We start from the raw sequence: 57382 nt of genomic DNA, 5'->3' as shown, positions 1-57382 counted from the left end.
TCATGCAGGAGGAGGCGACCGGCATCCCTCCGGAGTCGCATCTCGAGGCGGAGGGATGGCGCGGACGCCTGGTCGCGCTGTACCAGGAGCAGGTGCTCCTCTATCTCCGGCATCCGTGGATGCTGTCGCTGCCGATCACCGGCTCGCCCATCACCCCCCACAGCTCCGCCTGGCTGGACGCGTCGCTCGCCGCCCTCGAGTCCACGCCCCTCGACGCGGAGGAGCGGCTCGCGGTGGCGCTCGCGGTCACCGGTCATGCCCGATGGTGCGGGATCGTGCAGGCCGGCTACTCCGAGCAGTCCCGGACCTCGGGCATGACCCCGGAGGAGATCACCATGCGCGAGTCCGCGCTGTTCGACCGCGTCATCACGGCCGACGAGTATCCGGCCCTGCGGGCGGCGATCGACGAGCGGGCGTTCCTGTCGGAGGCGGATCCGTTCCGCTTCGGGGTGGAGCGGATGCTGGACGGCGTCGAGGCGTACATCGACCGGATCGATCGGGGCGAGCCGCATGTGTCGACCGACGAGTGGGTCGATCTCGACCGGGCGGAACTCTCGGGCGATCGCCGCGTGAAGGAGGCGCAGAAGTCCGTCCGCGAGGCCGAGAAGGCGCTGCGCGTCGCGCGGAAGGCGGAGCGCCAGGCACTGCGGGAGGCGCGGGAGCGGATCGCCAAGGCGGCCGCACGCGACTGAGGGCGCTCGCGCCCCACCGTTCACACCCGGCACACGGGTTTACACGCGTCACCGCCAACCCATAGAGTGTGCACATTCCAGAAAGGGGTACGTGGGATGCCCGAAGTACCAGACGTCCGGTTCCTGACGGTGGCCGAGGTCGCCGAGATCATGCGCGTCTCGAAGATGACCGTCTATCGCCTCGTGCATTCGGGGGAGCTGCCGGCGATCCGATTCGGGCGCAGCTATCGCGTGCCGGAGTCCGCTGTCGCGGACGCGCTCCAGCGTCCGATCTCGGACGTCGGCTGACCTCTCGGCGCCCGACGGCCGTCGTGACGGCGGGGCGCCGGTGATTTGCTAGACTGACCCGAGGCATTTTTCCGTGCCCGTACCCGGGCGTCCGACAAGCGCGACGCCCAGCCCCTGACTTAGTGAGGTTTCCGTGGGTTCTGTCATCAAGAAGCGCCGCAAGCGCATGGCGAAGAAGAAGCACCGCAAGCTGCTTCGCAAGACTCGCCACCAGCGTCGCAACAAGAAGTAAGCGACCAAGACACGAGCGCCCCCGACGGCTCCCCGGAGCATGTCGAATGGGGGCGCTTTGTGTCTCTGCCCCGCATACCGCGCAGCCGAAGGAAGCCATGAAGTCGATCACCGTCACCGAACTCGCCGACCGCACCGGCACGCCGCTCATCGACGTGCGGGAGAAGGGCGAGTTCGCCGCCGGGCACGTCCCCGGCGCCGTCAACATCCCGATGTCCGAGATCGGCAACCGTCTCGACGAGCTGCCCGGTGAGGCGTTCGACGTCATCTGCCAGGCCGGCGGGCGCTCCGCCCGCGTCGTCGAGGCGCTCGAGTCCCGCGGCTTCGACGCGACCAACGTCGAAGGCGGAACCGGCGAGTGGATCGCCCAGGGGCGCCCGGTCGAGGTCCCCTCGGCGTGACCACGCTCACGCTGATCGGCAAGCCCGACTGCCATCTGTGCGACGTCGCGTCCGAGGTGATCGACGCGGTCGTCGCCGAGTTCCCGGATGCCGCGGCGGAGCGCATCGCGATCGTCGAGCGATCCATCCACGATGATCCCACGCTCCACGAGCTGTGGTGGGAGAAGATCCCGGTCGTGCTGATCGACGGCGAGCTGCACGCGCACTGGCGCGTGTCTCCGGACCGTCTGCGCGCCGCCCTCGAGAGCGCCGTGCAGCGCGAAGCGCTCGCCGATCAGAAGGAGTCCGAGTGACCATCCGCCACGTCGTCACTTGGAAGCTCGCCTCCGAGGACGCCGCCGAGCGCGAGCAGCAGGCCGCCGAAGTGGGGCGCCGGCTCAACGCCCTCGACGGCGTCGTGCCCGAGCTGCTGTCGATCTCGGCGGGAGCCAACATGGTGCAGCCCGACGCCAACTGGGACGTCGCGCTCGTCGCGGACTTCGCCTCCGTCGCCGACCTGGACGCGTACCAGGTGCACCCGGCGCACCTGGAGGCCGCGGGCTACATCCGCTCCGTGGTCAGCGCGCGCGTGGCCGCCGACTTCGAGGTCTGAGACCGTCGTCCGGGCGGGCAACGAAACAAAACCGTAATCCCGGATCGGGCAGTCTGGGTGCGGGCATTCCATCGGCACGTGCCAAGATGATGACCTATCGACCTACGACCCGTGGGCTACCCGACACGACTCTCAGGAGCAAGCTATGCACCGTCGCACTACCTTCGCCGGCCTCGCGCTCGTGGCCACCGCCACCCTCGCTCTCGCAGGATGCGCCGGCGGTTCCGACGACTCCGGCTCGGGGGAGCCCGCCGCGGGCGACGAGTACGGCCTGGTCGAGGCCGGCACCCTCACGGTCTGCTCCGACGTGCCCTACCCGCCGTTCGAGATCGAGGACCCCAGCAGCGAGAGCGGCTACTCCGGCTTCGACATCGACCTGCTCGACGCGATCGCGAAGAAGCTCGACCTGAAGCTCTCGGTGCAGGACGTCGGCTTCGACGCGCTGCAGTCCGGCACGACGCTCGCCGCGGGCACCTGCGACGTGGGCGCCTCCGCCATGACCATCACCGACGAGCGCAAGGCGAACATCGACTTCGCCGACCCGTACTACGAGTCGCTGCAGTCGCTGCTCGTGCGCACCGACTCGGGCATCGAGTCGATCGACGACCTCGACGGCAAGGCCGTGGGCGTGCAGCAGGGCACCACGGGCGAGACCTACGCGACCGAGAACGCCACGGGCGCCGAGCTCGTGCAGTACCCGTCCGACGGCGAGCTGTGGCCGGCCATGCAGGCGGGGCAGATCGACGCGATCCTGCAGGACCAGCCGGTCAACCTCGAGCACGAGAAGGCCGACAGCGCCTACAAGATCGTCGAGACGTACGAGACCAACGAGTCGTACGGCTTCGCCTTCGCCAAGGGCGAGAAGGGCGAGCTGCTGGACGCGGTCAACAAGGCTCTCAAGGAGCTGCGCGACAGCGGCGAGTACCAGACGATCTACGACTCCTACTTCACCGCCAACTGACCGGTGTCGGGAAGTCTCGGAGGTCCTTCACGATGGCGTTGAAACGGACCACAAGAAGCAAGCTGTATCGCTACACCGTGTACGCGGTGCTGATCGCCGTCCTCGTCTGGGCGGCGGTCAGCACCGACTGGGAGAAGATCGGGAGACTGTTCTTCAACCCCCAGGTCGCTGCGGCGATGTTCCCCGGGATCATCACGACGGCGTTGGTGAACACCCTGTGGTTCACGGCCGTCGCCTTCCTCGGAGGGCTCGTGCTGGGCATCGTGCTCGCCCTGCTGAAGCTGTCGAGCATCGGCCCGTTCCGGTGGATCGCGACGATCTGGATCGAGCTCTTCCGCGGGCTCCCCGCGATCCTCACGATCTTCGCCGTGACGTTCATCCTGCCGATCGCGCTGGGCATCTCGGGGCGCGACCTGGGCGGCCCGGTCGTGCTCGGTCTGATCGGACTGATCCTCGTCGCCTCCGCATACATGGCCGAGACGATCCGCGCGGGCATCCAGGCGGTCCCGAAGGGGCAGACCGAGGCGGCGCGCTCGCTCGGCATGTCGCCCATGAAGACCACGTTCTGGATCATCATCCCGCAGGGCTTCCGGATCATCATCCCGCCGCTGACGAACGAGTTCGTGCTGCTCCTCAAGGACACCTCGCTGCTCTTCGTCGCCGGGACCTTCATCTGGTCGAAGGAGCTCACGACGTTCGCGCGTGACGCCTCGACCCAGAACACCAACGCGACGCCGCTCATCATGGCGGCGCTGCTCTACCTGATCGTGACGATCCCGCTCACGCGGTACACGGCATGGCTGGAGCGCAGGATGGCGAGGCAGCGATGAGCACCGAATCGATCGACGTCCACGCCCCGGCGATCGACATCCAGGGCCTGGTGAAGAACTTCGGCGACAACGAGGTGCTCAAGGGCATCGATCTGACCGTGACCGCCGGCGAGGTGGTGTGCGTGATCGGCCCATCCGGGTCGGGCAAGTCGACGCTGCTGCGCTCGGTGAACCTGCTCGAGGAGCCCACCGGCGGCAAGGTGCTCATCGAGGGCATCGACATCACCGATCCCGAGACCGACATCGACCGCGTGCGCACCCGCATCGGCATGGTCTTCCAGAGCTTCAACCTGTTCCCGCACCTGAGCGTGCTCGGCAACCTCACGATCGCCCAGCAGCGCGTGAAGAAGCGGAACAAGGCCGAGGCCGAGAGCATCGCGCACGCGATGCTGGCGCGCGTCGGGCTCGCCGAGAAGGCCTCCGCCTACCCCGGGCACCTGTCAGGTGGACAGCAGCAGCGCGTCGCGATCGCGCGGGCGCTGTGCATGAACCCCGACATGATGCTGTTCGACGAGCCGACGTCGGCGCTCGACCCCGAGCTGGTCGGCGAGGTGCTGCAGGTCATGCGCTCGCTCGCCGACGACGGCATGACCATGCTCGTGGTGACCCACGAGATGGGCTTCGCGCGCGAAGTGGGCTCCCGCCTGATCTTCATGGACGGCGGACACATCGTCGAGGAGGGCGACCCGCGCGAGGTCCTCGCCAACCCGCAGCATCAGCGGACGAAGGACTTCCTCTCGCGCGTGCTCTGACCGAGTGACGCGAGCGGCCCCCGGAGCACACGCTCCGGGGGCCGCTCCTGTGGGGCCGCTCAGCTGCGGGGGTGCACCGCCACCGGCTCGGGGGCGACGGAGATCCGCACGCGGTCGCCGAAGGCGGGGTGGATGCCCGGGGCGTGCTGCACCCGCACGAGATCGCCGGACTCGGTGCGCACGAGGGTCCGGCGCATGCTTCCGAGGAAAGTGCTCTCCTCGACCAGGGCGTCGGTCGCGGCATCCGCCTCCGAGCAGAAGAACACGTTCTCGGGGCGGAGGTAGACGTCGACCGGCCCGTCGGCGGGCGTCTGCAGCGGCAGGCGCTGCCCCCACACGACGACGTGGTCGCCGTCGGCGACGCCCGGGACGATGCTGGAGAGGCCGACGAACGCGGCGACGCCCGCCGTCGACGGCGTCGTGTAGAGCTCTTCGGGAGAGCCGATCTGCTCGATGCGGCCGGAGTTCATGACGGCGATCCGGTCGGAGACGGCCAGAGCCTCCTCCTGGTCGTGCGTGACGAAGACCGTCGTGATGCCGAGGCGCAGCTGGATGCGCCGGATCTCGTCGCGCAGCTGCACGCGTACCTTGGCGTCGAGCGCCGAGAGCGGCTCGTCGAGCAGCAGCACCTTGGGCTCGGTGACGAGGGCCCGGGCGAGTGCGACGCGCTGCTGCTGTCCGCCGGAGAGCTGGTGGGGGAAGCGGTCGACGAAGTCGGCCAGTCCCACGAGCGCCAGGGCGTCCTTCGCGCGCTTCACCGCCTCACCCGCGGCCACGCCCCGGCGGCGCAGGCCGAACGCGGTGTTCTCCGCGACGCGCAGGTGCGGGAACAGCGAGTACGACTGGAACACCATGCCGATGTCGCGCTTGTTCGTGGGCACCCGCGACACGTCGCGTCCGCCGAGGAGCACGGCACCGTCGTCGGAGCCCTCGAGGCCGGCGAGCACCCGCAGCAGCGTCGTCTTGCCGCAGCCCGAGGGGCCGAGCAGGGAGACGAACTCGCCGGGCGCGATGTCGAGGTCGACGCCGTGCAGCACGGTGTTGCCCGCGTAGCTCTTCACGATGCCCTGCAGCTGCACGCGGGTGCCTTCTCCCGCCTCGGCGAGCAGCAGGTTGTCCTGGGTGCGGGGGAGTGCGTGATCGATGGTCATGACCGGGCCTTTCCGTTGCCGCGGGCGACGCGGCCGATGAGGAGGAGCAGCAGGAAGACGAACGCCAGCGCGAGGAGCGTGAAGATCGCGGGGGCGTAGGGGTCCTGCTTCTGGACGACGACCATCGCCGTCTGGAACACCTGGCGGTTGAGGAGCGAGGCGATCGTGAACTCGCCGAGCACGACGGCGATGGAGATCAGCGACGCGGCCAGCAGGCCCTGACGCAGGTTCGGCGCCAGCACCTTGAGCACGACCGTCGGCCAGCTCGCGCCGAGCGAGCGAGCCGCCTCCGACAGCGTGCGCAGGTCGGCGGCGTCGATCGAGGCCTGGATCGAGCGGTAGGCGAAGGGCAGCACCGTGATGCCGTACGCGAAGGCGAGCGTCCAGGTGCCCGTGCCGAAGGCGCGGCCGATCTGCAGGTAGATCGGCGCGAGGCCGACGACGAGCACGATGGCGGGGATCGAGATCGGCAGCAGCACCGCGAACTCGAACGCCGGCTTGATCTTGCCGAAGCGCAGGTTGACCAGGATCATCGTGGGGGCGAGCAGGAGCAGCACGATCGCGACGGTGACGACGGCGAGGATCAGCGAGTTCCCCAGCCCCGTCCAGATCGGCTTGATGGCTGCGGAGGCCGCCGGGTCGAACAGGGCGATCCACCGGTCGAACGACAGGGCGCCGTCGGGTCCGCGGAGCGTGTAGAGCAGGGTCGACACCAGCGGAACCGCGAAGAAGGCGCCGACGAGGATGCCGATGACCCAGCGGGTCGTGCGGGAGGGCGCGAGACGGTTCACGACTGCCACCTCGCAGCCCGGCGCTGGATCAGCGAGTACAGGGCCATGACGATTCCGACGATGACGATCATGCCCAGTGCGAGCGCGCCGGCGAGGTTCTCCCGGCCCAGCACCGTCTCGCTCGTGAGCGACGTGCGGATCTGCAGCGGAACGATCTGAGACCCCTGGCTGGCTAGGGCGGCAGCCGTCGCATACGACGAGAACGCGTTGGCGAAGAGCAGGAGCAGGCTCGCCAGGAACGAGGGGGCGAGCACCGGGAGGCCGACGCGCGTCCAGAAGCTCGTTCGCGTTCCGCCGAGCGTGAGGTTCGCCTCGGCCCACTGCGGCTTGAGGGCGGCGAGGGCGGGCATGAACGTGATGACCATGAGCGGGATCTGGAAGTAGATGTACGGCAGGATCAGTCCCGGCAGCTCGTAGAGCCAGGTGCCGTTCTCGTAGATGTCGAATCCGAGGGCGTCCTGCAGGAAGACGGTGATGACGCCCTGGATGCCGATGGTCGCGATGAAGGCGAAGGCCAGCATGACGCCGCCGAACTGGGCGAGCACGCCGGCCGCGGCATCCACCGTCGCGCGGATCGCGCCGTCGGGGTTCATCCCGAGCAGGGCGTAGCAGACCAGCGCGCCCACGACCGCTCCGACGGCGGCGGTGAGGAGCGAGAGCCAGGCGGAGTTGGCGAACGTGTTCAGCACGACCGGATCGCCCAGTGCGGCCACGTTGGCCCAGGTGAACTCGCCGTCACGGGTGAAGAAGCCGGAGCCGATCGCCAACAGCGTCGGCACCGCGAGGAACAGCAGGACGTAGGCCGCGAAGGGCAGCAGTCCCAGCCAGGCCAGGGACGGCGCGGACCGCCGGGCCCTCGCGCTGTGCGAGGGCCCGGCGGGAGCGTCGGGGGCGGATGCCGGAGCACCCGCCCCCGGGTGGACGAGAGTCGTCACTGGACCGCCGCGGCCCACTTCTCGCCGAGCAGGGTGCCGGCGTTCGTGGACTGCTCCTCGGTGGGGACCACCGTCTCCTCAGGGGCCTCCGGGAGTGCGGACGCGAGGTCCTCGTCGATCGTGCCCGCGTCGACCATCGCCGCCATGCGGACGGGGCGCGCGCCACCCTTGAGCCAGAGGTTCTGCACCTCGTCGCTGTAGAGGAACTCCTGCCAGAGGCGAGCGGCCGCCGGGTGCGGGGCGTCGACGTTGATGGCCTGGTTGTAGTAGCCGGCGTACCCGGTGCCGTCGAGGATCTCGACCTTCCAGTCCGGGTTGTCGGCGGTGTGCGCCGCGTTCAGGTAGTCCCAGTCGAAGACGACCGGGGTCTCGCCGCTCGCGACGGTGGCCGTGGTGACGTCGACCTTGAGCATGTTCCCGGCCTTCTGCAGCTCGGAGAAGAAGTCGATGCCCGGCTGGAAGTCGTCGAGCGTGCCGTCGGACTGGACGGTCGCGAGGCCCACGGCGGCGAAGGCGGCTCCGGCCTGCGTCGGGTCGCCGTTGATCGCGACCGCGCCCTTGTAGTCGGCCGAGAGCAGGTCGGCCAGCTCGGACGGGGCGTCGAAGGCCGACGAGTCGTAGCCGATCGACATGTACCCGCCGTAGTCGCCGACGAAGAGACCGGTGGGCTCCTTGAGCTCCTCGGGGATGTCGTCCCACGTCTGCACCTGGTACGGCGCGAACGAGTCGGTGTTCTGCAGCGCGACCGTGAGTCCGAGGTCGAACACGTCGGGAGCGGTGTCGAGGCCCTTGTTCGTCTCGGCCGCCTGGATCTCCTCGGCGCTGGAGACGTCGGGCGACGCCTCGTTGATCGTGATCTCGGGGTACTTCTCGGCGAAGAGGTCGAGGATCTCGCCGTAGTTCGCCCAGTCGCGCGGCAGTGCGATGACGTTCAGCTGGCCTTCGGCCTTGGCGGCCGCCTCGAGGTCTTCGAACGAGCCGAAGTCATCGACCGACGTCGCGGTCGAGGCGTCGACGCCGGTGGAGTCCGCGTCGGTGGCGTCGGCAGCGCCGGAGCAGGCGGTGAGCGCCAGCGCGGCGGTGGTGACCAGAGCGATGCCGGCGCCGATGCGCGCGCGGCGGGTGAAGCGTGCCATGAGTGTCCTCTCGGGTCCGGCGGGATGCCGGGTTCGGGTTGCGAAAGGAACGTATTGGCCGGGAGTTACCGGTCGGAGCGGCGCGGGTGAACGAGCGGTGACCGGTTCATGGCCGAGCAGGGGCGGCGGATGCCGGGGCGCGGCGCACCGTCTGGAATCATGGGCAGGTGGATATCGGTGCCGTGCTCGGGCTCGAGCAGCTCACATGGGGCATGCTGCTGCTGATCGTCGTGGCGGCGTTCGGTGCGGGGTGGATCGACGCGGTGGTCGGCGGGGGAGGGCTCCTGCAGCTGCCCGCCCTCCTGCTCATCCCCGGGATCGCGCCGATCCAGGCGCTCGCGACGAACAAGCTCGCTTCGGTCTTCGGCACCGCCACGAGCAGCGTGACCTACTACCGGCGCGCGAGACCCGACATCCGCACCGCGATTCCGATGGCCGTGATCGCGCTCGCCGGATCGTTCGGCGGCGCGGCCGTCGCGACGCTGCTGCCCGCTGCCGCGTTCAAGCCGATCATCGTGGTGGCGCTGCTCGCGGTGGCGCTGTTCACGGCGTTCCGTCCCCAGATGGGTGCGGCCACGATGCTGCGCTTCCACGGACACAAGCACCACCTCATGGCCGGGGCCGCCGGCCTCGTGATCGGCTTCTATGACGGCATGATCGGGCCCGGCACCGGCACGTTCCTCGTGATCGCCCTGGTCGCGCTGCTCGGCTACGACTTCCTGCAGGCCAGCGCCAAGGCCAAGATCGTCAACCTCGCCACGAACGCGGGCGCGCTGCTGCTGTTCATCCCGCACGGCTCGGTGCTCTGGCTGCTCGGTGGCATCCTCGCCGTGGCCAACATCGGAGGCAGCTACCTCGGCTCGCGCATGGCGATCTCGCGCGGCACCGGCTTCATCCGCGTGGTCTTCCTCATCGTCGTGATCGCGCTGATCGCGAAGCTCGGCGTCGACGTGTGGAACGAGAACATCGCGCCCGCCCTCGCGGCGATGCACTGAGGCCCCGCACGATCGACGATCGTGCGGGGCCTCGGGTCGCAGCTCAGTCCTCGTCGCCCTCGGGATCGGCGTCGACGCCCGCCTCGGCGCGCTGCTCGGGCGTGATGGGCGCCGGAGCAGCGGTGAGCGGGTCGTAGCCGTTGCCCGACTTCGGGAAGGCGATGACCTCGCGGATCGACTCGGTCTTCGTGAGGTGCTGCATCACGCGGTCCATACCCAGGGCGATGCCGCCGTGCGGCGGGGCGCCGAACTTGAACGCGTCGAGGAGGAAGCCGAACTGCTCGTCGGCCTGCTCGTCGCTGATGCCCATGACCTCGAACACACGCTTCTGCACGTCCTCGCGGTGGATGCGGATCGATCCGCCGCCGAGCTCGGAGCCATTGCAGACGATGTCGTACGCGTAGGCGAGCGCCGAGCCGGGGTCGGTGTCGAACGTGTCCTCGAACTCGGGCTTCGGCCCCGTGAAGGCGTGGTGCACGGCGGTCCACGCACCGGCGCCGACGGCGACGTCGCCCGAGGCCACGGCATCCGCCGCCGGCTCGAACATCGGTGCGTCCACGACCCACGTGAAGGCGAACTCGTCGGGGTTCAGGTAGCCGAGACGGCGGCCGATCTCCACCCGCGCGGCGCCGAGGAGCGCACGGCTCTCCTTCGTCGAGCCGGCGGCGAAGAACACGCAGTCGCCGGGCTCGGCGCCGACGAACTCCGCCAGCCCCGCCTGCTCGGTCTCGGAGAGGTTCTTGGCGGCGGGGCCGCCGAGCGTGCCGTCTTCGTTGAAGAGCACGTACGCGAGGCCGCGGGCACCGCGCTGCTTGGCCCAGTCCTGCCAGGCGTCCAGCTGCTTGCGCGGCTGACTCGCGCCGCCGGGCATGCGTACGGCGCCGACGTACTCGGCCTGGAAGACCCGGAACGGCGTCTCGGCGAAGTACTCGGTCGCCTCGACGAGCTCGAGGCCGAAGCGCAGGTCGGGCTTGTCGGAGCCGTACTTGGACATGGCGTCGGCGTAGGTCATCCGCGGAAGGGGCGTGGCCACTTCGACGCCGATCGTCGCCCACATCGCCTGGATGATCGACTCCATCAGCGTGATGACGTCTTCCTGGTCGACGAAGCTCATCTCGATGTCGAGCTGCGTGAACTCCGGCTGCCGGTCGGCGCGGAAGTCCTCGTCGCGGTAGCAGCGCGCGATCTGGAAGTACTTCTCGACGCCGCCGACCATCAGCAGCTGCTTGAACAGCTGGGGCGACTGCGGAAGGGCGTACCAGCTGCCGGGGCTCAGGCGGGCGGGCACGAGGAAGTCGCGGGCGCCTTCGGGCGTCGACCGGGTGAGGGTCGGGGTCTCGACCTCGGTGAAGTCCTGCGCGTGCAGCACGTCGCGGACGGCCTTGTAGACGTCCGACCGCAGGCGCAGGGCGGATGCCGGCGCCGGGCGCCGCAGGTCGAGGTAGCGGTACTTGAGGCGCGCCTCCTCGCCGACCGTCTCGTTCTCGGCGAGGGCCGTCGAGACCGGGAAGGGCAGGGCGGTGGACTCGTTGAGCACCTCGACCTCGGCGGCGATGAGCTCGATCTCGCCGGTCGGCAGGTTCGGGTTCTCGTTGCCCTCGGGGCGGCGGGAGACCTCGCCGGTCACCTTCAGCACGAACTCGTTGCGCAGCGGGTGCGCGATCTCCTCGTCGCGGATGACGACCTGCGCGATGCCCGAGGCATCCCGAAGATCGATGAACGCGACTCCTCCGTGGTCACGACGGCGATCGACCCACCCCGCGAGGGTGACGGTCCGACCGATGTGCTCGGCTCGCAATGAGCCTGCCGAGTGAGTGCGAAGCACGGAGGATTCCTTCTGATCTGGAGAGGATGGACCCGCTCAGTCTACGGGGGCGGGCGTGAGGCGCCCGGCGGGGGCGGGCGCGGTCAGTAGGATCGCAGGGAACGGAAGGTGCACTCCATGAACTCCCGCCCCGGCCAGGCCTGACGTGCCGGCATCCCGTCTCCACCTCGTCCGCCACGGCGAGGTCCACAATCCCGGCCGCGTGCTGTACGGCCGTCTGCCCGACTTCCACCTCAGCGACGACGGTGCGCGCATGGCCCGCGCGGCGGCCGAGCACGTCGCCGGCCTGGGTCGCGACGTCGAGGCCCTTCGCTGCTCGCCGCTCGAGCGCACGCAGGAGTCGGCGGCGCCCTTCGCCGAGCGGTTCCACCTCGAGGCCCTGCTCGACGAGCGCGTGATCGAGCCGTCCAACGTGTTCGAGGGCATGCAGATGCGCCGCTCGCTGATGAACCCGCTGAACTGGTGGCACCTGCGCCAGCCGTCGCTGCCCAGCTGGGGTGAGCCGTACACGCTGATCGCCGACCGCATGCGCGCCGCGATGGACGAGCTGTGGCACGGCACCGAAGCGGGCGACGCCGTGATCGTCTCGCACCAGGCGCCGATCTGGATCACCCACCTCTCGGTCGCCGGACTGCCCCTGCGCCACGACCCGCGCACCCGGCGCTGCGCCCTCTCGAGCGTCACGTCGTTCGAGCGCGTGGGCGACGTGTGGCGCGAGGTCGACTACGCCGAACCCGCCCAGACCGGCGGGGCGGTCGACGTCGGCGCCGTCTGACGCGATCCCGGGCCGGCTCACTTCGGGGGCCGGGACCACGGATGCCGGACGAATACCGCGAATCCGTCCGACACCTGTCGTCGCGTCCCCCGAAGTGAGCGCTCAGGCGCCCTCGGCGAGGAACGACTGGATGATGCCGATCGCGGCGAGCTGACCCGCGGCGGCGGCCAGGAGCACCGAGGCCATGGCGCCCGGCAGCGACGCGCGGTGCGCGAGGTCGCCGGCCGCCGAGACACCGGGCAGCGAGGTGCGACCGAAGTCGTCGATCTCGATGGCGCCGGAGGGCAGCATCGCGAGACCGAGATCGGCCGCGAACGGCGCGCGCTGCGCCGACACCACGGATGCCACGAACACGCCTGCCGCGCGGGTCTCGCCCTCGACCGAGCGGATCGTGACCGCGCCCTCGGTCTCGGACACTCCGGTCGCGGGGGAACGGACCGCGGCGCCGAGGCCCTCGAGCATCCGACGGTCCTCATCGGAGAGGGGCTCCGCGGTGGGGAACACCGTGATCGAGCCGACGATGCGCCCGAGCAGCCCGATCAGATGGGCGGCCCGTGCCGCCTCGCCCAGGATCGCGATGGCCTCACCGGCGTGCTCGTGCCCGTCGCAGAACGGACAGCTGAACGCCTTCGTGCCCCAGAGAGCCGCGAGCCCCGGCACGTCGGGCAGGGCGTCGGCCATGCCGGTGGCGAGGATCACCCTCCGAGCCTCGGCAGTCGTACCGTCGGCGAGGTCGACGGTGAAGGCTCCTTGCGCCCCGCTGATGCGGTCTGCGCCCGCCTCGCGCACGTCGACGTCGCCATAGGCGGCGAGCTCGGCGCGGGCGGTGGCCCGGAACGCGTCGGGAGGAGTCCCGTCGTTCGCGATCACGTTGTGCATGTGCCGAACGGTGCCGTTGCGGTACTCGCCCGAGTCGAGCAGCAGCGCCGAGCGGTGCATCCGCCCGAGCGTCAGGGCGGCCTGGAGGCCCGCGGGGCCTGCGCCGATCACGATCGCGTCGTACATGAGGGGTCCTTCCGACCGATGGGACTTGCGTTCCCGACCAGTGTGTGACTTCATGTCGACATGAAGTCAAGCGCGCAGCATCCGTGGTCCATCGGCGACGTGGCGGAGCGTTTCGACCTGCCCACGAACGTGCTCCGGCATTGGGAGACGGTGGGGCTGCTGCACCCCGCTCGGGATGACGCCGGGCGACGCCGCTACGGGGAGGACGAGATCGTGCGCATCGCTGTCATCCAGCGGAGCAAGGCCGCGGGCATGAGCCTCGAGCAGATCGCCGTGCTCCTCGATGACAGCGGCTGGGGGCGTCACCAGGTCTTGCAGGCCCATATCGACGACATCGACCGGCGGATGGAGGAGATGCGACGATCGCGGGAGATGACCGAGCACGCTCTGCGGTGCCGGGCGCACGACATCGCCACCTGTCCACGTTTCCGGGCCGGCGTCGACGACGTCCTCGCCCGGCTGTGACGCCGCCGTATCCGGCCGACGCATAGGAACCCCGGCGTAAGCTGGGAACCGTGCCACTCGCCTCGAGGATCCACCCGATCCGCAGCGGCCGCCCCTCCCGCACCCGACGTCCCGGTCGTGCGGTCGGAGCCGCGCTCGCCGCGGTGCTCGCCGTCGGCCTGAGCGCCTGCGCTCCCGATCCGGTGAGCGAATCCTTCCTCAGCGGGGAGAACACCGGCTACGTCGCGGCCGACGGTGCGATCGTCGAGATCCCGGTCGCCGAGCGCGGCGAGCCCGTCGAGTTCGCCGGCGTCACGGAGGACGGTGAGGAGTTCGACAGCGCCGACCTCGCGGGCCAGGTCACCGTCGTGAACTTCTGGTACGCCGGATGCGCACCGTGCCGGGTCGAGGCCGGCGACCTCGAGGCCGTCTGGCAGGAGCACGGCGGCGACGACGTCTCGTTCATCGGGATCAACACCCGCGACCAGGCCGACACCGCGAAGGCGTTCTCCACCGAGTTCGGCATCACCTACCCGAGCCTGATCGACGTCGACACCGCCCAGGCCAAGCTCGCCTTCGCCGAGGCGACGCCCATCCAGGCCACGCCCACCACCCTGGTGCTCGACAAGCAGGGCCGCGTCGCCGCCCGCATCATCGGACCCATCGACGGGACCTCCATCCTGTCGACGCTCGTCAAGGACGCGCTCGCGGAGAGCGCGTGAACCCCGAAGCGATCATCGGCTCGGGAGCGCTGTGGCTGGCCATCCCGGTCGCGCTGCTCGCCGGGCTCGTCTCGTTCCTGTCGCCGTGCGTGCTGCCGCTGGTGCCCGGCTACCTCGGATTCCTCGGGGGAGCGGTCGCACCGCGTCGCGAGCGGACCGCCGCCCCCGCCGCGTCCCCCGCGGACGCCGTCGCCCCGACCCGCGGTCGGCTGGTGCTCGGCGTGCTGCTGTTCATCCTCGGGTTCAGCGTCGTGTTCGTCGCGATCACCGCGCTCGGCGGGGTCGCGAACGTGTTCCTGCTGCAGTGGGGCGAGCTCATCACCCGCATCCTCGGCGTCGTCATCGTCCTGATGGGCCTCGTCTTCCTCGGGCTCTTCGGCTTCGCCCAGCGCGAGTTCCGGTTCCACGTCGACGCGAAGTACGGCGTGATCGGCGCCCCGCTGCTCGGCATCGCGCTCGGGGTCGGCTGGGCGCCGTGCCTCGGCCCGACGCTCAGCGCCATCTTCGCCCTGTCGTTCAACGCCGGCGACCCGGTGCGCGCGGGACTGCTGGGCCTGGCGTACTCGCTGGGCCTCGGCATCCCGTTCCTCCTCGTCGCCCTCGGCTTCGGCTGGGCGACCCGCGCGATCGGGTTCCTTCGCCGCCACATCCGCGTGGTCAACATCATCGGCGGCGTCCTGCTCATCCTCCTCGGCGTGCTGATGGCGACGGGGCTGTGGACCGACCTCATGTCGCGACTGACGGCGGTGATGAACAGTGTCATCCTCCCGCTCTGATCAGCAGACGACCCCGAACCGGAAGAACAACGGTGCCGTGAGCAGCAAGCCCCCCACCTCCAGCGATCCGCTGCGGCCCTCGGACCACATCGACGGCGACGAGGCGATCAGCCAGCCGCGGCTCGGCGTGGTCGGCTGGCTGCGCTGGGGCTGGCGGCAGCTGACCTCGATGCGCACCGCTCTCATCCTGCTGCTCGTGCTGGCCGTCGCGGCCATCCCCGGCTCGATCTTCCCCCAGCGCATGGCCGACCCGAACGGCGTGACGCAGTGGGAGCGTGACAACCCGGACCTCTTCCCCCTCCTCGACGGGCTGAAGCTCTTCGACGTCTACCTGTCTCCGTGGTTCTCGGCGATCTACCTGCTGCTCTTCACCTCGCTGGTGGGCTGCGTGATCCCGCGCATCCGCCACCACGCCAAGGCGCTCCGGGCCCGCCCGCCCCGCACCCCCGCCCGCCTCCAGCGCCTCGAGGACTTCCGTCGTGTGGAGCGCGACACCGCGTCGGCGTCGGACGGGAACGCGGATGCCGAGGCGGCGGCCTCGATCGACATCGCGACCCGGCAGCTGAAGGCCCTCGGGTACCGCGTCGAGCGCTACGACCGGGGGCGCACCTTCTCGGTCTCGGCCGAGCGCGGCTACTGGCGCGAGACCGGCAACCTGCTCTTCCACCTGGCGCTGGTCGGGGTGCTGGTGACGGTGGGTGTCGGCGGCGGCTTCGCCTACACGGGACAGCGGGTGCTCGTCGAGGGCGAGACCTTCGCGAACACGCTCGTCGACTACGACTCGATGAACCGCGGACGGTTCGTCGGCGATGACGCCCTCGCGCCGTATTCGATGAGGCTCGACTCGTTCGACGTGAGCTATCAGCCCTTCGGCGAGCCCGGGTCGGGGCAGGCCGGCGACTTCTCGGCGAACGTCACCGTCACGGAGAACGGCGAGGAGCGCACCGGCGCCGTGAAGGTCAACGAGCCGCTCGCCGTCGCCGACGACGACGTGTTCCTGCTCGGCAACGGCTACGCGCCGACCATCACCGTGCGCAACGCCGCGGGCGACGTCGTCTTCACCAACAGCGTCCCGTTCCTGCCGCAGGACACGAACATGACGTCGCTCGGTGTGATCAAGGTCACCGACGGCCTGCCGGAGCAGCTGGGCCTGCTCGGGTTCTTCTACCCGACGACGGCCACCCTCGCCACGGGGGCGTTCGTCTCGGGGTACCCCGATCTGACCAACCCCACGCTCACCCTCGACGTGTACTCCGGCGACCTCGGCATCAACGACGGAACACCCCGCTCGGTCTACGTGCTCGACACGACCGACCTCACCCAGCTCACCGGTCGCGCGGTCGACGTGGACTCGATCGAGCTCGCCCCCGGGGAGACCGCCGACCTGCCCGACGGCATGGGCACCGTGACCTTCGAGGACGAGTCCCCCGAGGGCGCGGCCGACGCCTCCGAGTCGGTCAAGCGGTTCGCCTCGCTGCAGATCCACCGCGACGAGTCGGGTGTGCTGGTGCTGGTGTTCGCCCTGCTCGCTCTCGGCGGCCTCATGCTCGCGCTCTTCGTGCCGCGCCGCCGCATGTGGGTCAAGGCGACCGCGGGCGACGGCTCGGTGACGCTCGAGTACGCCGGACTCGCCCGGGGCGAGGACCCGACACTCGCCGCCGCCGTGGACGACCTGGTCACCGGTCATGAACGGCTCCTCGACGCGGACGGGGTGACCGCCGCCCGGCCGACCGACCCCCCGGCGCACGACGCCGAGGACGCGGCCACCCGCACAGACACCGACCTCGATCCGACGGACGCCGGCCCGACGGCATCCGACTCCCCGAAAGTAGACTGACACCATGTTCGACCTCGAAGTGATCTCCCCGATCCTGCTGTGGACGGCGATCGCGATCTACGCCGCGGCCTTCGTCGCGTACGCGTTCGACCTCGCGCGGCGCTCGCAGCTGTCGGCCGACGCGCAGACGGTGCGCGAGGCCGAGCTCGTCGGGGTCGGGGCCCGCGGACGTACGGGGGCCGTGGCCGGCGCCCCCGCGGAGCCCGGACCGCAGCGCTTCGTGATGGCCCGCATCGGCACGTCGCTGACGGTGCTGGCGTTCCTGTTCCATCTCGGCGCCACCCTCACGCGCGGCATCGCGGCCGGACGCGTGCCGTGGGCGAACCTCTACGAGTTCGCGATGATCGGCACCCTGCTCATCATCGCGGTCTACCTCGCCGTGCTGATCAAGATCGACCTGCGGTACCTGGGCACGTTCCTCACCGGTCTGGTGGTGGTGCTCCTCGGCCTCGCCGCGACGAACTTCTACGTCGAGGTCTCGCCGCTCATGGACCCCCTGAAGAGCGTGTGGCTGATCATCCACGTCTTCGTGGCATCGCTCGGCACGGCGTTCTTCGCCCTGGCGTTCGCGCTGTCGGTGGTGCAGCTCATGCAGTCCCGCCGGGAACGTCTCGTCGCCGAGGGCGCGGCCAAGACCGGCCCCGGCTTCCTCCGCACCTTCCCCGCGTCGGAGCGGCTGGAGAGCATGGCCTACCGCTTCACGATCATCGGCTTCATCCTCTGGACGTTCACGCTCATCGCGGGCTCGATCTGGGCGTACTACGCCTGGAGCCGCTTCTGGGGCTTCGACGTCAAGGAGACCTGGACCTTCGTGATCTGGGTGCTGTACGCCGGCTACATCCACGCCCGGGCCACGCGCGGCTGGCGCGGCAACCCCTCGGCGTGGCTCGCGATCGTCGGCTTCTCGGCCGTCATCTTCAACTTCACGATCGTCAACGTCTTCTTCAAGGGCCTGCACGCGTACTCCGGACTCTCCTGAGCCGCGCCGCCCGCGGCATCCGCCTCTCCTGACGACGCCCCGCCCTCACGTCGAGGGCGGGGCGTCGTCGCGTTCCGGGTTCCCCCTCCGTTCGAAAACGGAGACGCGATGCCGTCGGCACGGCGTGTCGGTGCGGTGACACGCCGTGCGGGGGAGGCTGGGCCTGGGTTCTCCGACCGCCCCGCACGCCGCCGCGGTCAGCTGGCGAGGACGGCCTCGGCCGAGGTGGTGCGGCGCAGGGCGACGGCGAGGGTCGTCGCGCCGAGCGACAGCAGGCCCCACACGAGGAGTGCGGCGATCGCCGAGCCGTTCCCGGCGATGAGTCCGGCGAAGGCCGGTGCGGTCGGGAGGGCCGCGCCGATGCTCGACAGCCACGACGGCACCGTCGAGATCAGGCCGGTCGCCACCGCGACCACGGCGACCAGCGCGCTCACCCAGCGTCCGACACCCCCGAGGACCGCGACGAGCGCCTGGTTGACCGCCGCGAACACGATGCCGGCGAGCACGGCGGTGCCGGCGAAAGCCCACCATTGGCCCGCGTCGTAGGCGGCGACGAACTGCACGATGATCGCCAGCAGCAGTCCCTGTCCGGCGCCGAGGAGCGCGGCGGGGGCGAACGCCCGCAGCGTGAGGGCGGCCGAGGGGCGACGCGAGGTCAGGGTGCGGGCCGTGTGCGCGCGCATCACCAGGAACGAGGCCAGACCGCCGACCCAGAGCACGACGGCGGTGAGCAGGGGGATGGCCGTGGGGCCGAAGATCTCGTCGGTCGCGGCGTCGGTCGACACCGGGTCGGCGATCACCGAGGCGATCGAGGTCGACTCGCCGTCGCTGAACGAGGGGAGGGAGTCGGATGCCGTGCGCAGACCGCCCGCCAGGTCGCCCGCGCCGGTCGCCAGGGTGTCGAGGCCGGTGGCGAGCTCGGTGGCTCCGGTGGCGAGTTCCGTCGCTCCGGTCGAGAGCTGACCCGCACCGCTCGCGAGGGAGCGGGCTCCGGCGGCCGACTGGTCGATGCCGTCGGAAGCGAGCTGATCGAGGCCGGTCTGCAGCTGCGTCGCGCCGGTACCGGCCGTGCTGAGCTGCGTCGACAGCGCCGTGCCGGTGGCGGCGATGCCGCTGGCGACGTTCGTCGCGTAGCCCGAGGCGGTGCCGGCCGAGGTGGCGGCGGTGCCCGCACGTCCGGCGGCGGCGGTGAGATCGGCGCAGAAGGTCGCGCTGGCCGTCGAGCCGGTGCACTGGGCGACGAGCGCGGCGAGGTCCCGTGCGAGGGTGGCCGTGTCGGTCGCCGCGGCGGAAGCCTGGTCGGAGGTCGTCCTGGCGGCCCCGACGAGCTGCTGGAACTCGCCGGCCGGGTCGGTCAGCGCCGCCGCGCCCGCCGAGAGACCGGCGCCGAGCTGTCCGGCTCCCGTGGCGATCTGGCGGGTGTTGCTCGCGATCGTGTCGAGTCCGGTCGCGAGCGAGGCGGCGCCCGTGTCGAGCTCGCTCGCGCCGGTGGCGATCTGCGTGGCCCCGTCGGGGATGGCGGCGGCGCCGGTGGCGGCATCCCTCGCGCCCTCGGCGAGCTCGAGCGCTCCGGAGGCCGCTTCGCCGATCTGGTCGCCGATGGTCGTGAAGCCGACCAGGATGTTCTCCGTCGTCGCCTCCGACAGCATGGTGCCGAGGGCCGAGGCCGCGACGTTCGCGATCTGGCCGGTGATGAGGCCGTCCGCGACGAGCCCGTCGTCGGGCGTGGTCACCCGGATGATCGCCTTCTGCGGCTCGCCGCCGCCGTCGGAGACGGCCTGCCCGGCCGAGGTCGCGGCGGCCGAGAAGTCCTCGGGGATCGTGATGACGGCCTGGTACTCGCCGTCGGCGAGGCCCTCGGCGGCGTCGTCCTCGTTCGAGATCACCCACGTGAGGTTCGAGTCGAGGTCGTCGGAGCCCTCGACCAGGCCCGAGGCGAGCTGGCGGCCGAGGGGCGTGACCTGTCCGTCGATCTCGACCGGCTCGTCGAGGTTGACGATCGCGGCGGTCATCGAGTCGAGGCGCTCGGTGGGGTTGTGCAGGGCGGAGACGAGGACGCCTCCGATCGCCGCCGGCAGCAGCAGGATGCCGAGGATCGTGACCCAGGTGATGGGCTTGCGGGAGCGTGCGCGCTCGATGGGAAGGGTCATGCGGTCACCTCGGTTGCGTCGTTCGCCCGGCGAGGGGCGCGGATGTCGAGGACCTCGGCTGCGGGCCAGCCGGCCTCCGTGAGGATGCTGCGGGCGACGCCGGGATCGGATGCCGTCGCGAACACCGTGAGCGGGCGTCTGGTCGCGGCGTCCCGCAGCAGGGCGGTCGCCTGATCCCGTTGCGCCGCGGTGAGGCGGTCGAGCCCGTCGATCACGACGAGCGCGGATCGGCCGCGGAGGGCCTCGCGCAGGTCGGCGAGCGCGGCATCCGAGCCGTCCGCGAGGACGCAGCCGACGTGCGCGCGCACCCAGGCGGCGCGGCCGGGGAGCAGGTGTCCGGCGACGCGCAGGCGGCCGTCCGCGGGGGCGATGCGGCCGGCGACGGTCAGGGCGAGCGCGCGTCGCGCACCGGGGTCGTCGTCGACGGCGATCAGTGCGCTGCCGGCGGCGAGTCGAACCGAGCCCGCCGTGGCAGCGGAGCCGCCCACGGAGAGATCGTCCGCGGCCACGACCGAGTCGTCGCCGGGCCAGTCGGCCAGACGACGTTCGCGTTCGACCGCCTCTCCCTCGATGTCGACGTGCGGCAGCACGCGCTGCAGCCAGGCGGGGATCTGCCAGGCGCGCTCGCCGAGGATCGCCATGAGCGCCGGGATCAGCGTCATGCGCACGAGGAAGGCGTCGATGGCGATGCCGGCGGCGAGTCCGAGGGCGATGGGCTTGAGCGACGAGTCGCCCTCGGGGACGAACGCCACGAAGACCGCGAACATGATGAGCCCCGCGGCGGTGACCACCTTCGCCGAGCCCGTGAACCCGCTTCGCACGGCACGCACGGCCGTTGCGCGGCGCTCGGCGCGGGTCGGCGACTTCGACGCGGGATCGTGCACGAAGTCCTCCCGCATGCGCGAGACGAGGAAGACCTGGTAGTCCATCGCAAGGCCGAACAGCACGCCCATGAGCACGATCGGCATGAAGCTGATGATGGGTCCGACCTTGGCCACGTGCAGCAGGTCGGCGAACCACCCCCATTCAAAGACGGCACCGACGATCCCGAACGCGGCGACGATCGACAGCAGGTAGCCGAGGGCGGCGGTGATCGGGACCCACAGCGAGCGGAAGACGATGGTCAGGAGGATGAGCGAGAGTCCGATGACGAAGATCCCGAAGGGCAGGAGGGCCTTGCCGAGCTGGTCGGAGATGTCGATCGCGACGGCGGTGAAGCCGGTGACCCGCAGGTCGATGCCGAACTCGTCGAGCCACTCGTCGTGGTGCGCCCGGAGCTCGCGCACGAGCTCGGCCGTCGCGGGGTCGTCGGGGGCCGTCTCGGGGACGATCTGCACGATGCCCGTGTCGGCCGACTCGTTCGGCGTCGCGAGGGCGACCTCCTTGACGCCGTCGACCTTCGCGACCGCGTCGCCGAGGTCCTCCATCAGGCCGAGCGGGTCGGTCGAGGTGACGATCGTGCCCGTGAGGATGAGGGGGCCGTTGAAGCCGGGTCCGAACTCCTCGCCGACGATGTCGTAGCTCTGCCGCGCCTCCGAATCCTTCGGCAGCACGCCGGCGTTGGGCAGGGCGAGGTCGAGGCTCAGTGCCGGCACCGCGACGATGCCCAGCCCCAGCACGACGGCCAGGGAGACGAGTACCGGTCGCTTCGTCACCCCGTGCACCCATCGCTCGCTGAAGCGACGACGCGGCGCGCGCGCCGGGGTGTCCTTCTTCGGAACGCGGGTACGCGGCAGCCGGCCCACGATGCGCCCCTTCACGAAACCGAGCACGGCCGGCGTCAGGGTGACGGCGATGGCCACCGCGATGGCCACGGCGACCGAGGCCGCGACGCCCATGGTCGTGAGGAACGGGATGCCGGCGAAGCCGAGGCCGATGAGCGCGATGAGCACCGTGACGCCCGCGAACACCACGGCCGATCCGGCGGTGCCGACCGCGCGGGAGGCGGACTCCTCGGGGTCGACGCCCGCGCGCACCTGGTCCTGGTGGCGGGCCATGATGAACAGCGCGTAGTCGATGCCGACCGCGAGGCCGAGCATGAGGGCCAGCAGCGGCGTGGTCGACGAGACGGTCGCGAAGGCGGTGGCGGCGAAGATGCCGGCCATCGAGATGCCGACGCCCAGCACGGCCGTGAGGAGGGGGAGCCCGGCGACCACGAAGGAGCGGAAGGTCACGACCAGCACCAGGAGCGCGATGAGGAGGCCGACGGCCTCGGTGAGGGTGACGCCCGGGATCGAGCTCGCGAAGAGATCGCCGCCGAGCGCCGCCCGGGATCCGTCCGGGAGCGCGTTCGCGAGGTCGTCCACGGCCGCGTGCAGCTCGTCCTTGGTCTCGGCCGAGACGTCGGTGGACTGTCCGTCGAACTGCAGGCGCACGATCGCCGCGGTCTCGTCCGCGTTGATCATGCCGTTGACCATCTCGTCGTAGGGCGAGGTCGCGGCGAGCACGTCGTCGAGGTCGGCGAGGTCGTCGACGGTGTCCTCGATCCGCTCCCGGTACTCCTCGTCGGTGATCCGGTCACCGTCGGCGGCCACCACGACGAACTGGGCGTTGGTGCCGCTCACCTGCGGGAACGAGCGGGAGAGCTGCTCCAAACCCGCCTGGGATTCGGTGCCGGGGATCGAGAAGGTGTTGTCCGTCCCCGCTCCGAGCACGAGGGCGCCCGTGCCGGCGAGGCCGAGGACGAGCAGCCAGGAGCCGAGCACGCGCCAGGGGTGACGGAACGACCAGCGTCCGAGCGAGGACAGGAGAGTGGACACGGGTGCCTCCGGAGCTTCTCGATTGGATACACGTCTGTATCCAATACATAGATGTATCGTAAAGTCGTCGGCGCGCGGAAATCTGTGTGCCGGGTGTGAGAATCACTCGATCGGATGTCTGGAGGCTCTCGATGACGATGCCGGCTACCCGGAGTCGCCATAACACGCGCGCGCGGCTGCTCGACGCGGCTGCGCAGGTCTTCGCCGAGGTGGGCCTCGACGGCGCTTCGGTCGAAGCGGTCTGCGAGCGCGCCGGCTTCACGCGCGGAGCCTTCTACTCGAACTTCGAGTCCAAGGACGAGCTCTTCCTCATGCTCGTCGGCCGGGTCGCCGAGGCGCGCGTCACGGCGGTGCGCGAGCGCGTCGACGAGATCACGGCGGAGGGCGGGCTCGCGCCGGGGTGCGACCCGACCGAGCTGCTGCAGAAGGTCATGGACTCGGGCGGCGACGACCGGATGGGCGTGATGCTCCTGAGCGAGATCCGCATCCGGGCGCTGCGCGACGAGCGGTTCGGCAGCGCCTACCTCGCCCAGGAGCAGGAGATGGTCGCCAGCATCGCGCAGATCGTCACCGATATCGTCGACGCGGGCGGTCTGCGTCTGCGACTCCCCGCCCCGGTCGCCGCACGCATCCTCATGATCGCGTGGGAGGGCATGACGGTGCGCGGCGCGATGGCCGGGCACGACGATGCGGCGCTCCGCAGCGCGGGCAGCGAGGAGCTCGGCCGCCTCGTGGAGCTGCTCCTGGACTGAGCGCTCGCCGCGTCAGCGTTCGGCGAGCACCCGATGGCAGCGCTCGAGCCGCGCGAGCCACCAGTCGCGGCGGTCCTCGGGGGCCGCGAGACGGTCGAGTGCCGCAGCCTCCGGTGTCGCCCTCTCGGCCGGGAGGATGCCGTCGCGCGGACGCCGGTCGGCGACATCGTCGAGGAAGAGCGATGCCGTGCCGAGGCCGCAGTCGAAGTCGAGCTCGGGGAGCGCGGCGGCGAGGGCGGCGCCCTGCGACAGGCCGATCGCGGTGTCGAGGGCGCTCGAGACGACCGCGGGCAGCCCGGCTGCGGCGATGATCTGCAGCGCATGGGTGACGCCGCCGAGCGGCTGCGCCTTGACGACGAGCAGGTCGGCCGCGCCGGCGCGGGCGACGGCCAGCGGGTCGGACGACTTCCGCACGCTCTCGTCGGCCGCCACCGGGATGCCGAGGTACTTCACGCGGGTGCGCAGCTCGGCGAGCTCGGTGACGGTCGCGCACGGCTGCTCCACGTACTCGAGGTCGAACTCGACCAGGGCGTGCACCGCGTGCTCGGCCTCGTCGACGTTCCAGGCGCCGTTGGCATCGACGCGGACGCGGCCCTCGGGGCCCATCGCGTCGCGCACGGCGCGCACGCGGGCCATGTCGTCGGCGAGCGTCTGGCCGGGTTCGGCGACCTTGACCTTCGCGGTCCGGCATCCGGCGAAACGCGCCAGCACTCCGGGCACCCGGGCGACGTCGACGGCGGGGACGGTGGCGTTGACGCGGATGCCGTCGCGCAGAGGCGTCGGCTGCGGGCGCCAGCCGAAGTCGATCGCCGCGGCGAGCCAGGTCGCGGCCTCGGCATCCTCGTACTCGACGAACGGGGAGAACTCGGCCCATCCCTCCGGTCCCTCGAACAGCAGCGCCTCGCGCGTCTCGACGCCGCGGAAGCGGGTGTGCAGCGGCAGGGCGACCACGCGGGCGGTGGCGAGCAGGTCGGAGAGGTCGGGCGTCGTCATGCGCCCATTCTGCCCTTCCGCGTCCCGCCGGCGCGGACGCACACGGGACGCAGCGCAATATCACCGTGTCGTTGACAATAGTGTGTGACACACAGTAATGTGTTCCGCATGAACGAGACGCTCGACACGCACCTGCAGGAACTGCGACGCGGCACCGTCGTGCTGGCCTGCCTGCAGCTGCTGCGCACCGCGGGCTACGGCTACGGCCTGCTCGAAGAGCTCGAGAGGCGCGGGTTCGCGACCGACGCCAACACGCTCTACCCCCTGCTGCGACGACTCGAGAAGCAGGAGTACCTCACGAGCGAGTGGAACACCGACGAGGCGCGACCCCGCAAGTTCTACCGCACCTCGGCGTCCGGCATCCGCCTCGCCGACACCCTCACCGCAGAATGGCGCTCGCTCACCACGGCGATCACCTCCCTCACCGCAGAGGAGAACTGACATGACCACCACCACCACCCTCACCGAGCGCTACATCGGCGCGACCATCCGCAGCCTGCCCCCGGCTGCCCAGAGCGACGTGCGCGCCGAGCTCGAGGCCTCCATCGCCGACGCGATCGACGCGCGGGTCGAGCAGGGCGAGACGCCGGCCGAGGCCGAGCGCGCCGTGCTCACCGAGCTCGGCGATCCGGGCGTCCTCGCCGCCGGCTACGCCGAGCGCCCGCTGCAGCTGATCGGCCCGCGGTACTACCTGATCTGGTGGCGCCTGCTGACGCTGCTGCTGTGGATCGTGCCCGCGTTCGCCGCCGTCGGCGTCGCGATCGGGAAGATCCTCGAGTTCGCCACCATCGGCGAGACGATCGGCGCGATCGTGGTGGCCGTGCTCATGACGATCGTGCACGTCGGGTTCTGGACGACCCTGGTGTTCGCGGTGCTCGAGCGCACCGCGACCGACCCGGGCGTCGAGTGGAACCCCGATCATCTGCCCGAGATCACCGAGCGGGGCGCCGGACGCAGCGAGGCCATCGCCTCGCTGATCTTCCTCGTCCTCGCGGCCGCGGCCATCCTGTGGGACGCGCTGCGCGGCTTCGTCCGCGACGGCGACGTGCCCGTGCCGATCCTGAACCCGGGCCTGTGGCCGGTGGGCATGACGGTGCTGCTCGTGCTCATGCTGGCCGAGCTGGTGCTCGCTCTCGCGGTGTACCGCGCCGGTCGGTGGACGGTCGCAGCGGCGGTCGTCAACACGGTGCTCGCCGTCGCCTTCGTGGTGCCCGCGCTGGCACTCCTGGTCTCCGGCGACCTCGTCAACCCGGGCTTCATCGACTACCTGGCCGTCGAGCACGCGACGGAGCTGGCCGACGCGAACGCGGGTGCGGCGGACCAGGGCGGCGTCCTCCGCGTGATCGGGGTCATCCTGGGCGTGGTCATCGTGGGCAGCGGCATCTGGGACATCATCGACGGCTGGATCAAGACAGCCCGCGCGAAGCGCGCCTGACGGCATCCGCTGACCACGACGCGCCGCTCCTCCCCTGGGGGCGGCGCGTCGTGCCGCGTCAAGGGGCGTTCGGCGCCGGAACGGCGGGAATAGGCTGGATGCCGTGACCAGTGCATTCGTCTCCGACCTGTTCGACCCCGCCGAATGGGTGCTCGCGCCCGGGGCCGAGGCCTACACCGACATCACGGCCCACGTGTCGAACGACGGCGGGATCGCGCGCATCGCGTTCCACCGGCCCGAGGTGCGCAACGCCTTCCGACCGCACACGGTCGACGAGCTGCACCGGGCGCTCGACATCGCGCGGCAGGACCCGCGCATCGGCGCGGTGCTGCTGACCGGCAACGGTCCGAGCCCGAAGGACGGCGGCTGGGCGTTCTGCTCCGGCGGCGATCAGCGCATCCGCGGCCGCGACGGGTACCAGTACGCCGACGGCGACTCCCCGGCGGACGCGGAGCCCGGCCAGGCCGCCCGCGTGGGACGCCTGCACATCCTCGAGGTGCAGCGCCTGATCCGCTTCATGCCCAAGGTCGTCATCGCCGTGGTGCCCGGCTGGGCCGCGGGCGGAGGGCACTCGCTCCATGTCGTGTGCGACCTCACGATCGCGAGCGCCGAGCACGGCCGCTTCAAGCAGACGGATGCCGACGTCGGCAGCTTCGACGCCGGATACGGCTCGGCGTACATGGCCCGGCAGACGGGTCAGAAGATCGCGCGGGAGGTGTTCTTCCTCGCGGAGGAGTACTCGGCGCAGCGCGCCTACGAGATGGGCGCGGTCAACCGCGTCGTGCCGCACGAGGACCTCGAGCGCGAGGCTCTGCGGATGGCGCGCACGGTGCTGACGAAGTCGCCGACCGCGATCCGCATGCTCAAGTTCGCCTTCAACGCGGTCGACGACGGGCTCGTGGGGCAGCAGGTGTTCGCGGGCGAGGCGACGCGTCTCGCGTACGGCACGGACGAGGCCGTCGAGGGGCGCGACTCCTTCCTCGAGAAGCGCGACCCGGACTGGTCGTCGTTCCCCTGGCACTACTGAGGCCGACGATGACCGCGCTGATCCCCGTCGAGACCGACGATCCGGCTCCGCTGGGGCTGGCCCTGCGTCGGGCGCTCGAAGGGGGTCCGGCCCTCGGCTTCGGGATGCTCGCGGACGTGCCCGAGCGGGTGCCGACGGGCACCGCGGTCGTGATCGCGACCTCGGGGTCGAGCGGTATCCCGAAGCGGGTAGCCCTGAGCGCCGAGGCGCTGCGGTCGAGCGCCGAGGCGACGGCCGCCCGGATCGGCGCCGGTCGCTGGCTGCTGGCGCTGCCGACCGGGTACGTCGCGGGGCTGCAGGTGCTGGTGCGTTCGATCCTCGCGCGCACCGAGCCCGTCGCGCTCGCCGGCCGGTTCTCACCGGAGGCCTTCGCCCACGCCTCGCTCTCGATGGTGCGCCACGGGAACGAGGCCCTGTACACGTCGCTGGTCCCGGCTCAGGTCGCGACTCTCCTCGACGCCGCGGACGACGTGGCCGTGGGCGCCGCCCTGCGGGCGTACCGCGCCATCCTCGTCGGAGGGCAGGCGCTCCCGGAGCCTCTGCGCGAGCGCGCCGGAGACCTCGGGGTGCGGCTCGTCCGCACGTACGGCTCCACCGAGACGAGCGGCGGATGCGTGTACGACGGCGTGCCGCTCGAGACGGTCTCCGTGCGCGCGTTCGACGGCGAGCTGCGCATCGCGGGTCCGATGCTCGCCGACGGCTACCTCGGCGACGAGACGCTGACCTCACGGGTGTTCCTGCGCGACGAGCACGGCATCCGCTGGTACCGCACGGGCGACCTCGGGCTCGTCGACGACGACGGCGTCGTGCGCGTGCACGGACGCGCCGACAACGTGATCGTCTCGGGCGGCATCAACATCTCGCTCGACCGGGTCGAGAGGATCGTCCGCGGCATCCCCGGGCTCCATCAGGCGGTCGTGGTGGGGGTCGACGACGAACGCTGGGGCGAGGCGTCGGTGATCGTGGCGCCGCGCGGCGAGGTGCTGCGGCGCAGCGAGTCCGAGCAGTTGGCGCAGGCGAGGGATGCCGTCGCCGAGGCGCTGGGCCGGCACGCGCGCCCCGCCCGGCTCGTGCTGGTCGACGAGATGGCGACCCTGGCCTCGGGCAAGCCCGATCGCGACGCCGTCCGGCGCGCCGTGGCCGACCTGGACTGACGGCCGCCGCGGAAAGCCGCGGTCGCGGCGATGTCACACTGGGGCATGGCCACCTACACGCACGGGCATCACGAGTCCGTCCTCCGCTCCCACAGCGTCCGCGACATCGCCAATTCCGCCGCGTACCTGCGACCCCACCTGCACTCCGAGACCCGCCTGCTCGACGTCGGCGCGGGCCCGGGGAGCATCACCGTGGACTTCGCCGGGGTCGTCGCGCACGTCACCGCGACCGAGATCGACGACGATGCGCTCGCTCTCTCGCGCGGACTGGCGGCCGACCGCGGGGTCGCCAACATCACCTTCTCGGTCGAGGACGTGCACGACCTGAGCTTCGACGACGGCGCCTTCGACGTCGTGCACGCCCACCAGGTGCTGCAGCACGTGAGCGACCCCGTGCAGGCGCTGCGGGAGATGCGTCGGGTGACGGCGCCGGGCGGTGTCGTCGCCGCGCGCGACGCCGACTACGCCGGCTTCCTCTGGTTCCCGATGCTGCCCGAGCTCGACGCCTGGCTGCGGCTCTACCGCGAGGCGGCGCGCGGGAACGGCGGCGAGCCGGACGCCGGCCGGCGCCTGCTCTCGTGGGCGCGCGCCGCCGGGTTCGACGACGTCACGGCGACGGCCTCGACCTGGTGCTATGCGACGCCCGAGGACCGCTCATGGTGGGGCGGCATGTGGGCGGACCGCATCCTGGAATCGGCGCTGGCGCGGCAGCTCGTCGACAGCGGTCTTGCATCGACGGCCGAGCTGCGCGCGATCAGTGAGGCGTGGCGGCGGTGGGCGGATGCCGGGGACGGCTGGTTCCTCGTGCCGCACGGAGAGATCGTCTGCCGCGCCTGAAACCCTCGCGGGCGGGATACATCCGCAGACGGACGCGGGGCGCTGCGCCGCTCGCGTACCGTGAAGGGGTGTTCCGCCGCATCTCCCGCACCTGGCTCGTCCTCGACATCGTCGGTGCGGTGATCGGATTCAGCCTCACCGCGGGCGTGCCCCTGGTGCCGGGGTCCTCCGGGCTGAGCGCCTGGATCGTCGACGGTCCGTGGTCGACGTCCGCGTACGTACTGGTCGGCGTCGTCATCTGGGGCGCGGCGGCGATCGCGCGCCTCTCGCCCGCCCTCGCGCTGGGCGTCGCGTGGGTCGGTGCGGTGCTGCAGATGTCGGCCGGACTGCCACCGGTGCCCTTCGACGCCGGCATCCTGGTGGTCCTGTTCGCCACCGCCGCCTGGGGCAGCACCCGGCTCGCCTGGATCGGCGGCGCCTCGGCCCTCGGCGGCGGCCTGATCGGCGGCGCGTACTTCGGCGTCACCTGGTCGGGCGAGCTCGTCACCGATGCGGCCAGCGCCCTGCGCGCCGCGCTCACCTCCGCGCTCCTGGGCGCGCTGTTCGTGCTCGCGATGGTGATGTCGTGGGGAGCCGGGCTCCTGTGGCGGGTGGTCCTGCAGAGCCGGGCGACGCAGGCCGCGCGGAGGCAGGCGGAGGTCCTCGCCGCGGAGGAGCAGGAACGGGTCCGCATCGCGCGCGACATGCACGACGTGGTGGCGCACTCCCTCGCGGTCGTCATCGCCCAGGCCGACGGCGCCCGCTATGCGGCGGCCTCGCGACCCGAGACGGCGACGGAGGCGCTGGGCACGATCGCGCAGACCGCGCGCGCCGCGCTGTCGGACGTGCGGATGCTGCTGACCCAGCTGCGCCATCGACAGGGCGACGGTCCGCAGCCCACGCTCGCCGATCTCGAGACGCTGTTCGCCCAGGTCCGGCAGGCGGGGGTGGAGCCGCGCATCACCGTCGACCCCATGCCGCCGGGCGAGCCGCCCGGGGCGATTCAACTCGCCGTCTACCGCATCCTGCAGGAGGCCCTGACGAACGCCATCCGGCACGGCGACGGCGCCGTCGCCGTGCACCTGGGATGGCATCCCGATCGGGTGGAAATCGAGATCCGCAACGCCGTCGTCGGCGACGGGTCGGCGCCCGTGCTCGGAGAGGCCGGGCACGGTCTCATCGGCATGCGGGAGCGCGCGCAGCTGGTGGGCGGCGGGTTCGCGGCCGAGCGCGTCGGGGGAGAGTTCGTCGTGCGGGCGACCCTCCCGATCGGCGGTGCCGCATGATCCGGGTGGTGCTGGTCGACGACCAGGCGCTCTTCCGTGCGGGTGTGCGGATGCTGGTCGCCTCGCAGCCCGATCTCGAGGTCGTGGGGGAGGCGGGAGACGGCCGCGAGGCGCTCCGCGTGGTCGAGGAGACCCGACCCGACGTCGTGCTGATGGACATCCGGATGCCGGTCATGGACGGTCTCGCCGCCACCGCCGAGATCCTGACGCGCCCCGAGCCGCCCCGGGTGGTGATGCTCACGACGTTCGACCTCGACGAGGCCGCGGCCCGCGCCATCCGGCAGGGGGCCAGCGGGTTCCTGCTGAAGGACGCCGACCCCGAGTTCCTGCTCGCGGCGATCCGCACCGTGCACGCGGGGTCGAGCGTGATCGCGGCCTCCGCCACCCGCGATCTCTTCGCGCACTTCGCCGAGGCGCCCCGCCCGGTGCCGCCGTCGTTCCGGGCCCTCACCGAGAGGGAGCGGGAGATCTTCGCACTCGCGGCGCGGGGACTCTCGAACGCCGAGATCGCCGCCCGGGAGTTCCTCAGCGAGGCGACGGTCAAGACGCACATCAGCAGGATCCTCACCAAGCTCGCGTTGCGCGACCGGGTGCAGCTCGTGGTGTTCGCCTTCGAGCACGGCCTCGCGTAGCCGCGGCTCGACCGCATCACGGGGGAGGGCGGATCATCCGGGGGATGTAGCCGGATGCTCCTGTCGGGCGACGCGGCCTCCGGCGCCCTCTCCGTAGCGTCGGAGACATGGAGATCACGACCACCGACCTGGGACTCGCCGCCCGGGTGCAGCACTTGACGAAGACCTACGGCACCGGAGAGGGGCAGGTGCGTGCGCTCGACGGCGTCAGCGTCGGCATCCGCCGCGGTCAGTTCACCGCCATCATGGGCCCGTCCGGCTCGGGCAAGTCGACGCTCATGCACATCATGGCCGGGCTCGACGCCCCGACCGAGGGTCGAGCGTTCATCGGCGACACCGAGATCACCGGGCTGGGCGACCTCGATCTGACGATCCTCCGGCGGCGGCGGGTGGGCTTCATCTTCCAGGCCTTCAACCTGGTGCCCACGCTCGATGCCCTCGGCAACATCCTGCTGCCGTTCGAACTCGACGGCCGGCGGCCCAGCGCGCTCGAGCGGGCCCGGATCGACGGGCTGATCGAGACGCTGGGGCTCGGTCCGCGGTTGCGGCACCGGCCGCACCAGCTGTCGGGCGGGCAGCAGCAGCGCGTCGCGATCGCCCGCGCGCTGGCCACGGCGCCCGACCTCGTCTTCGCCGACGAGCCGACCGGCAACCTCGACTCGCGCACCGGGCGCGAGGTGCTCCAGCTGCTGGCGAGCGCGAGCCGCGAGCACGGCCAGTCCATCGCGATGGTGACCCACGATGCGATCGCCGCGAGCCATGCGGACCGCGTGCTGTTCCTCGGCGACGGGCGGATCGTCGCCGACCACCCGAAGCAGACCGCCGAGGAGATCTCGGCGTACATGCTCGCCGCCGAGGTGGCCTCGTGACCGCCGTGACGACGGTGGTGCCGCAGACGTCGGCCACCGGTCCCCGCTTCGCCTGGCTGCGTGATCGGGGCATGGGGGCCAGCATCCTGGTGGCCGGCCTGTCGGCAGCGTTCGGCGTGCTGCTCGTCGAGGTGACGGCGTACATCGGGGCCGTCCTCCAGGCGGATCCGTTCATCGGCGACAGCGGCACGCTCGCCGTCGTGGTGACGATCCTCTCGGTGCTGCTCACCGCCGTCGCGATGTACGTCGCGGCGATCGTGACGGCGAACACGTTCTCCACGATCGTCGCGGGCCGCACCCGGCAGATCGCCCTGCTCCGGCTGATCGGTGCGACGGCGCGGTCGCAGCGCGCGGAGGTCGGCACGCAGGGACTGGTCGTGGGGCTCCTCGGCGTCGGGCTCGGCGTGCTGTGCGGGGTGCTGCTGTCGGCCGTCGGGGTGCAGGTCGGGTCGATGCTCCTCGCCAACCCCCCGTCGGAGTACTCGCTCGTCCAGCCGTTCGTCGCCCTTCCCGCGATCGGCGTCGTGCTCACGACCTGGCTGGCGGCGTGGGCCGGTTCGCGCCGCGTGCTCGCGGTCACCCCGCTGCAGGCCATCGGGGGGTCGGTCGAGCGCACGCACGAGGAGACCGCCGGGCGACGGACGCGACACGTCGGCGCGTGGGTACTGCTCTTCTCGGGGAGCGCTCTGCTCGCGGGGGGAGTGCTGCTCGGCCTGCTCACCCCGCTCGGGGTGGTCATCGCCTTCGTCGGCGGTATCCTCTCGTTCACCGGTCTCGCGCTCGGGTCGGTGCTGTTCATGCCGCCGGTGCTCCGGCTCGTCGGCCGGCTCTTCGGTCGCAGCGCCACGGCGCGCCTCGCGGCGGAGAACGCGCTGCGCTACCCGGAGCGCTCGTCCCGCATGGCCATCGGGGTCGTGATGGGCGTGACGCTCGTCACCATGTTCGCCGTGGCCCTCGAGTCGGCCAAGCGGCTGATGATGAGCCAGACGACCGAAGAGGTGCCCGCGGAGTTCTTCGCGCCGTTCGACGCCTTCGCGGCGATCATGATGGTGCTCGTCGCCGTCTCCGCCGTCATCGCGGCGGTCGGCCTCGTGAACCTGCTGACCATCGGGGTGGTGCAGCGGCGGCGCGAGCTGGGGCTGCTGCGCTCGATCGGCCTCTCGAACCGGCAGGTGCGCGGCATGGTGCTGCTCGAGGCGACGCACATCACGGTCGCCGCGACGCTCACCGGTCTCGTGCTCGGCATCGCCTACGGCTGGATCGCCGCGCAGTCCCTGCTGGGTTCGGTGCCGACGCTGCCCGATTTCGCCCCGGCGGGCCTCGTGCCGCCGCAGGTGCCCTGGCTCCCGGTGGCCGTCATCGTCGTGGCGACGGCGGTGCTGACCCTCGTGGCGGCGGCGACGCCGACGCGGCTCGCGACCCGCGTCGCCCCCGTCGAGGCGCTCGCCGCCGACTGACGCCGTCCGGGTCCGCCGTTCCGGGAGCGGCGGACCTCCGGGCTCTAGGCTGGACGGATGCCGACCGCCTTCGATCAGTCCACCTACCAGGTCCGCCTCGACTGGGGTCTGCCGGGCCTGGAGCGGCTCGCCTCCTCCGACGTGGTCGTCGTCGTCGACGTGCTGCACTTCTCCACGCGACTGGCGGATGCCGTCGAGACCGGGACCGAGGCGGGGCTCTCCGCCGAGGAGGTGCACGAGGCGAGCGCCGTCGCGGCCGCGGCGGCCAGCCGAGGGGCCACGGTGCTGGTCGGCGGCATCCGCAACGCCGCCGCCGTCGCCCGCGCGGTGCAGCAGATCCAGGAGCGGCGCCAGGCGCGCACATCGGTCGCCGTCATCGCGGTGGGGCAGACGGATGCCGCGGCGGGCGTGCGCTTCGCCGTCGAGGACCAGCTCGGGGCGGGGGCCGTCGTGGCGGCCCTGACGGAGCGCGGCATCGACCACACCGCGCCCGAGGCCGCCGTCGCGGCCGAGGGTTTCCACGCCCTTCGTCGTGCGCTCGGGCACCTCGTCTCGGCGAGCGGCTCCGGCCGGGACTCGGCCGATGCGGAGGCCGCGGCTCGCGCCGCCCAGCTCGACGCCGTCGACGCGGTGCCCCTGCTCCGCGACGGCCGCTTCGTCGCCTTCGCCTGACCCCGGACCCGGCACCCCCGGCACCGCCGAGCCACCCCCTTGAGGACGAGCCACCCCCGTGCGTGCGGGATGCAACGGGGTGGCTCGGCCTGAGAGGGGTGGTTCGGCGGGCACGATCTGCCGGGATCTGCCGGGATTGCGGATGCGGGGCGGCACGCGCGCGGGTCCGCGCTGCATCGCGGCACGCGCGTAGGGTCGGCACATGAGGTACCTTCCCGCCATCGTCGTCGACGCCGTGCTGGTCCTGCTCTTCGCGGTCATCGGCCGCGCCTCGCATCAGGAGGGCCCCGCGGGCTTCCTCCTCACCGCGTGGCCGTTCCTCGTGGCCCTGCTCGTCGGCCACGCGCTCGCCGCCCTGCTCACCCGGCGGCCGCACCGCCCCTGGTCCCTGATCTGGGGGCTCATCGTGTGGCTCGTGACGGTGACCGGCGGCATCCTCCTCCGTCTCGCGACCGGCGATACCGCGCAGGTGCCGTTCATCCTCGTCGCCACCCTCACGCTCGGGGCGCTGCTCCTCGGCTGGCGCGGCATCGCCGCGGTGCTCAGACGGCGACGCGCGGCGTCCCCTCCGGCGCCGTTCGCCGACGATGCGGACGGCGACGCCTCGGCGGCGCCCGGGGCCGCACCGGCCGATCCGCACCTCACCGCCGACCCGCACCGCACCGCCGACCCGCACCGCACCGCGGCTCACGGCGACGCGGCCTATGACGACGCGGCTCATGACGACCGTGCTCCCGACCGGCTGCGTGACGACGAGCCGCCGGCCGTCGACGATCCGGGCCGCGCGCGCTGAGTCACAGCGGGCGCCGCCGCCGCGTCACCGCGGAGACTGCGCGGCGAGCTTCGCGTCGGCGGTGATCTCCCGGCGCGTCCACGCGAACAGATGCCGCGCGTCGAAGGTGCGCGAGCACTTCGCGCACGAGGTGGGCCGCGTGGGCCGCCGATGCCGGAAGGTCTCGTGACCGGCGGGGCACCGCCCGATCCACGGAGCGAGCTCGACCGCGGTCTCGCCGCGGTGCGTGGTGCCGCCGACGTACCCGATCTCGCGCGCCACGCGCTTCCACGCCGGGCCGTGCGCAGCCCCGTGGCCCGCGAGGGCATGGGCCACCTCGTGCAGCAGCACCTGATGGATCTCGTCGTCGTCGAAGCGCGCCGCGAGGTACCGCGAGACGGTGATGCGCTGACGCGTGTAGTCGCACTGGCCGGCGCGCCGCTTAGCGTGATCGAACCCGAAGGACCAGCCGTCGTCGAGATGCAACGCGATCAGCGCTTCGCCCCAGATGCGCACACGATCGAGATCCGCCATGCGCTCAGGCTAAGGCATGCCGCCGACACCGCGGCGCGTCGGGTGCCGCGATCAGCCGGCGACGAGCTGCGTGGTGCGGCGCCGCTCGGTGGCGTCGATCGCCAGCAGCGTGATCTCGAGCTCGCGGTCCTCCGCACCCGCCTCCCGGCGGAGGAACAGCGACCGCTTGAAGCTCTCCCGCGCGGTCTCGAAGTCGCCCGCGTCGTAGGCGTTGCGGCCGTGGTGCTGGTGGGCGAAGGCGGCGATGGTGATCCACCCCTGCCCCTCCGCCTCCTCGGCGCACGCGGCGAGCTCCTGCTCGGCGGCGGCGTGCGCGCCGCGGTACTGCAGGATCGTCGCGTGCAGCACGCGGGCACGCAGCACGTCCTTGCGCGTCCCGGCCATGCGCGCCTGGCGCACCGTCGTCTCGGCCAGCGCGAGCGCCTCGTCGAGCCGGTCGAGGACCTTCAGCAGCCATACGCGTTCCAGCAGAGCCGGAAGACTGCGCTGCTCGGCGATCTCCTCGAGTCGTGCCGCGCACTCGGCGAGGTCGACCAGCTCGCGGAGGTCGTCCCGGTCGTAACCCCGGATGTAACCCATTGCTCTCCTTCCGCAGCGTCCCCTGACAGTCTGCCCGGGCACCTCGAAGCGGAGGGGTCGGCGCGCCCGCGAACCCGCATCCCGATGTCCGAGCGGCCGGATCCGGCTCGTCGGGATGCGGCGACTGACCCCTCAGCGCAGGAACAGCGACGCGTCGGGCCGCGGCGAGGCGACGGCATCCGCGTCCGTGACGACCCGCGCGCCCTGCACGAACGTCTGCACCTCGGCGCCCTGCGCGATCTTCGCGGGGTGGGGGCCGGCGGCCAGCATGCGCGGCAGCCACTCGGTCGGCAGGGGAGCGGCGGATGCCGCGATCACCAGGTTTCCGAAGCGCCGGCCCTTGAGCACCTGGGTGTCGGCGAGGACGGCGACCTGCGACAGCACCTCCTGGATCGTGGCGACCTGGCGTCGCGCGAAGGCGAGCCCGGGGCCGTCCGCCACGTTGATGAGGAGGACGCCGGAGGGGGCGAGCAGGGTGGAGACCTCGCGGTAGAACTCGACGCTGGTCAGATGAGCGGGGGTCTGGGCGCCCGAGTACACGTCGGAGACCACCAGATCGCAGTGGCCGGTGAGCGCATCCGGCAGGCGCTCCACGCCCTGCCGCGCATCGCCGATGCGGATGCGGATCGGGGCGCCTTGGCGCAGCGGCAGATGCTCGCGGACGAGCTTCGCGAGCGGCGCCTCCCATTCGATGACCTGCTGACGCGATCCGGGGCGGGTGGCGTCGATGTAGCGGGGGATCGTCAGCGCGCCCGCGCCCAGATGGACGGCCGTGAGCGGCCCCTCGGGCAGCTGGTCGATGACGGCGCCCATGCGGACGATGTACTCGAAGTGCAGGTGCGTCGGGTCGTCCAGGTCGACGTGCGACTGCGGGGTGCCGTCCACGATCAGCTCGAACCCGGAGGTGAACTCGGAGGGGACGATGGTGGCGACGCCGCCGTGGTCCAGTGCGACCCGCGGATGCTCGGTGTCACGTGCGCGCGTGCGTCCCATGCCAGCGAGCCTACGCGCCCTCGCGCTCAGTTCTGGCGGCCGTTCGCGCAGGTCTCCTGGTCGGCCGTCTGCCCCGAGATGCTCGAGTCCAGGGTGGCGCGCGGGGCCGGGGCGTCCGTCGCCGGGGCATCGGTGGACGGGGCCCCGGTGGCGGGGGTCTCGGTCGTCTCCTCGGTCCCGGGCGTCGGCTCGCTCACCTCGACGCCGCCGTTGTTGGTGACGTCGCCGGTGAGCTGCACGGGCTGACCGGCCTGCAGGGCGGCCCAGATCGTGGCGGCGGCCTCGGTGTTCGGCACGACGGTCCGGTCCGGCGCGTCGGGATCGGGGAACACCGGGTACTGGAGGAAGGCGAACTCCGAGAAGGGCACGTCCTTGACCGAGATCGCCAGCTGGGCGAGCCGGATCGGGTTTCCGAGCTCGTCGCTCGGATCGATGTTGTCGGCGATCGTGTTCGCGAGGCTCAGCACCTTGCCCGGGTCGCTGAGCACTTCGTCGCTCATCATCTTCTTCACCAGGCGGGACATGTACTGCTGCTGGTTCGAGATGCGGGCCAGGTCGCTCTCGTCTCCGACGCCGTGGCGGGTGCGTATGAACTGCAGGGCCTCGAGCCCCGAGACGGTGCGCATGCCCGGGGGCCAGTCGATGCCGGTGTGCTCGTCGCGGATGCCCTCGCCGGCGATGCACACGTCCACCCCGCCGATGGCGTCCGTCACGTCCATGACGCCGTCGAAGTCGATCTTGGCGGCGAACGGGATGGGGACGTCGGTGAGGTTCGTGACGGTCTTCGCGACGCACGACAGCCCCGCGTGCTCGAAGACGGTGTTGATCGACGCCTTCGCCAGGGGAGAGGCGACGGAACCGTCCTCGCGGGTGCACTCGGGCACCTCGACCTGCAGGTCCCGCGGGAACGACACGACCGTGACGTTGCGCGGCTCGGCGGAGACGTGCACCAGCAGGTTGACGTCGTTGAGCACCGCCCCGTCCGCATCCGCGCAGCGGTCTCCGAGGAGCCCGGTCGACACCTCGCCGCACTCGTCGGTGCCGACCACGAGGACGCTGAACTCGCCGGGGTAGGCGTCGATGGTGGGTGGTTCGACCTCGGGGGCGTCTTCCAGCGTCACGGCATCCTGGTTCACGCGATTCGTGAGGTCGATCACCAGGAAGGCGGCCACCGCGACGGCGGACACCGCCAGGACGCCGAGCACGATCCCGGCGATCTTGAGGAAGCCCTTCACCGGTCCCGGCGTGTGCTGGGGTGCATGGCGGGCGACGGTCGGGCGGTCCTTGTCACGGGCGCGGGGCATCCGGAGAGCATAGCCACGACCCCGGTCGGAACGCTGGGAAGAGTCTCCGGAAACGATTGTCACAACCCTGTGACGATCCCGTGAGAAACTTGCAGGCAATTAGTTAGTCGTGAATACTTATTCGACGGGGCGAGACCTGCTCGCCCTCCCAGGACGTTTCAAAGAGGAGATCCACTGATGCACAAGCGCATTCTTTCGGTCGTGGCGCTGGGCGCCGTGGCCACGCTGGGGCTCGCCGGCTGCGCCGGCGGCGGGGACAGCGGCAGCGGAGCCGCCGACGGAGAGGGCCAGGAGCTCACCGTCTGGATCATGAAGGGCACCAACCCCGACTCGACCGCCTTCTACGACAAGGTGTCGGAGGCTTTCGAGGAGGAGACCGGCGCCCAGGTCACGATCGAGGAGATCCAGTGGGCCGACGCCCATGACCGTTTCGTGACGTCGATCGCGGGCGGCACGACCCCCGACATCGCCGAGACCGGCACCACCTGGACCGCCGAGTTCGCCGATGCCGGCGCGCTCCTCCCGCTCGACGAGTACGTCGACGCCGAGGACGGCCTGCGTGACGACCTCGTCGAGGGCCTGTCCGTGGCCGGAACGTACGAGGACGAGCTGTACGGCATGCCGTGGTATGCCGGTGTTCGCTCGATCGTGTACCGCACCGACGTGTTCGAGGAGCTCGGACTCGAGGCGCCGAAGACGTGGGACGACATCGTCGCCGCCGGCGACGCCATTAAGGCCGCCAAGCCCGACATGCTGCCCTTCCCCGTTCCCGGTGACGCCGAGTTCCAGGTCTACCCCTGGGTCTGGGGCGCCGGCGGCGAGGTCGCCACGAAGGACGGCGACACCTGGACCAGCGAGCTCGACAGCCCCGAGTCGCAGGCCGGCATCGAGTTCTACACCGGGCTCGCCACCGAGCACGGCTTCTCGTCGGCCGGTGCGACCACGTGGAAGGAGACGGACCTCCGTGACGCGTTCACGCAGGGCAACGTCGCCATGATGCTCTCCGGCTCCTGGACCCCGAAGTCGCTCGTCGAGGCGAACCCCGAGCTCGAGGGCAAGATCGGCGCGGCGGTCATCCCCGGCGAAGACGGCGGCATCGCGCCCTCCGTCCTCGGCGGCTCGCACCTCTCGGTCTTCAACACCACGAAGAACCCGGAGCTCGCGTGGGAGTTCGTGAAGCTCATGACCACCGGTGAGTTCGCCGAGCAGTGGTCCGACGAGACCGGCTACTTCCCGGGCGTGCAGTCGGCGATGGAGGAGGCCCTGGCCTCGACCGACCCGCTGGTGGCGCCGTTCGCCGAGCAGATGGTCGACGGCGGAGCATCCGTCCCGGTCACGCCGAACTTCGGAGCCGTCCAGGCGAAGAAGACCACCAACGCCATGATCCAAGCCATCCTCAGCGGGCAGAAGGACGTCGCGACCGCGACGAAGGACGCCGCCGCCGAGATGACCGACCTGCTCAACCAGTAAGGAAGCATCACCTCCATGTCGATGGTGCAAGCGCCACTGCCGGTCACGGATGCAGAGCCCCGCTCCGCCTCCGTGGCCGGCGGCCGGCCGCGTCGCGGTCTCTCGATCGTCGCGGCCCGCCCCTGGCTCCTCCTCGCGCCCGGGCTGATCATCCTCGCGGTGCTCATGCTCTGGCCGCTCGTCCAGGTGTTCATCTACTCGCTGCAGGACTACGGTCTGCGCGAGATCAACACCGGGGAGAGCAACTGGATCGGGCTCGACAACTACGCCGAGGCGCTCACCAACCCGACCCTCTGGACGGTCGTCCTCCCCAACACGGTCGGCTTCGCCGCCGTCGCGGTGTTCGTCACGGTCGCGGTCGGCACGCTCGTCGCGCTGCTGCTGGCGCGGCTGGGAACCGTCTGGCGCACCATCGTCTCCAGCTGCATCATGGTCGCGTGGGCGATGCCCGCCGTGACCGGCACGTACGTCTGGACCTTCATCTTCGATGCCGACCGCGGCATCTTCAACACGGTCCTGAAGGACCTCGGGCTGATCGACGGCTCGGTCAACTGGTTCACCAACCAGTGGTCGTTCTACGCGATCGTGCTCCTGAACGTCGTCCACCACGGCTTCCCGTTCGTGGCGATCACCGTCCTCGCCGGACTCCTGGGCGTCTCGAAGGAGATGCTCGAGGCCGCAGCCCTGGACGGCGCGGGCGCGTGGCGCCGCTTCTGGAAGATCATCTTCCCGACCCTCAAGCCCGTGTTCTCGGTGGTCATCATCCTGTCGACCATCTGGGACTTCAAGGTCTTCGCCCAGGTGTACCTGATGCCGGGCGGTGGCGGCGGCAACCGTCAGGTGCTCAACCTCGGCGTCTGGTCGTACGTGGAGTCGTTCGGTCAGAACCGCTACGGCTTCGGCGCCGCCCTGGCCGTGCTGCTCACGCTCGTGCTGATCGGCATCACGATCGTCTACATCCGGTCGCTCATGAAGGAGGACGAGCTGTGAACCCCCGTCCCAGGCTCCGCTCGCGCATCGGCGTCGGGATCGGCGTCGCCGCCGTCCTGATCTTCACGCTGTTCCCCGTCTACTGGATGATCTCCAGCGCGCTCGACAAGAAGGCCTCCTCCGGCGGGCAGTCGCTGCTGCCGCAGGAGTTCAGCTTCGACAACTTCGCCTTCGTGCTCACGGAGGGCGGCTTCGGCACGTACCTGCGAAACTCCGCGATCGTCGCCCTCGTGACGGTGCTGGTCAGCGCGCTCGTGTGCCTGCTCGCCGCGGTCGCGGTGGCCCGGTTCCGCTTCACGTTCCGCACGACGATCCTCATGATGATCCTCGTGGTGCAGATGGTGCCGCTCGAGGCGCTCGTGATCCCGCTGTTCCTGCAGGTCAAGAGCCTCGGTCTGCTCAACAGCATCATCGGCCTGATGGTCGTCTACGTCGCGCTCTCGCTCGCCTTCGGCATCTGGATGCTGCGCGGCTTCGTCGCCGCGGTGCCCGTCGAGCTCGAGGAGGCCGCGTACATCGACGGCGCGAGCTGGTGGCGCATGTTCCGCTCGATTCTGCTGCCCCTGGTGATGCCGGGCCTGGTCGCGACGAGCATCTTCAGCTTCATCACGGCCTGGAACGAGTTCATCTTCGCCATGACCATCCTCGGTGCCGAGACCGAGCAGTACACGGTCTCCATCGGGCTGAAGTCCTTCTTCGGTCTGTACGCCAACGACTGGGGCAGCATCATGGCCGCGTCGACCATCATCACGATCCCCGTCATGATCTTCTTCGTGATCGTGCAGCGCCGGCTGTCCGCCGGCATGGTCGCGGGAGCCGTGAAGGGATGACCGACGAGCTCGAGCGCCTGGCGAACGGGGTGCTGTGGCCGGGATTCCTCGGCACGTCGGCACCGGAGTGGCTGCGCGCCGAGCTGCGCGACGGCCTCGCCGGCGTCGTGTACTTCGGTCAGAACGTCGGCGAGGGGCTCGGCGCGCTGAGCGCGGAGATCCTCGCGGCCAACCCCTCTGCCCTGATCGGCGTCGACGAGGAGGGTGGCAGCGTCACCCGGCTCGAGTCGGCGACGGGCTCCACCCTGCCCGGTGCGGCGCAGCTCGGACGGCTCGACGACCTGGTCGCCACCGAGCGCACCGGCACGGAGCTCGCCCGCCGCGTCCGCGCGGTCGGCGCGAACGTCGTGCTCGGGCCCGTGGCCGATGTGAACACCGATCCGCGCAACCCCGTGATCGGCGTGCGCTCCTTCGGCGCCGACGAGCAGCTCGTCGCGCGCCACGTCGTCGCCGAGGTCGACGGCATCCAGGACGCCGCGGTCGCTGCCTGCATCAAGCACTTCCCGGGCCACGGCGACACGCATCTGGACTCGCACCACGCGCTCCCGGTGATCGCCCTCGACGTCGAGGAGTACGAGCGCGTGCACCTGGCGCCCTTCCGGGCGGCGGTCGAGGCGGGTGTCGACACGGTCATGACCGCGCACATCGTCGTCCCCGCCTGGGGCGAGGCGCCCGCGACACTGAATCCGCGGGTGCTCGGGATGCTGCGGAGCTGGGGCTTCGACGGCGTGATCATCACCGACGCCCTCGACATGGCGGCGATCCGCGAGACCGTCGGCCTCGGCGGGGGAGCGGCCCGAGCCCTCGCTGCGGGCGCCGATCTGCTGTGCATAGGCAATCCGACCAATCCCGGAGCGGATGCCGCGTCGGATCAGGACGAGCGCGACTTCCGGGCCGCGCGCGACGGCATCGTCGCCGCGCTGCGCGACGGGTCCCTCGCGCGGGAGCGCGTCGAGGAGGCTGCGGCCCGCGTCGCCGCGCTGGCCGAGAAGCTGCGCCGTGCCGCGGCGTCGCTGCCCGCTGAGCAGGATCAGCACTACGACCCTGCCGACATCGTGCGCCGGTCCCTCTCCGCCTCGGCGGCACTGCCGACGGCATCCGCCCTCTCCGTCATCGATGCGCGGCGCCGGTCGACGCTCGCCGTCGACAGTGCGGCGGCCTATGTCGCGGGTGCGCTGGCGGGCGACGGCCGACGCGTGCGGCTCGACGTCGCCGCCACGACCGTCGAGGAGCAGGACCACGTGCTGCACGAGGCCGTCTCCGCCGAGGCGACGACCGTGGTGCTCGTCGACCGGCCCGACACGGATGCCGCGCAGCGGGGTCTCGTCGAGCGTCTGGCCGAGCGCGACGCCGGAGCCGTCGTGGTGAACGTGGGGCTCGCGACACGTTCGCCCCTGCCGCTGCCCACGATCGAGGTGGGGGCCGCCAGCAGGCTCGGCGCGCAGGCGGCGAGGGAACGCCTGGTCGGCGCCGCCGGCTGAGGCGTGGAGGCAGCCCCGTGGACGACGACGTTCTCGCGCTGGTCCGCCGCTCGGCTCCCAAGCTGAGCGCCGCGGAGACCCGGGTCGCAGAGAAGATCCTCGACGACCCGATGCTCGTCGTCGACCTGGCGATCACGGATCTCGCGGCGCTGTGCGGCACCTCGCTGTCCACGGTCGCGCGGTTTGCGCAGGCACTGGGGTTGAGCGGCTACCGCGAACTGCGCACGGCCGTCACCCGCACGCTCTCGCGCGCCCAGGGTCAGCAGGCGCGCTTCGGTCTCGAATCGACGACGATCGCCGCGGACGACGGACCGGCGACCATCGCCGCCAAGCTCGCGGCGCAGCAGATCGACGCGATCGAGAGGACGGCGCTCAGCCTGGACGCGGCGGCGCTCGACCGCGTCGCTCGCGCCGTCGTCGATGCCCGGCACATCGACCTCTTCGGGCAGGCCGCCTCCTCGCTCGCGGCGCAGGACCTCCAGCTCAAGCTCCTGCGCATCGGCTTCGCCGTGTCGCACTCGGCGGACCCGCATCTGGCCGTCACGGCGGCGTCGCTGCGGACGGCGGGCGATGTGGCCATCGCCTTCTCCCACGGCGGGGAGACCGCCGAGGCCGTCCGCGCGCTCGAGGTGGCGCGGGATGCCGGTGCCCTCGCCGTCGCCGTGACCGGATCCCGGGACTCCGTGCTCGCCCGCACGGCGGAGGTCGTGCTTCTCACGCACGCCTCCGAGTCCCCGTTCCGGATGGCCGCGATGGGGAGCCGCATCGCTCAGCTCGCCCTCGTCGACGTGCTGTTCATGCGGGTGGTGCAGCACCGGGGCGAGCCGGTGTCGATACCGCTCCAGCTGACGCACGAGGCTGCGACACGCCGCCGTCGCTGACCCCCGCTCCGGCCTGGGACGCGAGTTCGCAGAGGTTGATACCTGATCGCAATCTGATCGTCATCTAAAGCCTTGGCATCTCGGCATCCACTGGGTAGTTTCAAGGAATCACCGTGTCCGGACGACGCTGTCCGGCATGTGCAACGAAGCGCCCCCACAGGGAAGGTCACACCATGCATCACACAGCAATGCGTCGACGAGGTCTCGTCGCGGTCGCCGGAGCCGCTGTCGCGGTCGTCGCGCTCGCGGGCTGCGTCGCGAGCGAGCGCGGCGACAACGACTCCGAGGGCTCCGGAGACGTCGACGGCACGTTCGTGTTCGCGGCATCCTCCGATCCGGCCAGCCTCGACCCCGCCTTCGCACAGGACGGCGAGAGCTTCCGCGTCTCGCGTCAGATCTTCGAGGGTCTCGTCGGCACCGAGCCGGGCACCGCGGACCCCGCGCCCCTCCTCGCCGAGAGCTGGGAGTCGTCCGAGGACGGCATGTCGCACACCTTCGCGCTGAAGGAGGACGTCACGTTCCAGGACGGCACCCCGTTCAACGCCGAGGCCGTCTGCGCCAACTTCGACCGCTGGTACAACTGGACCGGTCTCGCGGCCTCCGAGGCGTTCGGCTACTACTACAACAAGCTCTTCAAGGGCTATGCCGAGAACGCCGCCGACGCCGTCTACAAGTCGTGCACGCCCGACGGCGACTACTCGGTCACCATCGAGCTGAACAAGCCGTTCGCCGGCTTCGTCGCCTCGCTCTCCCTGCCCTCCTTCGCCATGCAGAGCCCGTCGGCCATGCAGGAGTTCGGCGCCGACGAGGTCGGCGGCTCGGCCGAGGCGCCGCAGCTGTCCGAGTACGCGATGGGCCACCCCGTCGGCACCGGCCCCTACCAGTTCGAGGAGTGGTCGCCGGGCGAGCAGGTCACGCTCACGGCCTACGAGGACTACTGGGGCGAGGCGGGGCAGATCGACGAGATCATCTTCCGCACCATCGACGACCCGACCGCACGCCGGCAGGCGCTCGAGTCCGGTTCGATCGACGGATACGACCTGGTCGGCCCCGCCGACACCAAGGCTCTCGAGGACGACGGCTTCACCATGGTGTCGCGTCCGCCGTTCACGATCCTCTACCTCGCCTTCAACCAGGCGGTCCCGGAGCTCCAGGACCCGAAGGTGCGCGAGGCGCTGTCGTACGCGGTCGACAAGGACGCGCTGATCACCCAGGTGCTGCCCGAGGGCACGCAGAAGGCGATCGAGTTCGTGCCCGAGGTCGTCAACGGCTACAACCCCGACGTCACGACCTACGACTACGACCCCGAGAAGGCCAAGGCGCTGCTCGCCGAGGCGGGATACGACGAGGCCAACCCGCTGAAGCTGACCTTCAACTACCCGGTCAACGTCTCGCGTCCGTACATGCCGGACCCCGAGCAGATCTTCACGGTGCTGTCCTCGCAGCTCAGCGAGGTCGGCGTGGAGACCACCCCGGTCTCGGAGGAGTGGGTCGAGTACCTCGATCGCACCACCGGCACCTCGGACCACGGCATCCACCTGCTCGGCTGGACCGGTGACTACAACGACACCGACAACTTCGTCGGCGTCTTCTTCGGCCAGCAGAGCTCGGAGTGGGGCTTCGACAACCCGGAGCTGTTCCAGAAGCTCGACGAGGCCCGCGGGGTGTCGAACCTCGAGGACCAGACCGCGCTGTACGAGGAGATCAACGAGATGGTGGCGCAGTTCATCCCGGGCGTGCCGCTCGCGCACCCGGCGCCGACGCTCGCGTTCGACCCGCGCGTCGAGAGCTACCCCGCCAGCCCGGTGAACGACGAGGTCTTCACGGACATCGTCCTCAGCGAGTAACACGACCGACGCAGCGCCCTTCGTCTCGTCGCTCCGCTCCTCGCTCAGGGGCCGTGCAGTCGCGGTCCCTGAGCGGGCCGGTCCCCGGTCCCTGAGCGGGCCGGTCCCGGTCCCTGAGCGAGCGAAGCGAGACGAAGGGTGCTGCACCGATCTACGGAGATCTTTGTGCTGCGCACCATCGGCGGGCGACTGCTGTTCCTCATCCCCACTCTCATCGGCCTCAGCATCCTGCTGTTCGCCTGGGTCCGGGCCCTTCCCGGAGGTCCGGCCGTCGCCCTCCTCGGAGAGAAGGCCACCCCCGAGGCGATCGCCCGGGTCAACGAGCTCTACGGTTTCGACCGTCCGATCCTCGAGCAGTACTTCGTGTGGGTCACACGACTGCTGCAGGGAGACTTCGGCACGTCGATCCAGACCAACCGCCCGGTGCTGGAGGAGTTCTTCCGGCGCTTCCCCGCCACGATCGAGCTCAGCGTCCTCGCGCTCATCTTCGCGGTCGGCGTCGGCATCCCGCTCGGGTACTGGGCGGCACGGCGGCACGGGAGGTTCACCGACCACGCGTCGGTCGTGCTGAGCCTCATCGGCATCACGATCCCGGTCTTCTTCCTGGCGTTCATCCTCAAGTACGTCTTCGCCGTGCAGCTCGGATGGCTGCCGTCCGACGGGCGGCAGAATCCGCGCATCGATGCGACCCATCCCACCGGCTTCTACGTGTGGGACGGCATCATCACGGGGGAGTTCGACGCGTCCTGGGATGCGATCCTCCACCTGATCCTCCCGGCCGTGGCGCTCGGCACCATCCCGCTGGCGATCATCGTGCGCATCACCCGGGCCAGCGTGCTCGAGGTGCAGAACGCCGACTACGTGCGCACCGGCCGCGCGAAAGGGGTCGGGGCATCGACGCTCCGCAGTCGATTCATCCTCCGCAACGCCATGCTCCCCGTCGTCACCACGATCGGCCTGCAGACGGGTCTGCTCATCTCCGGGGCCGTGCTCACGGAGACGGTGTTCGCCTTCCCGGGCATCGGCTCGTTCCTCGCGCGGGCCATCTTCACCCGCGACTTCCCGGTGCTGCAGGGCTTCATCATCTTCATCGCCATCGCCTACGCGCTCATCAACCTCGCGGTGGACGTGTCGTACAGCTTCATCGATCCGAGAGTGAGGGTCCAATGATGCGCATCCTCCGACCCCGAGAGGAGGCCGCCGCATGAGCGTCGCGCTCCCACCCGCGCAGGGCGGGGCCATCGTCGACACCGTCGCGATCGCCCAGGCCGGCATCAAAGAGGGCCCCGGCGGCTTCCGGCGCGACGTGTTCCGCCGGCTCCGCCGCAACCCCACCGCCTGGATCGGCGCGGCGATCGTCGTGCTCTTCCTGCTCATCGCGATCCTCGCGCCGGTCCTCGCGCCGTACCCCGAGACCGCGCTCCCCGGGGCGAAGTTCATCACGCCCACTTACATCCCGGGACCGGGCGAGCTGTCGCAGTTCCCCCTCGGGCTCGACCGCTTCGGCGGCGACGTGCTGTCGAAGCTCATCTGGGGCGCCCGCGCGTCCCTGCTGATCGGCGTGGTGTCGACGGCGCTCGGTCTGGTGGGCGGCATGCTGCTCGGACTCCTCGCCGGAACCTTCGGCGGATGGGTCGACACCGTCATCATGCGCTTCGTCGACATCATCCTGTCGGTGCCGAACCTGCTGCTGGCGGTCTCGATCGCGGCGATCCTCGGCCAGACGCCGTTCGCGGTCATGATCGCGATCGGCGCCTCGCAGGTGCCGATCTTCGCGCGGCTGCTGCGGGCGTCGATGCTCCAGCAGCGCTCGAGCGACTACGTCCTCTCGGCCCAGACCCTCGGCCTCGGTCGCGGGCGCATCACGATGTCGCACGTGCTCCCGAACGCCATCGGCCCGGTCATCGTCCAGGGCACGCTGACCCTCGCCACCGCCGTGATCGACGCGGCCGCCCTGTCGTTCCTCGGACTCGGCGGCGGGCGCCCCGAGACGGCCGAGTGGGGGCGCATGCTCACCTACGCGCAGGTGGAGCTCGCGATCGCGCCGTGGCTCGCCTTCCTGCCCGGCATCTGCATCGCGGTCACCGCGCTCGGCTTCACCCTGTTCGGTGAGGCGCTGCGCGAGGCCATGGACCCGAGGACGCGTGCCCGATGAACGTCAAGGAGAACCGCATGAGCGGCGAGCCGCTGCTGTCGGTCGAGGGCCTCGCCGTCGACTTCGCCACGATGGACGGCGTCGTCCACGCCGTCGAGGGCGTCGATCTCGAGATATCCGAGGGCGAGACGGTCGCGATCGTCGGCGAGTCCGGATCGGGCAAGTCGACCACCGCGATGGCGATCATCGGCCTCCTCGCCGGCGGAGGGAAGGTCGCGGCGGGCAGCATCCGTCTCGACGGTCGTGACATCTCGCACGTCTCCGAGAACGAGCTGCGCACGATCCGCGGCCGCGACATCGGCCTCGTGCCGCAGGATCCGATGTCGAACCTCAACCCCGTGGCGAAGATCGGCACGCAGGTCGCCGAGACCCTACTCGCGCACGGGCTCGCGACGCGGCAGAACGTGGGGGAGAAGGTGGTCGAGGCCCTCGCCGCGGCCGGTCTCCCCGATCCCGAGCGTCGCGCCAAGCAGTACCCGCACGAGTTCTCGGGCGGCATGCGCCAGCGGGCGCTGATCGCGATCGGCCTCGCCTGCAAGCCCCGTCTGCTCATCGCCGACGAGCCCACCAGCGCGCTCGACGTCACGGTGCAGCGCACCATCCTCGACCAGATCGGCGAGATGACGCGCGAGCAGGGCACCGCGGTGCTGCTCATCACGCACGACCTCGGCCTCGCCGCCGAGCGCGCCGAGCGCGTGATCGTGATGCACCGCGGCAGGGTGGTCGAGCAGGGACCGGCCCGACAGATCCTCGAGGCCCCGCAGCATCCGTACACGCAGTCGCTGGTGCGGGCGGCGCCATCGGTCGCGGTGGCGCGCCTGCGGCCCGAGGCCTTCCGGGCGGAGGAGCGCCCGGTCGAGGAGCGGGCATCCGCGCCGGACGCGGCAGCGTCCGACGCCCTCTCGACCTCCGACAACATCGTCGAGATCGAGGGCCTCACCAAGGTCTACCCGGTGCGGGGGCGCGGCGAGGACTTCGTCGCCGTGAACGACGTCTCCCTCGCGATCCCGCGCGGGGAGACCGTCGCGATCGTCGGCGAGTCCGGCTCGGGCAAGACGACCACGGCGCGGATGCTGTTGAAGCTGATCGAGCCGACGAGCGGCGTCATCCGCTACGAGGGCAAGGAGGTCGCCTCGCTCAGCCGAGCCGAGAGCCGCGACTTCCGGCAGCGCGTGCAGCCGATCTTCCAGGATCCCTACTCGAGCCTGAACCCGATGTTCACGATCGAGCGCCTGATCGCCGAACCGCTCGACTTCTACAAGCGAGGGAGCGGCGCCGAGCGCCGTGCGCGCGTGCGGCAGCTGCTCGACGACGTGGCGCTGCCGCAGTCCATGCTGCGCCGGTACCCCTCGGAGCTCTCCGGCGGACAGCGGCAGCGGGTGGCGATCGCCCGCGCCCTGGCACTGTCGCCCGACCTCATCGTCTGCGACGAGCCGGTCTCGGCCCTCGACGTGCTGGTGCAGGACCAGATCCTCACGCTGCTCGGCGATCTGCAGCGCGAGTACGGACTGAGCTACCTCTTCATCTCGCACGACCTCGCGGTGGTCCGCCTCATCAGCGACTACGTGTGCGTCATGAAGGACGGCAGCCTGGTCGAGGCCGCCAGCTCGGAGGAGATCTTCACCAACCCGCGCGACCCGTACACGCGTCGTCTGCTGGCATCGATCCCGGGGAACGAGCTGAACATCGCCTCCTGAGCACGTCGGGTACGAGTTATCCACAGGGTGACGGATGCCGTGAGCGGCGGTGACGCGGATCTGCCTAGGGTGTCCGGCATGCATATCCGGAACACTTCTGCCGTCGCCCTGCTCGTCACCGCTCTCGCCCTCACCGGGTGCGCCGCCTCCGGCGGCTCCTCGAGGGGCGTCGAGAAGGCGACCTCCGACTTGTCGACCGCCCCGGAGTCCGAGGCGACGTCCGCGGAGGAGCTCGACGCCGACCCCGCCACGGGCGAGACGGTGTCCGGCACCGGGTACACGATGGTGACCCCGCAGGGATGGGGCATGCCCGCCGGTGGGCTCCCCGGGTTCTCGCCCGACGCCTTCGCGGCGAACCTGCAGGACGCCGACGGCTTCGCCGACAACCTCAACGTCATCCTCGCCCCGGGCCCCTTCACGCCGGAGGAGGTCGAGTCGTCGGGCGTCGCCGAGCTCGAGGCCACCGCCGACGAGGTGGTCGTGAAAGAGCGTGTGCTCATCGCCGACACCGAGGCCGTGCACGTGAGCGCCTCGATCACCGATGCGGGCACGACGTACGTGATCGAGCAGTACTACCTCAGCACGGAGGAGGAGGGCTACGTCGCGACCTTCGGCTTCAGCGAGACCGTCCCGGAGGCGGAGCGCGTGGCCCTGGCCGAGTCGGTCCTCGTCACCTGGGAGTGGAGCTGAGCCAGCGATCGTGAGCGAGCGGGCGCTTTTACCGCAGCATCCGAGATTGGTCAAGGACTGCACTTGCCATGTCGCGGATTCACGTCTATAGTTGGTAGTTGCGCTCGCTTCTCCGTGCCCTCATATGGTGGTCGGCATTCTTCTGAGCTTCTGAGCGCGCACTCCACCTGACGACAAAGGAATCGAGAAGCCCTGCGGGGCTCACGGAGGTTATTCCCTTGGCTGCTGCTCGCAACGCATCCACATCCACCACCACCAAGAACGGACGCGGAGCTTCCCGCCTCTCGTTCGCCAAGATCTCCGACACGCTGACGGTCCCTGACCTTCTCGCCCTGCAGACCGAGTCCTTCGGTTGGCTGGTCGGCAACGACGCCTGGAAGGCGCGCGTCGCCGAGGCCAAGGAAGCCGGCCGCACGGACGTCAACGAGGTCAGCGGTCTCGGCGAGATCTTCGAGGAGATCTCCCCGATCGAGGACCTCGGCGAGACGATGCAGCTCTCGTTCACGAACCCGTACCTCGAGCCCGAGAAGTACTCGATCGAGGAGTGCAAGGAGCGTGGCAAGACCTACGCCGCTCCGCTGTACGTCGAGGCCGAGTTCATGAACCACCTCACCGGTGAGATCAAGACGCAGACGGTCTTCATGGGCGACTTCCCGCTCCAGACCGACAAGGGCACGTTCATCATCAACGGCTCCGAGCGCGTCGTCGTCTCGCAGCTCGTGCGCTCGCCCGGTGTCTACTTCGACAAGACGCCCGACAAGACGTCCGACAAGGACATCGTCTCGGCGCGCGTGATCCCGAGCCGCGGCGCCTGGCTCGAGTTCGAGATCGACAAGCGCGACCAGGTCGGCGTCCGCATCGACCGCAAGCGCAAGCAGTCCGTGACCGTCTTCCTCAAGGCCCTGGGCATGACGAGCGAGGAGATCCTCGCCGAGTTCGCCGGCTTCACCTCCATCGAGGAGACGCTCGCGAAGGACACGATCGTCACCAAGGAAGACGCGCTGCGCGACATCTACCGCAAGCTGCGTCCGGGCGAGCAGGTCGCCGCCGAGGCCGCGCGTGCGCTCCTCGACAACTTCTACTTCAACCCGAAGCGCTACGACCTCGCCAAGGTCGGCCGGTACAAGATCAACCACAAGCTCGGTCTCGACGCACCGCTGACCGACTCGGTCCTGACGGTCGAAGACATCGTCGCGACGATCAAGTACCTGGTCCGCCTGCACGCGAACGTCGAGACGTTCGAGGGCATCCGGGGTGGCAAGAAGTCCGAGATCCGTCTCGCGACCGACGACATCGACAACTTCGGCAACCGTCGCATCCGCGCGGTCGGCGAGCTCATCCAGAACCAGGTCCGCACGGGTCTCTCCCGCATGGAGCGCGTCGTCCGCGAGCGCATGACCACGCAGGACATCGAGGCCATCACGCCGCAGACGCTGATCAACGTGCGCCCCGTCGTCGCCGCGATCAAGGAGTTCTTCGGAACCTCGCAGCTGTCGCAGTTCATGGACCAGAACAACCCGCTCGCGGGTCTGACCAACAAGCGCCGTCTGTCGGCGCTCGGCCCGGGTGGTCTCTCCCGCGACCGCGCCGGCGTCGAGGTCCGTGACGTCCACCCCTCGCACTACGGCCGCATGTGCCCGATCGAGACCCCGGAAGGCCCGAACATCGGCCTGATCGGTGCGCTCGCGACCTTCGCGCGCATCAACTCGTTCGGCTTCATCGAGACCCCGTACCGCAAGGTCGAGGGCGGCGTCGTCACCGAGCAGATCGACTACCTCACGGCTTCCGAGGAGGTCGACTTCAACATCGCGCAGGCCAACGCGCCGCTCGATGCCAAGGGTCGCTTCCGCGAGAGCCACGTCCTGGCCCGTCCGAAGGGCGGCAGCGGCGAGGTCGACCTGTTCCTGCCGGAGGAGATCGGCTACATCGACGTCTCGCCGCGCCAGATGGTGTCGGTCGCGACCTCGCTCGTGCCCTTCCTCGAGCACGACGACGCGCAGCGCGCGCTCATGGGCGCCAACATGCAGCGCCAGGCCGTGCCGCTGCTCCGCAGCGACTCGCCGCTCGTCGGAACCGGTATGGAGGGCTACACCGCCATCGACGCGGGTGACGTGCTCACCGCCGAGAAGGCCGGCGTCGTCTCCGAGGTCTCCGCGGACCGCGTGGTCGTCATGCTCGACGAGGGCGGCACGCAGGAGTACCACCTGCGCAAGTTCGACCGCTCCAACCAGGGCACGTCGTACAACCAGAAGGTCGTCGTCAGCGCCGGTGAGCGCGTCGAGGTCGGAGAGGTCATCGCCGATGGCCCCGCCACCGAGAACGGCGAGCTCGCGCTCGGCAAGAACCTCCTCGTCGCGTTCATGACGTGGGAGGGCTACAACTTCGAGGACGCGATCATCCTCAGCCAGGACCTGGTGAAGGACGACACCCTCTCCTCGATCCACATCGAGGAGTACGAGGTCGACGCGCGCGACACGAAGCTGGGCAAGGAGGAGATCACCCGTGACCTCCCCAACGTCAGCCCCGAGCTCCTGAAGGACCTCGACGAGCGCGGCATCATCCGCATCGGCGCCGAGGTCCGCCCCGGCGACATCCTCGTCGGCAAGGTCACGCCGAAGGGTGAGACCGAGCTGTCGGCCGAGGAGCGTCTGCTCCGCGCGATCTTCAACGAGAAGAGCCGCGAGGTCCGCGACACGTCGCTCAAGGTCCCTCACGGCGAGCAGGGCACGATCATCGCCGTCAAGGAGTTCAACGCCGAAGACGGAGACGACGAGCTCGGCTCGGGCGTCAACCGTCGCGTCGTGGTCTACATCGCCCAGAAGCGCAAGATCACCGAGGGCGACAAGCTCGCCGGCCGCCACGGCAACAAGGGCGTCATCGCGAAGATCCTCCCGATCGAGGACATGCCGTTCCTCGCCGACGGAACCCCGGTCGACATCGTCCTGAACCCGCTCGGCATCCCGGGTCGAATGAACTTCGGCCAGGTGCTGGAGACCCACCTCGGGTGGATCGCCAAGCAGGGCTGGAAGGTCGAGGGCACCCCGGAGTGGGCCGTGCGTCTTCCGGAGCAGGCCTTCGAGGCAGCTCCCGGCACGAAGGTCGCGACCCCGGTGTTCGACGGCGCGTCGGAGGAGGAGATCTCGGGTCTCCTCGACTCGACGCTCCCGACGCGCGACGGTGTGCGCCTGATCGACTCGAGCGGCAAGACGCAGCTGTTCGACGGCCGCTCCGGCGAGCCGTTCCCGGCGCCGATCTCCGTCGGCTACATGTACATCCTGAAGCTGCACCACCTGGTCGACGACAAGATCCACGCGCGTTCGACGGGTCCGTACTCGATGATCACCCAGCAGCCGCTCGGTGGTAAGGCGCAGTTCGGTGGTCAGCGCTTCGGTGAGATGGAGGTGTGGGCCCTCGAGGCCTACGGCGCCGCGTACGCCCTCCAGGAGCTCCTCACGATCAAGTCCGACGACATCCTCGGCCGCGTCAAGGTCTACGAGGCGATCGTCAAGGGCGAGAACATCCAGGAGCCCGGGATCCCCGAGTCGTTCAAGGTGCTCATGAAGGAGATGCAGTCGCTCTGCCTGAACGTCGAGGTCCTCTCGGCAGACGGAACGCTGGTCAACCTCCGCGACACCGACGATGAGGCCTTCCGTGCAGCGGAAGAGCTCGGAATCAACATCTCCAGCCGCTTCGAGGCCGCCTCGATCGACGAGATCTAATCCTTCGGCGGGGTCGGGGGACACCCCCTGAGCCCACCGAAGCAGACTTCTCAAAAAGAATTCCTACACAGGAGAATTAGTGCTCGAGTCAAACACTTTCGATGAGCTTCGCATCGGCCTGGCGACCGCCGACCACATCCGCGCGTGGTCGTACGGCGAGGTCAAGAAGCCCGAAACCATCAACTACCGCACCCTGAAGCCGGAGAAGGACGGTCTCTTCGGAGAGCAGATCTTCGGCCCGTCCCGCGACTGGGAGTGCGCGTGCGGCAAGTACAAGCGCGTCCGCTTCAAGGGCATCGTCTGCGAGCGCTGCGGCGTGGAGGTCACCAAGAGCTCCGTCCGTCGTGAGCGCATGGGTCACATCGAGCTCGCCGCTCCGGTCACCCACATCTGGTACTTCAAGGGCGTCCCCTCGCGTCTGGGCTACCTGCTCGACATGGCGCCGAAGGACCTCGAGAAGGTCATCTACTTCGCCGCCTACATGGTGATCTCGGTCGACGAGGATGCTCGTCACCGCGACCTGGGCACCCAGGAGAACAACATCCGCCTCGAGATCAAGACGCTCGGCGACCGCCGTGACGCCAAGATCGCGGAGCGCCTCGCGCGCCTCGAGGAGGAGCTCGCCTCCCTCGAGGCCGAGGGTGCCAAGGCCGACGCCAAGAAGAAGGTCAAGGACGCCGCCGAGAAGGAGATGTCGCTCATCCGCAAGGGTGCAGACGACGCGATCGCCAAGCTCGAGCGCGTGTGGGAGGACTTCCGCACGCTCGAGGTCGGCGCCCTCCGTCCCGAGGACGACGTCTTCCACGAGCTGCAGGACCGCTTCGGTCAGTACTTCGAGGCCTACATGGGCGCGGAGTCGATCCAGCGCCGTCTGGCGTCCTTCGACCTGCAGGCCGAGGCGGAGAGCCTGCACCTGCAGATCTCCGAGGGCAAGGGCCAGCGCAAGATCCGTGCGATCAAGCGCCTCAAGGTCGTCAACTCGTTCCTCGAGACCGGCATGAGCCCGGCCGCGATGGTCCTGGACGTCGTCCCGGTGATCCCGCCGGAGCTGCGTCCGATGGTGCAGCTCGACGGTGGCCGCTTCGCGACCTCCGACCTGAACGACCTGTACCGCCGCGTGATCAACCGCAACAACCGTCTCCGTCGTCTGATCGATCTCGGCGCCCCCGAGATCATCGTCAACAACGAGAAGCGGATGCTGCAGGAGGCCGTCGACGCGCTGTTCGACAACGGCCGCCGTGGCCGCCCGGTCACCGGTACCGGCAACCGCGCCCTGAAGTCGCTCAGCGACATGCTCAAGGGCAAGCAGGGTCGGTTCCGTCAGAACCTGCTCGGCAAGCGCGTCGACTACTCGGGCCGTTCGGTCATCGTCGTCGGCCCGCAGCTGAAGCTGCACCAGTGCGGTCTGCCCAAGCAGATGGCTCTGGAGCTCTTCAAGCCGTTCGTGATCAAGCGCCTGATCGACCTCGGCCACTCGCAGAACATCAAGGCTGCGAAGCGCGCCGTCGAGCGCACCCGTCCCGAGGTCTGGGACGTGCTCGAGGAGATCATCCGCGAGCGTCCCGTGCTGCTGAACCGTGCACCCACGCTGCACCGTCTCGGCATCCAGGCGTTCGAGCCGCAGCTCGTCGAGGGCAAGGCCATCCAGCTCCACCCGCTCGTCTGCGCGGCGTTCAACGCCGACTTCGACGGTGACCAGATGGCCGTCCACCTGCCGCTCTCGGTCGAGGCGCAGGCCGAGGCCCGCGTGCTGATGCTCGCGTCGAACAACATCCTGAAGCCGTCGGACGGCCGTCCGGTCACCCTGCCCTCGCAGGACATGATCATCGGTCTGCACCACCTGACCACGGTCAAGGAGGGCGCTGCCGGTGAGGGTCGTGCGTTCGGGTCGGTCTCCGAGGCGATCCTGGCGAAGGACGAGGGCTCCCTCGACCTGCAGGCCAAGGTCCGCATCCGCATCCCCGGTCTGACGTTCCTCGAGGGCGAAGCCCCCGAGGGCTACGAGCGCCACGGCCTCGTGGACGCCTCGCTGGGTCAGGCGATCTTCAACGACGCGCTGCCGAAGGGCTACCCCTTCGTCCGCGAGCAGGCCGACAAGGGCAAGCTGTCGCAGATCGTCAACAAGCTGGCCGAGGAGTACCCCAAGGTCGAGACGGCTGCCACGCTGGACCGCATCAAGGATGCCGGTTTCTACTGGGCCACCCGTTCCGGTGTGACCGTCGCCCTGAGCGACATCCTCACCCCGCCGAACAAGGCCGAGATCGTCGCCGGCTACGAGAAGCAGGCCGCGAAGGTCCAGTCCCAGTACGAGAAGGGCCTCACGACCGACGCCGAGCGTCGTCAGGAGCTCATCAAGATCTGGACCGAGGCGACCGACGAGGTCCAGGCCGCGATGAAGGCGCACTTCCCGGAGGACAACACCATCAACCGCATGGTGTCCTCGGGCGCCCGTGGTAACTGGCTGCAGATCCGGAACATCGCCGGTATGCGTGGTCTGGTGAACAACCCCAAGGGTGAGATCATCCCGCGTCCGATCATCTCCTCGTACCGCGAGGGTCTGTCGGTGGCGGAGTACTTCATCGCGACGCACGGTACCCGCAAGGGTCTGGCCGACACCGCTCTGCGTACCGCCGACTCGGGTTACCTGACCCGTCGTCTGGTGGACGTCTCGCAGGACGTCATCATCCGCGAAGAGGACTGCGGCACGTCGAAGGGCCTCGAGCTCCCGATCGCCGCGCCCAACTCGCAGGGTGAGCTGGTCCGCGACGCGAACGTCGAGAACTCGGTGTTCGCCCGTACCCTGGCGGCCGACGTGGTCGACGCCAAGGGCGAGGTCCTCGCCGCGGCCGGTGACGACGTGGGCGACGTGCTCATCGACCGCCTGGTCGAGGCGGGTGTCGAGACCATCAAGGTGCGCTCGGTCCTGACCTGCGACTCCGCCGTCGGCGTCTGCGCGCAGTGCTACGGCCGTTCGCTGGCGACGGGCAAGACCGTCGACATCGGCGAGGCCGTCGGCATCATCGCGGCGCAGTCGATCGGTGAGCCCGGTACCCAGCTGACGATGCGTACGTTCCACACCGGTGGTTCGGCATCGGCGGATGACATCACCCAGGGTCTGCCCCGTGTGCAGGAGCTGTTCGAGGCGCGTACCCCCAAGGGTGCGTCCCCGATCGCCGAGGCCGACGGTCGCATCACGATCGACGAGACGGACAAGGCCAAGAAGGTCATCCTCACGCCCGACAACGGCGACGAGCCGGTGGTCTACCCGGTGCTGAAGCGTGCCACGCTTCTCGTCGAGGACGGCCAGCACGTCACCGTCG

Annotated in this window: 53 protein-coding genes (2 of these 53 running past the window's edge); 40 read left to right on the top strand and 13 right to left on the bottom strand. The window is 70.4% G+C overall.

All coding sequences use genetic code 11. The features are described from left to right. The 9 genes from AB3M82_RS04830 to AB3M82_RS04790 form a co-directional block, all read left to right on the top strand. Window positions 1-692 carry the 3' portion of a TetR/AcrR family transcriptional regulator gene (locus tag AB3M82_RS04830; protein ID WP_412955920.1) on the top strand. 241 nt of this gene lie to the left of the window's left edge, so the window shows 692 of its 933 coding nt (coding positions 242-933); the start codon falls outside the window, past its left edge; it ends in the stop codon at window positions 690-692. Between the two features lie 96 nt (window positions 693-788). Beyond that, window positions 789-980 carry a helix-turn-helix domain-containing protein gene (locus AB3M82_RS04825; RefSeq protein WP_102194159.1) on the top strand — a complete coding sequence of 64 codons (192 nt, stop codon included), beginning with the start codon at window positions 789-791 and terminating at the stop codon, window positions 978-980. 133 nt (window positions 981-1113) lie between these two features. Continuing rightward, entirely contained in the window at window positions 1114-1212 is a 99-nt protein-coding gene (locus AB3M82_RS04820; protein WP_003792170.1) for a 30S ribosomal protein bS22, read from the top strand. Between the two features lie 97 nt (window positions 1213-1309). Further along, window positions 1310-1612 (top strand): rhodanese-like domain-containing protein, encoded by a 303-nt coding sequence (locus AB3M82_RS04815; RefSeq protein WP_412955918.1) that lies wholly within the window; start codon window positions 1310-1312, stop codon window positions 1610-1612. Beyond that, window positions 1609-1905 (top strand): glutaredoxin family protein, encoded by a 297-nt coding sequence (locus AB3M82_RS04810; RefSeq protein ID WP_412955916.1) that lies wholly within the window; start codon window positions 1609-1611, stop codon window positions 1903-1905. Before AB3M82_RS04815 ends, AB3M82_RS04810 begins: the two co-directional genes overlap by 4 nt. Then, window positions 1902-2204 carry a Dabb family protein gene (locus AB3M82_RS04805; RefSeq protein ID WP_412955915.1) on the top strand — a complete coding sequence of 101 codons (303 nt, stop codon included), beginning with the start codon at window positions 1902-1904 and terminating at the stop codon, window positions 2202-2204. The genes AB3M82_RS04810 and AB3M82_RS04805 overlap by 4 nt, the downstream gene beginning before the upstream one ends. A gap of 145 nt (window positions 2205-2349) precedes the next feature. Beyond that, complete coding sequence (locus AB3M82_RS04800; protein ID WP_412955913.1) at window positions 2350-3165, top strand: basic amino acid ABC transporter substrate-binding protein; 816 nt, start codon at window positions 2350-2352, stop codon at window positions 3163-3165. Between the two features lie 32 nt (window positions 3166-3197). Beyond that, window positions 3198-3995: an amino acid ABC transporter permease gene (locus AB3M82_RS04795; RefSeq protein WP_412955911.1), complete on the top strand. Its 798-nt coding sequence runs from the start codon at window positions 3198-3200 to the stop codon at window positions 3993-3995. Further along, a complete protein-coding gene (locus tag AB3M82_RS04790) occupies window positions 3992-4747 on the top strand; it encodes an amino acid ABC transporter ATP-binding protein (protein ID WP_412955909.1) in 756 nt (251 codons plus the stop codon). The genes AB3M82_RS04795 and AB3M82_RS04790 overlap by 4 nt, the downstream gene beginning before the upstream one ends. 59 nt (window positions 4748-4806) lie before the next feature. Here AB3M82_RS04790 and AB3M82_RS04785 read toward each other — a convergent pair whose 3' ends face one another. From AB3M82_RS04785 to AB3M82_RS04770, 4 genes are read right to left on the bottom strand one after another with little or no spacing between them, the layout of a single operon-like run. Beyond that, on the bottom strand, window positions 4807-5898 hold the full coding sequence (locus AB3M82_RS04785) for an ABC transporter ATP-binding protein (protein WP_412955907.1): 1092 nt from the start codon (window positions 5896-5898) through the stop codon (window positions 4807-4809). Beyond that, window positions 5895-6689, bottom strand: a complete 795-nt coding sequence (locus tag AB3M82_RS04780; protein WP_412955905.1) for an ABC transporter permease — start codon at window positions 6687-6689, stop codon at window positions 5895-5897. Before AB3M82_RS04780 ends, AB3M82_RS04785 begins: the two co-directional genes overlap by 4 nt. Continuing rightward, on the bottom strand, window positions 6686-7624 hold the full coding sequence (locus AB3M82_RS04775) for an ABC transporter permease (protein WP_412955904.1): 939 nt from the start codon (window positions 7622-7624) through the stop codon (window positions 6686-6688). Before AB3M82_RS04775 ends, AB3M82_RS04780 begins: the two co-directional genes overlap by 4 nt. Further along, on the bottom strand, window positions 7621-8760 hold the full coding sequence (locus AB3M82_RS04770; protein ID WP_412955902.1) for an ABC transporter substrate-binding protein: 1140 nt from the start codon (window positions 8758-8760) through the stop codon (window positions 7621-7623). Before AB3M82_RS04770 ends, AB3M82_RS04775 begins: the two co-directional genes overlap by 4 nt. A 212-nt stretch (window positions 8761-8972) precedes the next feature. Here AB3M82_RS04770 and AB3M82_RS04765 point away from each other — a divergent pair, with 212 nt between their 5' ends. Then, a complete protein-coding gene (locus AB3M82_RS04765; RefSeq protein WP_412958009.1) occupies window positions 8973-9755 on the top strand; it encodes a sulfite exporter TauE/SafE family protein in 783 nt (260 codons plus the stop codon). Between the two features lie 43 nt (window positions 9756-9798). On the opposite strand, the gene aspS is transcribed toward AB3M82_RS04765, so the two are convergent. Further along, a complete protein-coding gene (aspS, locus tag AB3M82_RS04760; protein ID WP_412955901.1) occupies window positions 9799-11580 on the bottom strand; it encodes an aspartate--tRNA ligase in 1782 nt (593 codons plus the stop codon). 145 nt (window positions 11581-11725) lie between these two features. Here aspS and AB3M82_RS04755 point away from each other — a divergent pair, with 145 nt between their 5' ends. Continuing rightward, window positions 11726-12355, top strand: coding sequence for a histidine phosphatase family protein (locus AB3M82_RS04755; RefSeq protein WP_412955900.1), 630 nt, complete (start codon window positions 11726-11728; stop codon window positions 12353-12355). Between the two features lie 102 nt (window positions 12356-12457). Here AB3M82_RS04755 and AB3M82_RS04750 read toward each other — a convergent pair whose 3' ends face one another. After that, window positions 12458-13360: an NAD(P)/FAD-dependent oxidoreductase gene (locus AB3M82_RS04750; RefSeq protein WP_412955898.1), complete on the bottom strand. Its 903-nt coding sequence runs from the start codon at window positions 13358-13360 to the stop codon at window positions 12458-12460. A gap of 60 nt (window positions 13361-13420) precedes the next feature. Between AB3M82_RS04750 and AB3M82_RS04745 the strand changes: the two genes are divergently transcribed. Genes AB3M82_RS04745 through ccsB form a run of 5 tightly spaced genes read left to right on the top strand, consistent with a single transcriptional unit; the run spans window position 13421 to window position 18118 of the window. Continuing rightward, the gene (locus tag AB3M82_RS04745; protein ID WP_412955896.1) at window positions 13421-13825 is read left to right on the top strand and encodes a MerR family transcriptional regulator; all 405 of its coding nucleotides are present in this window, start codon (window positions 13421-13423) and stop codon (window positions 13823-13825) included. Between the two features lie 50 nt (window positions 13826-13875). Then, entirely contained in the window at window positions 13876-14526 is a 651-nt protein-coding gene (locus AB3M82_RS04740) for a TlpA family protein disulfide reductase (RefSeq protein ID WP_412955894.1), read from the top strand. Beyond that, a complete protein-coding gene (locus tag AB3M82_RS04735; protein WP_412955893.1) occupies window positions 14523-15302 on the top strand; it encodes a cytochrome c biogenesis CcdA family protein in 780 nt (259 codons plus the stop codon). The genes AB3M82_RS04740 and AB3M82_RS04735 overlap by 4 nt, the downstream gene beginning before the upstream one ends. 37 nt (window positions 15303-15339) lie before the next feature. Next, on the top strand, window positions 15340-17139 hold the full coding sequence (gene resB, locus AB3M82_RS04730; RefSeq protein WP_412955891.1) for a cytochrome c biogenesis protein ResB: 1800 nt from the start codon (window positions 15340-15342) through the stop codon (window positions 17137-17139). A 4-nt stretch (window positions 17140-17143) separates the two neighbouring features. Next, entirely contained in the window at window positions 17144-18118 is a 975-nt protein-coding gene (gene ccsB / locus AB3M82_RS04725) for a c-type cytochrome biogenesis protein CcsB (protein ID WP_412955889.1), read from the top strand. Between the two features lie 197 nt (window positions 18119-18315). Here the strand turns inward: ccsB and AB3M82_RS04720 are convergent, their stop codons facing one another. Next, complete coding sequence (locus AB3M82_RS04720; RefSeq protein ID WP_412955888.1) at window positions 18316-20268, bottom strand: YhgE/Pip domain-containing protein; 1953 nt, start codon at window positions 20266-20268, stop codon at window positions 18316-18318. After that, window positions 20265-23027: an MMPL family transporter gene (locus AB3M82_RS04715; protein ID WP_412955887.1), complete on the bottom strand. Its 2763-nt coding sequence runs from the start codon at window positions 23025-23027 to the stop codon at window positions 20265-20267. Before AB3M82_RS04715 ends, AB3M82_RS04720 begins: the two co-directional genes overlap by 4 nt. A 131-nt stretch (window positions 23028-23158) precedes the next feature. Between AB3M82_RS04715 and AB3M82_RS04710 the strand changes: the two genes are divergently transcribed. Next, window positions 23159-23779, top strand: a complete 621-nt coding sequence (locus AB3M82_RS04710; protein WP_412955885.1) for a TetR/AcrR family transcriptional regulator — start codon at window positions 23159-23161, stop codon at window positions 23777-23779. A gap of 12 nt (window positions 23780-23791) precedes the next feature. Here AB3M82_RS04710 and AB3M82_RS04705 read toward each other — a convergent pair whose 3' ends face one another. Further along, entirely contained in the window at window positions 23792-24772 is a 981-nt protein-coding gene (locus tag AB3M82_RS04705; RefSeq protein ID WP_412955884.1) for an o-succinylbenzoate synthase, read from the bottom strand. A gap of 108 nt (window positions 24773-24880) precedes the next feature. Here AB3M82_RS04705 and AB3M82_RS04700 point away from each other — a divergent pair, with 108 nt between their 5' ends. The 11 genes from AB3M82_RS04700 (at window position 24881) to AB3M82_RS04650 (ending at window position 34913) form a co-directional block, all read left to right on the top strand. Next, complete coding sequence (locus AB3M82_RS04700; RefSeq protein ID WP_412955882.1) at window positions 24881-25213, top strand: PadR family transcriptional regulator; 333 nt, start codon at window positions 24881-24883, stop codon at window positions 25211-25213. A 1-nt stretch (window position 25214) separates the two neighbouring features. Then, window positions 25215-26207 carry a permease prefix domain 1-containing protein gene (locus AB3M82_RS04695; protein WP_412955881.1) on the top strand — a complete coding sequence of 331 codons (993 nt, stop codon included), beginning with the start codon at window positions 25215-25217 and terminating at the stop codon, window positions 26205-26207. 103 nt (window positions 26208-26310) lie between these two features. Beyond that, window positions 26311-27234: a 1,4-dihydroxy-2-naphthoyl-CoA synthase gene (locus AB3M82_RS04690; RefSeq protein WP_412955880.1), complete on the top strand. Its 924-nt coding sequence runs from the start codon at window positions 26311-26313 to the stop codon at window positions 27232-27234. Between the two features lie 8 nt (window positions 27235-27242). Continuing rightward, window positions 27243-28388, top strand: a complete 1146-nt coding sequence (locus AB3M82_RS04685) for an AMP-binding protein (RefSeq protein ID WP_412955879.1) — start codon at window positions 27243-27245, stop codon at window positions 28386-28388. A 45-nt stretch (window positions 28389-28433) separates the two neighbouring features. Continuing rightward, window positions 28434-29225 (top strand): class I SAM-dependent methyltransferase, encoded by a 792-nt coding sequence (locus AB3M82_RS04680; protein ID WP_412955878.1) that lies wholly within the window; start codon window positions 28434-28436, stop codon window positions 29223-29225. 68 nt (window positions 29226-29293) lie between these two features. Next, window positions 29294-30490 (top strand): sensor histidine kinase, encoded by a 1197-nt coding sequence (locus AB3M82_RS04675; RefSeq protein ID WP_412955877.1) that lies wholly within the window; start codon window positions 29294-29296, stop codon window positions 30488-30490. Continuing rightward, entirely contained in the window at window positions 30487-31122 is a 636-nt protein-coding gene (locus AB3M82_RS04670; protein ID WP_412955875.1) for a response regulator, read from the top strand. The genes AB3M82_RS04675 and AB3M82_RS04670 overlap by 4 nt, the downstream gene beginning before the upstream one ends. A 107-nt stretch (window positions 31123-31229) precedes the next feature. Then, the gene (locus AB3M82_RS04665) at window positions 31230-31991 is read left to right on the top strand and encodes an ABC transporter ATP-binding protein (RefSeq protein WP_412955874.1); all 762 of its coding nucleotides are present in this window, start codon (window positions 31230-31232) and stop codon (window positions 31989-31991) included. After that, window positions 31988-33448 carry an ABC transporter permease gene (locus AB3M82_RS04660; protein ID WP_412955872.1) on the top strand — a complete coding sequence of 487 codons (1461 nt, stop codon included), beginning with the start codon at window positions 31988-31990 and terminating at the stop codon, window positions 33446-33448. Before AB3M82_RS04665 ends, AB3M82_RS04660 begins: the two co-directional genes overlap by 4 nt. A gap of 57 nt (window positions 33449-33505) precedes the next feature. Next, on the top strand, window positions 33506-34120 hold the full coding sequence (locus tag AB3M82_RS04655) for a 2-phosphosulfolactate phosphatase (RefSeq protein WP_412955870.1): 615 nt from the start codon (window positions 33506-33508) through the stop codon (window positions 34118-34120). A gap of 202 nt (window positions 34121-34322) precedes the next feature. Continuing rightward, complete coding sequence (locus tag AB3M82_RS04650; RefSeq protein ID WP_412955869.1) at window positions 34323-34913, top strand: DUF3054 domain-containing protein; 591 nt, start codon at window positions 34323-34325, stop codon at window positions 34911-34913. Window positions 34914-34937: 24 nt separating this feature from the next. Here AB3M82_RS04650 and AB3M82_RS04645 read toward each other — a convergent pair whose 3' ends face one another. From AB3M82_RS04645 to AB3M82_RS04630, 4 genes are all read right to left on the bottom strand, one after another. Continuing rightward, on the bottom strand, window positions 34938-35426 hold the full coding sequence (locus tag AB3M82_RS04645) for a SprT-like domain-containing protein (protein WP_412955867.1): 489 nt from the start codon (window positions 35424-35426) through the stop codon (window positions 34938-34940). A 51-nt stretch (window positions 35427-35477) separates the two neighbouring features. After that, complete coding sequence (locus AB3M82_RS04640) at window positions 35478-36005, bottom strand: hypothetical protein (protein WP_412955865.1); 528 nt, start codon at window positions 36003-36005, stop codon at window positions 35478-35480. A 132-nt stretch (window positions 36006-36137) separates the two neighbouring features. Continuing rightward, window positions 36138-36998 (bottom strand): spermidine synthase, encoded by an 861-nt coding sequence (locus AB3M82_RS04635; protein WP_412955864.1) that lies wholly within the window; start codon window positions 36996-36998, stop codon window positions 36138-36140. 26 nt (window positions 36999-37024) lie between these two features. Continuing rightward, complete coding sequence (locus AB3M82_RS04630; protein WP_412955863.1) at window positions 37025-38302, bottom strand: LCP family protein; 1278 nt, start codon at window positions 38300-38302, stop codon at window positions 37025-37027. A 177-nt stretch (window positions 38303-38479) separates the two neighbouring features. Between AB3M82_RS04630 and AB3M82_RS04625 the strand changes: the two genes are divergently transcribed. The 12 genes from AB3M82_RS04625 to rpoC all read left to right on the top strand — a co-directional run. Then, a complete protein-coding gene (locus AB3M82_RS04625; protein ID WP_412955862.1) occupies window positions 38480-39772 on the top strand; it encodes a sugar ABC transporter substrate-binding protein in 1293 nt (430 codons plus the stop codon). 15 nt (window positions 39773-39787) lie between these two features. Further along, window positions 39788-40762 (top strand): carbohydrate ABC transporter permease, encoded by a 975-nt coding sequence (locus AB3M82_RS04620; RefSeq protein WP_412955861.1) that lies wholly within the window; start codon window positions 39788-39790, stop codon window positions 40760-40762. Further along, window positions 40759-41592, top strand: coding sequence for a carbohydrate ABC transporter permease (locus AB3M82_RS04615; protein WP_412955859.1), 834 nt, complete (start codon window positions 40759-40761; stop codon window positions 41590-41592). Before AB3M82_RS04620 ends, AB3M82_RS04615 begins: the two co-directional genes overlap by 4 nt. Further along, on the top strand, window positions 41589-43073 hold the full coding sequence (locus tag AB3M82_RS04610; protein WP_412955858.1) for a glycoside hydrolase family 3 N-terminal domain-containing protein: 1485 nt from the start codon (window positions 41589-41591) through the stop codon (window positions 43071-43073). The genes AB3M82_RS04615 and AB3M82_RS04610 overlap by 4 nt, the downstream gene beginning before the upstream one ends. Window positions 43074-43090: 17 nt before the next feature. Then, the gene (locus AB3M82_RS04605) at window positions 43091-43954 is read left to right on the top strand and encodes a MurR/RpiR family transcriptional regulator (protein WP_412955857.1); all 864 of its coding nucleotides are present in this window, start codon (window positions 43091-43093) and stop codon (window positions 43952-43954) included. A gap of 173 nt (window positions 43955-44127) precedes the next feature. After that, on the top strand, window positions 44128-45801 hold the full coding sequence (locus AB3M82_RS04600; RefSeq protein WP_412955856.1) for an ABC transporter substrate-binding protein: 1674 nt from the start codon (window positions 44128-44130) through the stop codon (window positions 45799-45801). Between the two features lie 165 nt (window positions 45802-45966). Beyond that, a complete protein-coding gene (locus tag AB3M82_RS04595) occupies window positions 45967-46971 on the top strand; it encodes an ABC transporter permease (RefSeq protein WP_412955855.1) in 1005 nt (334 codons plus the stop codon). A 34-nt stretch (window positions 46972-47005) separates the two neighbouring features. Beyond that, window positions 47006-47956 carry an ABC transporter permease gene (locus tag AB3M82_RS04590; RefSeq protein WP_412955854.1) on the top strand — a complete coding sequence of 317 codons (951 nt, stop codon included), beginning with the start codon at window positions 47006-47008 and terminating at the stop codon, window positions 47954-47956. Further along, on the top strand, window positions 47953-49653 hold the full coding sequence (locus AB3M82_RS04585; RefSeq protein WP_412955853.1) for an ABC transporter ATP-binding protein: 1701 nt from the start codon (window positions 47953-47955) through the stop codon (window positions 49651-49653). Before AB3M82_RS04590 ends, AB3M82_RS04585 begins: the two co-directional genes overlap by 4 nt. Before the next feature lie 78 nt (window positions 49654-49731). Then, window positions 49732-50343 (top strand): hypothetical protein, encoded by a 612-nt coding sequence (locus tag AB3M82_RS04580; protein WP_412955852.1) that lies wholly within the window; start codon window positions 49732-49734, stop codon window positions 50341-50343. Window positions 50344-50561: 218 nt separating this feature from the next. Then, the gene (gene rpoB, locus AB3M82_RS04575; RefSeq protein ID WP_412955851.1) at window positions 50562-54062 is read left to right on the top strand and encodes a DNA-directed RNA polymerase subunit beta; all 3501 of its coding nucleotides are present in this window, start codon (window positions 50562-50564) and stop codon (window positions 54060-54062) included. A gap of 79 nt (window positions 54063-54141) precedes the next feature. Then, window positions 54142-57382, top strand: the 5' portion of a protein-coding gene (rpoC, locus tag AB3M82_RS04570; protein ID WP_412955850.1) for a DNA-directed RNA polymerase subunit beta'. The gene runs 635 nt beyond the window's last position; 3241 of the gene's 3876 nt are visible here — the first part of the coding sequence; its start codon is at window positions 54142-54144; its stop codon lies off the right edge, out of view.

The sequence above is a fragment of the Microbacterium californiense genome, from assembly GCF_047246625.1.
GTDB lineage: Bacteria > Actinomycetota > Actinomycetes > Actinomycetales > Microbacteriaceae > Microbacterium.
The sequence above is the reverse complement of the archived record's forward strand: the minus strand, read 5'-3'. Positions and strand labels throughout refer to the sequence as shown.

What these genes read in the sequence shown, in the direction of transcription:
- AB3M82_RS04770 (WP_412955902.1), bottom strand. Translation starts at nt 8,760, where the DNA reads ATGGCACGCTTCACCCGCCGCGCGCGCATCGGCGCCGGCATCGCTCTG.
- AB3M82_RS04745 (WP_412955896.1), top strand. Translation starts at nt 13,421, where the DNA reads ATGAAGTCAAGCGCGCAGCATCCGTGGTCCATCGGCGACGTGGCGGAG.
- AB3M82_RS04825 (WP_102194159.1), top strand. Translation starts at nt 789, where the DNA reads ATGCCCGAAGTACCAGACGTCCGGTTCCTGACGGTGGCCGAGGTCGCC.
- AB3M82_RS04670 (WP_412955875.1), top strand. Translation starts at nt 30,487, where the DNA reads ATGATCCGGGTGGTGCTGGTCGACGACCAGGCGCTCTTCCGTGCGGGT.
- AB3M82_RS04815 (WP_412955918.1), top strand. Translation starts at nt 1,310, where the DNA reads ATGAAGTCGATCACCGTCACCGAACTCGCCGACCGCACCGGCACGCCG.
- AB3M82_RS04590 (WP_412955854.1), top strand. Translation starts at nt 47,006, where the DNA reads ATGAGCGTCGCGCTCCCACCCGCGCAGGGCGGGGCCATCGTCGACACC.
- AB3M82_RS04795 (WP_412955911.1), top strand. Translation starts at nt 3,198, where the DNA reads ATGGCGTTGAAACGGACCACAAGAAGCAAGCTGTATCGCTACACCGTG.
- AB3M82_RS04600 (WP_412955856.1), top strand. Translation starts at nt 44,128, where the DNA reads ATGCATCACACAGCAATGCGTCGACGAGGTCTCGTCGCGGTCGCCGGA.
- AB3M82_RS04750 (WP_412955898.1), bottom strand. Translation starts at nt 13,360, where the DNA reads ATGTACGACGCGATCGTGATCGGCGCAGGCCCCGCGGGCCTCCAGGCC.
- AB3M82_RS04655 (WP_412955870.1), top strand. Translation starts at nt 33,506, where the DNA reads ATGCCGACCGCCTTCGATCAGTCCACCTACCAGGTCCGCCTCGACTGG.
- AB3M82_RS04705 (WP_412955884.1), bottom strand. Translation starts at nt 24,772, where the DNA reads ATGACGACGCCCGACCTCTCCGACCTGCTCGCCACCGCCCGCGTGGTC.
- AB3M82_RS04640 (WP_412955865.1), bottom strand. Translation starts at nt 36,005, where the DNA reads ATGGGTTACATCCGGGGTTACGACCGGGACGACCTCCGCGAGCTGGTC.
- AB3M82_RS04710 (WP_412955885.1), top strand. Translation starts at nt 23,159, where the DNA reads ATGACGATGCCGGCTACCCGGAGTCGCCATAACACGCGCGCGCGGCTG.
- AB3M82_RS04685 (WP_412955879.1), top strand. Translation starts at nt 27,243, where the DNA reads ATGACCGCGCTGATCCCCGTCGAGACCGACGATCCGGCTCCGCTGGGG.
- AB3M82_RS04645 (WP_412955867.1), bottom strand. Translation starts at nt 35,426, where the DNA reads ATGGCGGATCTCGATCGTGTGCGCATCTGGGGCGAAGCGCTGATCGCG.
- AB3M82_RS04650 (WP_412955869.1), top strand. Translation starts at nt 34,323, where the DNA reads ATGAGGTACCTTCCCGCCATCGTCGTCGACGCCGTGCTGGTCCTGCTC.
- AB3M82_RS04700 (WP_412955882.1), top strand. Translation starts at nt 24,881, where the DNA reads ATGAACGAGACGCTCGACACGCACCTGCAGGAACTGCGACGCGGCACC.
- AB3M82_RS04635 (WP_412955864.1), bottom strand. Translation starts at nt 36,998, where the DNA reads ATGGGACGCACGCGCGCACGTGACACCGAGCATCCGCGGGTCGCACTG.
- AB3M82_RS04610 (WP_412955858.1), top strand. Translation starts at nt 41,589, where the DNA reads ATGACCGACGAGCTCGAGCGCCTGGCGAACGGGGTGCTGTGGCCGGGA.
- AB3M82_RS04625 (WP_412955862.1), top strand. Translation starts at nt 38,480, where the DNA reads ATGCACAAGCGCATTCTTTCGGTCGTGGCGCTGGGCGCCGTGGCCACG.
- AB3M82_RS04580 (WP_412955852.1), top strand. Translation starts at nt 49,732, where the DNA reads ATGCATATCCGGAACACTTCTGCCGTCGCCCTGCTCGTCACCGCTCTC.
- AB3M82_RS04630 (WP_412955863.1), bottom strand. Translation starts at nt 38,302, where the DNA reads ATGCCCCGCGCCCGTGACAAGGACCGCCCGACCGTCGCCCGCCATGCA.
- ccsB (WP_412955889.1), top strand. Translation starts at nt 17,144, where the DNA reads ATGTTCGACCTCGAAGTGATCTCCCCGATCCTGCTGTGGACGGCGATC.
- AB3M82_RS04785 (WP_412955907.1), bottom strand. Translation starts at nt 5,898, where the DNA reads ATGACCATCGATCACGCACTCCCCCGCACCCAGGACAACCTGCTGCTC.
- AB3M82_RS04790 (WP_412955909.1), top strand. Translation starts at nt 3,992, where the DNA reads ATGAGCACCGAATCGATCGACGTCCACGCCCCGGCGATCGACATCCAG.
- AB3M82_RS04680 (WP_412955878.1), top strand. Translation starts at nt 28,434, where the DNA reads ATGGCCACCTACACGCACGGGCATCACGAGTCCGTCCTCCGCTCCCAC.
- AB3M82_RS04585 (WP_412955853.1), top strand. Translation starts at nt 47,953, where the DNA reads ATGAACGTCAAGGAGAACCGCATGAGCGGCGAGCCGCTGCTGTCGGTC.
- AB3M82_RS04665 (WP_412955874.1), top strand. Translation starts at nt 31,230, where the DNA reads ATGGAGATCACGACCACCGACCTGGGACTCGCCGCCCGGGTGCAGCAC.
- AB3M82_RS04695 (WP_412955881.1), top strand. Translation starts at nt 25,215, where the DNA reads ATGACCACCACCACCACCCTCACCGAGCGCTACATCGGCGCGACCATC.
- AB3M82_RS04800 (WP_412955913.1), top strand. Translation starts at nt 2,350, where the DNA reads ATGCACCGTCGCACTACCTTCGCCGGCCTCGCGCTCGTGGCCACCGCC.
- AB3M82_RS04620 (WP_412955861.1), top strand. Translation starts at nt 39,788, where the DNA reads ATGTCGATGGTGCAAGCGCCACTGCCGGTCACGGATGCAGAGCCCCGC.
- AB3M82_RS04720 (WP_412955888.1), bottom strand. Translation starts at nt 20,268, where the DNA reads ATGACCCTTCCCATCGAGCGCGCACGCTCCCGCAAGCCCATCACCTGG.
- AB3M82_RS04765 (WP_412958009.1), top strand. Translation starts at nt 8,973, where the DNA reads ATGCTGCTGCTGATCGTCGTGGCGGCGTTCGGTGCGGGGTGGATCGAC.